Source organism: Hominilimicola fabiformis (assembly GCF_020687385.1).
GTDB classification, from domain to species: Bacteria; Bacillota; Clostridia; order UBA1381; family UBA1381; genus Hominilimicola; species Hominilimicola fabiformis.
On sequence record NZ_JAJEQM010000019.1, the window covers coordinates 1 to 56568 of the forward strand.

Genomic DNA, 56568 nt, shown 5'->3' on the forward strand with positions numbered 1-56568 from the left:
TCTGATGAGGCAAAAGTTACGGTTGAGATAATTTCAAACAACTATGCCGGAACACTTGAAAAAACATTTACAATATTACCGAAAACAATAAATTCAGCAATAACACTGACTGCACCTGTTAAAAACGGAGTACCGCAGACAGAAATAGAAACAGACGAATATACAGCAACGGTAGTTTGGTCACCGGGAGTTACAGACAAGTTTGTATATAATACGGTTTACACAGCAACAATAACAATCACACCGAAAACAAATTATACTGTAAAAGGAATTGCGAAAAACGGTTATACGGTAAGCGGTGCAGAAACAGTCACAAATGAGGCAGATTCCGTAACAGTAACAGCAGTGTATTCTGCAACGGAAAATAAAAACAGTAACGAATTTACTCAACCGCTTACAATAACAGGTTGGACATACGGTGAAACAGCAAATACACCGACAGCAGAGGCAAAATACGGAACACCTAAATATACATATTCAACTGCGGCAGACGGGAAATATAACGACATTGTTCCGACAGATGCGGGAACATATTATGTAAAAGCAACGGTTGAAGAAACAGATAAGTATACAGGACTTGAAAGTGACGCAGTTGAATTTGTAATAGAAAAGAAAATACTTACAAATGACAACATAACAAAAATAGCAGACCAAACATATACGGGTGAGGAGATTAAACCTGTTATTGAGGTCAAAGATGGGGATAAAATTCTTGTACTTGATACAGATTATACAGTGGCATATGAAAAAAATATAAAAGCATCTGAAGAGGCAAAAGCTAAAGTTGAGATGATTTCAAATAATTATAAAGGAACACTTGAAAAATTATTTACAATATTGCCGAAAACAATAAATTCTGCAATAATACTGACTGCACCTGTTAAAAATGAAGTACCGCAGACAGAAATAGAAACAGACGAATATACAGCAACGGTAGCTTGGTCGCCGGAAGTTACGGATAAATTCGGATATAGTACGGTTTATACCGCAACAATAACAATTACACCAAAAGCAAATTATACTGTAAAAGGCATTGCAGAAAATGGTTATACCGTAAGCGGTGCACAAACAGTCACAAATGAGGCAGACTCTACGACAATAACTGCTGTATATGCGGCAACCGGTAGTAAGAGCAGTGGCGGTAGCGGCAGTACAAAACGTTATACAGTTTCGTTTAACACAAACGGCGGTAATAAGATAACGAGTCAGACTGTTGCAAAAGATAATTCAGTCAAAGAACCGACTGCTCCGATAAAAGAAAACTTTGAATTTGCGGGATGGTATACTGATAAGGAACTTACAACAAAGTACGATTTTACGGAAAAAGTAACAAAAAGTTTTAAACTTTACGCAAAGTGGACTGAACAGAAACAGGAAAACGGCGGAAGTGAAGATGTCGTAAATAATAATAGCGGAAATGAAAATAAAGAAAGTTCAAATACAATAGTTTTGACAATCGATGAACATGACGCACTCGTTTACGGAACAACAAAGACAAATGATGTTGCTCCAAAGGTTGTGAATGACCGTACAATGTTGCCTGCTCGTTTTATTGCGGAAAATCTTGGCGCAACAGTTGAATGGGACGGCGAAAAACAACTTGTAACAATCACAGGTAAGAATGAAAAACAAGAGGATGTAACAATTCTTATCACAATCGGCTCGGATTATGCAAAAGTAAACGGTGAGGACGTTAAACTCGATAGTCCTGCTTTTGTTGAAAACGACCGTACATATACACCGATACGTTTCATCTCGGAAAATCTGGGTGCAACGGTTGAGTGGAATGAAACAGAACAAACTGTTACAATTCAAAGAGTTAAATAAATAAGAAATAGCAGCTGATTTTTCAGCTGCTATTTTAATGTTGAAATATCTTACAATGAATGAGGTGACAATGCAATGTCAAGCACTTGCTGAACAGTGAGTGCTTTTTGTATGAAATAAATAAAAAAAGCGATAACCGAAGTTATCGCTTTAATTGGTACAGACAACGCGCATCTTAACATAAACAATACAAAATTGTGGGTATGTGTTGTTGTATATAATACGCAAGACGCCGTAAATACAAATATTACGGCTAAAAGGTAATTGGCTTAATGTAGTGGCTTATACGCCTATTATGCCTGACGGAACTTTTTTTGATAAAGGCACTGTTGATAATTATATGAACTCTTTAGTGAAAGAGGCATATGAAAAAAACGGAAATGTTACAAATGAAGAATTAGAAATGCTTGATAAAAAAGGTATGCAAGTGGGCGACAAATATGTTCACGGCATTTTTGCAGGTGTTGACGGTGATGAAAAAGATTATCATAAGCCATACAGCGCAGAGGATAGAGGCAAACTTATGCACTTTTCGGGTAAGTATGGTGCTATTAATATTGCCAAAAGAGGGACTGATAATTTAAAAACAAACCCGAACGAAGAACAATCAGATTCAGACGAAAGAGAAGAATATCTAAATCAACAAGTCGATATGTCGGAATACAGAACAATACAGATGTATCGAATAATGCCAAAAGCGAAAAAATCAACAGTCAAGCACCTAATACAGATAAAAATACGAATACTACGCAGACTGATAATGCAATAAAAAGTATTGAAATTTCAGAAGAAGATAAGATACCGGGTTTATTACAGGACGAATACTCTGACCTTTTGCCTTTAGAGGACGGAACAGCGTTAGATACTCTTGGCAGTGCTATTGGTGTGCCTATAAAGATTGTACCAACGATAAGTAATGACGCAAACGGTTGTTATTACAAGGGCGTGATTTATATTTCATTGTCTGCCGATGACAAGGTTATGACTGTTTTTTCACATGAATTAACTCATTATCTTGAAGATACGCTCGATTATACAGAATACAAGAAATGTGTACTCGGCTTTATTCAAAAAAACACCGATAAAAGTATTGATGAACTTGTAAAAGAAAAGGTTGATACTTACGCTAAATCGTCAATAAATTTAACATACGAAGAGGCTACAAGAGAAATTGTAGCCGACTATACTCAAAATATTCTTAAAGACGCTGACGCAGTTATGGAGTTCGTTGATAGTATAGAAAATAAAGAGCAAAGACGAGGTGTTATACGCAGATTGCTTGACGCTATCAAGGAACTTATAAATAAGATAAAGGCAAAATTCAGCAGTAAACATTCTCAAATGCAAGACTTACAAAAAACACATGATTTACTTGAAAATATGCTAAAAGAGACGACAGAAAATACGGAGAGCGACACTGGAAGTGAAACAAGATATTCGTTTGGCGGTAATAAGGCAGAAACCGCAAATATTACTCAACTTTCTCGTGCAAAAGAAATGGAACTCAACGGCGAAAAAACAGAAACAATACGACCAAAAACAGGTTGGAGCAGAGGTCTTGACGGAAAATGGCGATTTGAGATTGACGACTCTAAAATGGAATTTGATAAAGGTGGAATTACAAGCAATCCTGACGTGGCAAGAAAAAAGGAACTTGAAATGAAATTTATAAATGGCACAATCACCGAGCAAGAACAATCAGAACTTAACGGTCTTATAAATACTACAAAAGAGGTAAGAAAACCGTCTGTACTTCAAGATTATATAAAGCACGATGAATTGTTTCGAGCTTATCCATTTTTGAAAACGGTAGATGTTGAATTTGATACATCAATGCAAAAAGGTGAACACGGAAAATATACTCCAAGTTTAAATACAATAACATTAAACGCATACGACAGTTCAAATCAGGATAAGAGTACACTTATACATGAAATTCAACATGCAATACAGCATTATGAAGGCTTTGCGACAGGGGCAAACGTTGAATATTGGAAAGTAAAAAACGGTCAAGATATAGAAAGTCTTGAGCGAGAAATAAGAAAAAATTCAAGGGTTTTGGAATTTTATCAAGACGCGGCGAATAATGTTTTTGACAAGTTAGTAGATTTTGATGATTTTGAGAATAAGACAGGGCTTGATTTTATAAACCTATTTGACGAGGATAATATGAAAAAATCGAAAGCATACTTAAAAGAAAAACTGCCGGAAGGTCTTTATGAGGTAAGTGAGGAATACATTGACGAAGGAAAAGAATATGCAGAAAAATATATAAGTTTAATGAAAAAGTTAAGAACTCTTAAGGAGCAAACTGCGATGGACTTATATAAAAACACAGCAGGTGAAATCGAGGCACGAGATGTACAAAACCGCATGAATATGACTGAGGAAGAACGCAAGAACACTTTTCCTGAGAGTATGAAAAAGAATGGTGATGTTGTGTTTGCCAATAAAAAAACAGGTAATTATAACATTTCAATCAATGAAGATGTAATTGGCAGTTTCGGTATAAAAAGTATTCAAGACTATGTCAATGTACAACGCAGTGTAAAAAATACGCTACTTAACGAAGGTTTCTTTAGTGATGAAGGAGCTAACTATATAAAAATCAAGTATTTTTTGAAAAAAATAAAATTTAGTTAGCTGAGAATGAACATTGAAAACATATAAATAATTGTGAATTTTGTGGCACGCTAAATAAACCCTCTGTGGAAGGTAATTCGCAAAAGGTAATTTATGTTAGGTTATACCAAAAGTTCTGGATTAAATGGTTGTCCTGTGCTTAAGATATGATAGATAACTCTTAAGAGTTTTCTGATACAGTGACCTTGAGCACATCTGTGACCTTTGCCTTCATTTAACTTTTTGGTGTAATAGGCATGGAAAACTTCGTTGTTACTGATAACAGGTAAAATAATCTGATACAAAGTTTTTCTAAGATATTTAGAGCCTTTCTTTGTAATGGCTGTATGCTGTGCCGTAAATTGACTGGATTCGTAGTGATATGGAGCAACACCTGCAAATTTGATGATTTGAGATGCCTTTGTATAATTGCAAATCTCTCCTAATTCTGATATAATAGAAGTACCGGAAAAATGTGATATTCCCGGTATGGTGAGGATAGGAGAGTTGTTTTTGAGGGAAAACTCTTCTATCCTTTTGTCTATCTCAGAAATTTGTTTTTTCAATAATTCAATTTGGCTTACAAGATGTCTGATTTGAATTTCTTCAGCGACAGAAGGTATGCCAATAGAAGACTTGGCAATAAGTTTTAGTTGCTCAGCAGATAGGGAAATTCGTTTTCCTTTTCCTTTGAATTCAAAACATTTACGGATACTTCGTATATCAGCATTTGCAATTGCTTTGGCAGAAGAGAATATTTTTAAAATATTCATATATACAATCCCATATTTAGAATGAAACAGAGAGTTGAATTCGGGAAATACAATATCAATGCATTTTTGAAGACGATTTTTGTATGTGTTTAACTCTTCTTTCAGATTATGATGATGGCGGGTTAATTGTTTCTGCTCGTAGAGGTCAAAACGATTTAACTTTGTAACACGATAAGGTTTATTGCGGTGATTAGAGGAAATCACATCCCAGATGGTGAGAGAATCAAGATGGTCGTTTTTAGTAATACCGCCTTGTAATTTTCTTGTAAGATCAGTGGTTGTAGGATTAATCAGGGCAACGGTATATCGTCTGTCAAGAAGATACTTAAGTAAGGCAAAGTGATAATGACCTGTATCTTCCATGCCGATAAGAAGTTCTGATTTAGTATAGTTGTTTAATTTTTGGATGAGAAACAAGAAACCTTCCAGATTATTAGAAAAATCAGAAGGAGATAAAAGTATTTCACCTGAGCTTTTATTAATTATGGAAAAAGTGTGTTTGTTTTTACCAATGTCAATTCCGACTAAAATCATGATAATACATTCCTTTCAAAAAAATATGTAATGTGTTTATCCACAACACTTGTTCCGTAAAACCTGGTACAAGATACGAATTCAAAGACTCATCTAACTAATCATTACTAAGAAACAAGGCGTGGTAAGAACCTCCTTCAAGTAGTCAAAGCCACAGACAGAAATACAAATCCACATCACATGTTTATATAATACCAATGTATCAAACCGTAATCAACCACGGATTAAAAGGTTGATAGAAAGGAGAAAGGTATAATGTAAATGACCGTTAGATGAGTCTTTTTTACATTATACCAGGAAGAAGTCGTACAGTTATAAACAGAGATAGCGGCATGGTTATACAAATAACCCCAAGAGGTATAAAGGAAACATTTGGCGAGAAAAATTTTTATAAGCTTGGACGAAAAATCAAAATCGCAAAGTTGGCAGTGGTAAGGGATTTGCCGGATATAATTAAAAGAGGCAAATTATTAACAGATAATGTGGAAAATGTGCATAACCCGAATAGCGCTGTAAAATATGCTTATACAGAATCAACTGCAATTATAGACGGTCATCCGATAACAATAAACATAGATGTAAGAAAGTCGCCAGACAAAAATATTTTTTGGGTACATAAAGTAGATTTTGCGCAAAAAAATAACGGAGTTCCCAGCCAAGAAAAATCACTTGACATGGGGTTCAGTTACTCCGTTAGTGATAGTATACCCCAAAATAATTCAAATGTCAAGTATTCTTTTGGCGGTAAAAATTCTAAAATCGCAGATATAGGGTTATTGCAAAAAGCTGAAACCTTAGAGAAAGACGGGGCAAGTGCAGAAGAAATCAGAAAAGTAACAGGTTGGAGTAGAGGATTAGATAACAAGTGGAAGTTTGAAATTGACGATAGCAAAGCTAAATATAAGGAAGAAAAAATACGTTTAGGCAAAGCTGTAAACTTAAATGAAGTTCTTGAACACGAGGACTTATTCAAAGCATATCCCGATTTGAAAAAAGTAAAGGTCAAGGAAATATCGGATTTAGACGCAAGAGGGGTTTATTCGCCTAATTTCGATTGTATATTCATAAGCGAAAATTTGCCAACACAAGAAAAATTAAAATCGCTCATACACGAAGTACAACACGCAATACAAGTGAGAGAGGGATTTGCAGTCGGCGAAAGTCCTGATAACGAAAACAGAAACCGAAGCGCAGGAGAAATCGAGGCTGACGACGTTAAGTCAAGACAAAGTATGAGTAAAGAAGAACGGCTTAATACATTTCCTGAAAGTATGAAACCTACTCAAAATGCGGACGTTGTATTTTGGGAGAATGGGAAAGGTACAAACAAAACAAAGTTTTCGTTAAAGGGCAATTCAGACAATGAGAACTCTAATATAGGCGAAAAAGATGTTGAGGCGATACAGTCAATAGCTCGAAAAAGTATATACGATTTTTCTGATGAAGATATGAAAAAAACAAAAAAATAGCGGAAAGATATTATTCCGAAATGAAAGAAAAGTCACCATTTTTTAGAGCTTGGTTTGGCGATTGGAGAGCAAATGATAAAACGCCAGTACATGTGGTAACTGAAAAAGATAATTCACGAGGTGTACGCAAAAATATAGATACAGGTTGGGATATAAATGTGTCTGGCAAAGTGTTTAATGAAACGAAAGGGCATAAAGGTCCTAAAAATGTTAGTGCTGTATCACATCTTGATTACATAAACAGCATTGTAGAGAGTGCTATATTATTTGATAGCTATACGATACCAAACACAAATGCAAAATCAAATAATTCAATGATGATGCACAGTCTTTATGCCATTTCAAATATAGGAAATGAAAATGAGTTGGTAAAGCTGTATGTTGAGGAATTAAATAATATAAATAGTAACGGAACGATAAAACGGGCATATCAATTACAGAATATAAATAAAATTCCGTTGGAAAGTAAAAGGTTCAGCAATAATAGCTTAGCCTCATCAGACCAACGGAATAACTATACTATATCAGAATTACATGCACTTGTCAAGCAACATGACAAAAATTTCAAACCTACAGAGGCAAGCAAGGTTGTAAATGAGGACGGAACTCCGAAAGTGGTATATCACGGAACAGATAAGGGGGGCTTTTATGTGTTTGACCCTAAAATGTCTGACGATAGAATTTCTTTGTTTTTTTCTGATAGCAAAGTGACATCAAATAGCTATGCTCAATCTGATAATCAGCAATTATACGAGGTTTACCTTGCAATAAAAAAGCCATATGTTATAGACGCAAAAGGACATATGTGGAATGAGTTAGACGACAAATTAGGAAATACAACACGTGAAATAGCTGAAAAAGCTAAAAGTCAAGGCTATGACGGCGTGATAATAGAAAATGTTCGTGATATGGGGGCAATCGTTATAAATAATACGACAGAGGAGTTTTACAATGATTTCATATCAACAGTAACAGGCGGCAACGAATCAGCGGTCGTGTAAGGCAATATATGTCGTGATATTATACCACAATATTTTTGACTGACTAATAAAAAAGTATAACATTTTATCACTTTTTATCACGTTGATTTTTTTCTCGCAAGCACTAAAAAACCGCATAAACACTTGATATTCAAGCATTTATACGGTTTTTTGTGATTTTAAAATTTGGTGACTCGTGAGGGAATCGAACCCTCGTTGCCGGCGTGAGAGGCCGGAGTCTTAACCGCTTGACCAACGAGCCATTAACAGATACTATAATACCACATTAATTTATATTTGTCAATAGAAAAATAGCGGATTTTGAAAAAATATCAAAATCCGCATAATAATCTTTTGGAGCTGTCGATATTTTTGTGACAGGCTCGATAGGTTTATCTGTAAAGTGGGTATTTATCGCAAAGAGCCTTAACTCTTGTCTTAACTTCTTCTTTATTATTTTCAAAGTCTTTGATTGTCATAGCGATAAGTTTACCGACTTCGACCATATCTTCTTCTTTAAAACCTCTTGAAGTTGAGGCAGGAGTACCGATTCTGATACCACTTGTAACGAACGGACTCTTTGTATCAAACGGAATTGCGTTTTTATTTACTGTAATACCGACTTCGTCAAGCATTTTTTCAGCTTCTTTACCTGTAACGCCTGTATCTGTAAGGTTTACAAGCATAAGGTGGTTATCAGTACCGCCGCTTACAAGTTTAAAACCTTCTGCCATAAGTGTATCTGCAAGAACTGATGCATTTTTAACAACCTGTTCTGCGTATGTCTTAAAGCTTGGGTCAAGTGCTTCTTTAAAGCATACTGCCTTAGCTGCGATTGTGTGCATTAGAGGACCGCCTTGAATACCCGGGAAGATAGCCTTATTAATCTTAACAGCGATTTCTTCGTTATTTGTAAGAATAAGACCGCCACGAGGACCTCTTAGAGTCTTGTGAGTTGTTGTAGTAACAACGTCTGCATACGGCATTGGTGACGGATGGCAACCTGCTGCAACAAGTCCTGCGATATGTGCCATATCAACCATAAAGTATGCACCGACTTCGCTTGCAATATCGGCAAATTTCTTGAAATCAATAATTCTTGGATAAGCTGACGCACCTGCAAGGATAAGTTTTGGCTTACATTCAAGTGCTATACGTCTTACTTCGTCATAATCTATTGTGTTAGTATCTTCTGTAACACCGTAAGGTACAATGTTAAAATACTTACCGGACATATTAACAGGACTTCCGTGACTAAGGTGACCGCCATGAGCAAGGCTCATTGAAAGAACTGTGTCGCCCGGTGTAAGAAGTGCAAAGAATACAGCCATATTAGCCTGAGCACCTGAGTGTGCCTGAACATTTGCATAGTCTGCACCGAATAATTCTTTTGCTCTTTCGATAGCAAGTGTTTCTACAACGTCAACGTGTTCGCAACCGCCGTAGTAACGTTTTCCCGGATAACCCTCTGCATATTTGTTTGTAAGCGGTGAGCCGTTAGCCTCCATAATTCTTTCCGATACAAAGTTTTCAGACGCAATAAGTTCAATTTTATTGTTCTGACGATTTGTTTCATCTTGAATTGCCGCATAAATTTCCGGATCAAAAGATTTCATCTTTTCGTATTTTTCCATTTTCCCATTTCCTTTCGTATAAAAAGTGTTGAGTTGAAAACAACTTTATGTAATATTATATATGTTATTTAATAAAAGTGCAAGTCTTTGTTGCAAATTTTTACGAAAAATTATATAATGTACTTATCAGAAAAATTGAATTGAGGTGATTTCTTTGACGAAGAAAGAACGAGTTTTGAAATTGCGAGAGCTTTTGGACAAGGCATATCCCGATGTCAAATGTTCGCTTAATTACACAACACCGCTTGAAATGCTTATTGCCACTCAAATGTCGGCACAATGTACCGACGCAAGAGTTAATATAATTACCGAAACACTTTTTAAAAAGTATAGGAATGCAGAAGATTTTGCAAATGCGGATTATGACGAGCTTTGTGAAGATATAAAATCGGCGGGATTTTACCGCAACAAGGCGAAAAATATAATCTTGTGCTGTCAAAGGCTTATTGACGTTTACGGCGGGGAAGTACCCGATACAATGGAGGACTTGACAAGTCTTGCCGGAACGGGCAGAAAAACAGCAAACCTTGTACTTGGCGATATATTCGGTAAGCCTGCTGTTGTGGTTGATACACACTGTAAGCGGATTGCAAAGCGTATAGGTCTTACAACGAACGACGATCCTACAAAAGTCGAAATGGACTTGAAAAAGATTGTACCGTCCGATTATCAGCTTAGAATGTGCCATCAGTTTGTGGCACACGGTCGTGCGGTATGTACGGCAAGAAACCCTAAATGTGCGGTATGTCCTATTAAGGAAGTTTGCAAAAGTGCGGGAAAATGCTGAATTGTTAAAAATAAAGCAGACAAAATCATAAACGATTTTGTCTGCTTTTGCATTTATTTCACTTTATATATCTGTATTGAATTTTCATCATATATTTTTTCAAACTGTGAAAGTGAATTGTAATTTATATTGAAATCTTGTTTTTCGTTGTTTCCTACATAGATATATGAAATGTTGTTTTCATCTGCAAATGACTTTAACTGTTGAGAAGAACCCTCATATGCTGTTTTTAATTCTTCGCTCCTCTCAGTGTATTCTTCTCCGAACCCGTGGAAATGCACATACAACGAAGAACCTACATATATTGTTCTTCCGGCAAGTGAAACTACAGGGTTAATGTGATTTGTACTTGTCATAAACACACCGTTTGCGTCGGTGTTGTCTTTGATATATTCAGCAACTTCAATATCAGCGGCGCTATATGTCTGATACATTGCACCTGAGTGATATTCGCGGATGATTGTCATAACTCCTGACAGCGTAGCGGAAATAATAACCAATGCCGCAAGGAAACCGCGTAAGTTGATACCTTTAAGTTTATTATAAATAAGTACAAGATATTCCGAAACAATGATTACCGCAATCATATATGCTATGTAGAACAGTTTGTTGTTATCATAATCGTTAGGCTGGAACAAGATAAGTTCGGCGATTAAGAACAACAATCCGCAGCTAAGCACTAATTTTTTATTATCCTTTGATGTATTGAAAAACGCAGGGATAATGAACAAGAAAGGAATTCCCCAATTCTTGATATAGAACCATAAATACGGATCAGCCTCATTTACCCAGTTAAATGAATATCTTAGGAATGAATTGTTTCCCGAAGTTTGTGAGAATGTCCAGAAGAAAAGCTGTGGCATAGCAAGTACAAGTGTAATGCCTCCGAAGTATATCCAACGCATAATATAGCTTTTCTTGTCTTTTTCATCGTAAAGATAAAGGAAGAACATTCCGGCACTTATAATTCCGAGTGCAAGTAATGAATGTGTGTGTATCATCGGCATACAGCCGGCGATAACTCCGAGAATAATGAAATAAGATGTCTTTTTATTCTTTACCGCATTTACAAGCATTTCAAGTTCAAACAGGATTACGCACCAACCTGCCATTGTTGTTCTTTGTGGTATAATCATATCGCAAATGACATTTGACCAACGTATATTGTGTTCATTATAGTTTGTCGGTGTTTGGTAGTATTCCGTAAAGAACTTTGTAAAGTTTGACGGGTCTTCTTTTGCACTCTCAAAGAAATACGCAAAACCAAATCCGCCGTTTAAGAAAAAGAACAATGTTGCAATGACAGATACGGTTGTACTCTTGGTAAGGGAGAATGAAAGAATGTAAAATCCCATTACTATACAAAGTGCAAATATAAAGCTTGGAATAAGTACGGCAATTCTAAGCGGACAACCGAACATATACAGGCTTGAAGAAAGCGAATCAATAAGGAACGGATAGTTTAATCTTGTTCCCGAAAGGAAACAGTATTCCGGCGGAAATGTTTTTTGTTCGGCTATTGATGTGACAAATCCAAGGTGCATTTGTAAGTCACCGTATGTAGACTGTCCCGAACTTACAGCGCCGTTGGCATAAGGTGCAAGGATATGGTTTACCATAAGCAAGCATATTAACAGTGTGACAGGCATAATCAAAAACAGAAAAATCTTATTTGATATAACCACGTTTTCTTTGCATACAAGATGTTTCTTTAAATATACTGTTTTCTCAGAAAAAATACTTTGCACAACGTCTTTGTGCTTAATTCCCAATACAACTATCGGTATAATCGCCGTAATAAGTAAAAGTATGTGGCTTATGTATTTGAATTTAAAAATCAAGGCAAACGGAATAATTCCTGCCATAAGTATTATATTTCCGAAAACAAGTCCCGACCATAGTTTGTAATAAATATCTTTTTCTTTGAAGAACATCGAACTGTAAATAAATCCGATGATAAGAAAAAGCAAATAATAAATAACTCCTAACAATTAAATCACCTCTGTTTAATAATTATTGTACAAAAAACATAATTGAGCCGACTAAATTAATCGCAAGACCGATAAAGAATAGGGGATAATTGAAACTTTCCCAATCATTATCCTTCGGCAGTAACATAACTGTTCCTATAAATATAATAGGAAGAACGTCATTTGTGTACCTGTTACCGAAATGTGCACCGCCCATTGTTTTGTGCACAGTTATTGAAAGAAGTTCGATTATTGCGATTGTCAAAACAAGAATCATAAACTTCATATCAAATTTTTCGTGCTTTATAATTGAACGTGCAATATATACCAAGTAAGATATAAATATCGGGCTCACCAAGAATATGCACATTCCGTTGGCATAAGGGTATTGCCAAATTCCGTTCTGTGTTTCGGGAACGGAAAACATATTTTTCAGATTTTCAGCCATATATCCGATATTGAATTGACCGAGTTCCGAACGTGTAAATTCGGGCAGATAGTTGTGACCGAATTCCGTAATATGGCCGAAACGAGCGAAGTTTAAAATCATATACGATAATGCAATGACCGCCATAGGAACAAGGGTGAGATAACGCTTTTTTATAATATCGATGATTTTATCTTCTGGGTTGACTGCTTTGTGTGCGTTGTATATCAGATATAGAAGTGCAGGCAGATATAATATCTGGAACGGTCTGCAACCTACCGCACATGCCCAAAATGCAAGTGAAAGACCTATTTTGTTTTTCAAAGCATAGTATATTGCCATAAGACTTAATGTAAAAGCCATATTTTGAGCGATAAACCATACCCAAGCATTTTGTGCAGTCATAAGCCAGTTTGAACCGACTGTAAGAAGTAATGTGAAAAATATTGCGGTTTTACTTTCAATATCAAAATGCTTTAATATCTTAAATGCGTATACCGCTCCCAAAAGCGATACCGCAAATGCAATCATACTGTCACAACTGTTCCAGCCGATAAGCACAAACGGCAGCATAGCATAAGACGGAAACGGCGGAAAGCTTACATAATATTTATTATTGAAAATCGCAAGCTCAAGATACGGATAGTCACGCCCTAAATCAAGTCTGCCCTCAAGCCAAGACTGAGCTTGAAGTATGTACGAATTATATGGCTGTGATTTCCAAGGCCATTGTCCCGTAAATGTCCAGGCGACGAAGAAAACGGCTGTAACACAAAGACAAAGTACAAGAATATTTATATAGTCCGTATTTTTTGTTTTTAATGGTTTTACTGTGCTCATATTAATCCTCCGTTATAAAATTTGTTTCCAACACAAGTATCCTGTCAAATAAATGCCTAAACCTATTGCCATTGAGGCTGTGATAATAGGTTCTGTCCATTTGTGTCGTTCCGAAAAATCTGAAAGGAAAAGGAATGCCGGAATTGCACAAGTCATATATCTCGGAACGCTTATAACCCAGTCGAAACTTGTGTTTAAAATCAGATACACAACGAGATATGCAGTGTACATACTTTTGTGCTTTCTGATACCGTAAAATAAATTTGCGGTTACAAAAATTATTGCAGCCAAAGACGGAATCCATACAGACGCAAGCATATCTTTGTCAGTACCCAAATTTAATTTTGAAACGATTGAATTGATACCCGTTCCGAAATATGCGGAGCCGTGTCCCCAAATTGTTCGTTGATATTCAAGGAATTTAAAGCAGTCGCCTGTGACTTTATAGTTACAGAACAGATAAATTCCTGTTCCAAGTAGCATTAAAAATATCCAAAGTCCTTTGGAGTAGAAAAGTTGCCATACTGTTTTTATATCCTTGTTTTTAAGCTTTTCAAATATTTTGTAATGTTCAAGCCATTCAACTGCCGCAGGTATCGCAAGCAGTATTCCGAGCATTCTCGACAGTGCTGCCGCGGCACCCCATATACCGACAAGGTACCACTTATGTTTTCTTATATAATATAAAGTTGCAGCAGATGTGAAAAGCAACATACTTTCATTCATAAGTGTTCCGAAAAACAGTGCGTGTGGAAATACCGACATATACACTATTGCACGAACGGCAACAGATTTACTGTAATCTATTGAAAACAGTTTGTATAGGAAACAGCACGCACCCGAATACAGTGCGAATGAAGTCAAAAGTCCGCTTACTCTCAAATCTCTGAAAATAATATTGACAATCCTCATAAGCCAAGGATATAACGGAAAAAATGCAAGAGTTGTAAAATTTTCACCTTCCGTATAGTATGTATATCCGCCTGTAGCAATGCGAACGTAGTTATTTGCGTCCCATTTCATATACTGTTCAAGTATATCGCCAAAACTGTTTATGTTGTCATTGAACATATATATTATCACTACGGAAAACAAAAATACTATAATTCTGAAAGAGAATGCCAAAAGAAATACGCATAGTATATCCTTTTTTGTGGTTTTATAATTTGATGAAGTACCTTTGTAACAAGTCAATTCAGATATGTATTTGTTGTTTGAAAATTGAATACCTGAATTTGTTACAACTCTTAATGCTATAATAAGTACGGCACTCCAAATGATTATACTTGATAAAATAGAAGTAAACATTTATAAAGCTCCTTATATTAAAGTCCTAAAATAAAAAGCGTATAACCTCTGCAAATGCAATGGTTGAAAACGCTTTTTATAGTTTTATTCATCATACATTAAACCTAAACAAAACAATATCTCCGTCTTTCATAACGTAGTCTTTACCCTCACTTCTTACAAGACCTTTTTCCTTAGCGGCTGTCATACTTCCGCATTCCATAAGGTCGTCATAGTGAACAACTTCCGCACGGATAAATCCACGCTCAAAGTCTGTATGAATTTTACCTGCCGCTTGAGGTGCTTTTGTTCCTTTTGTGATAGTCCATGCACGAACTTCAGGTTCGCCGGCTGTAAGGTAACTGATAAGACCAAGCAATGTGTAGCTTGCTTTGATAAGTCTGTCAAGACCTGATTCGCTCATATTAAGTTCTTCAAGGAACATTGCCTTTTCATCACCGTCAAGCTGAGAAATTTCTTCTTCTATTCTTGCACTTACAGGCATAACCTGTGAGCCTTCTTTTGCGGCAAGTTCTTTAACTCTGTTTACAAATTCGTTGTTTTCGATACCTTTTGAGAAATCGTCCTCCGCAACGTTTGCGGCATAGATAACCGGCTTCATTGAAATAAGCGAAATTTCTTTCATTATAGCCATTTCGTCGTCTGTGTATTCAATACTTCTTGCAGGAAGTCCTTCTTCCAAAGTCGCTTTAACTCTTTCCAAAAGTGCAAGTTCTGTTGCAAGTGACTTGTCGCCCTTCATAGCTTTCTTTGTACGGTCAATTCTTCTCTCAATCATTTCAATATCAGAGAAAATAAGTTCAAGACTGATAGTTTCAATATCGCGGATAGGGTCGATTGAACCGTCAACGTGAGTGATGTTTGCATCCTCAAAACAACGTACAACGTGAACAATAGCGTCAACCTCACGAATGTGAGATAAGAACTTGTTTCCAAGACCCTCACCCTTTGAAGCACCTTTTACAAGACCCGCTATGTCAACAAATTCGATATAGGCGTGAGTAACTTTCTTAGGGTGATACATTTCTGCAAGTTTGTCAAGACGTTCGTCAGGAACGTCAACTATACCGACATTCGGCTCAATCGTACAGAACGGATAGTTTGCCGATTCTGCACCTGCCTGAGTTATTGCATTAAATAATGTTGATTTACCTACGTTAGGTAAGCCTACGATTCCAAGTTTCATTATGTTTTTCGTCCTTTCGTAGTGCCTGAAAATATATTCGACACCAATTTGTGAAAATTTTATGAATTTATTATATAACATTTAAAACATTTTCGCAATACTCTTTATTATTTTTTCGGTTTATGGTATAATAAATGTATCATATTAAGATGAAAAAACAGGAGGACAAAATAATGGCTAACAATAAGGTACTTATAGTAGATGACGATGAACATATAGTAGAACTTATAAAACTTTATATGGACAAAGAGGGGTTTGATACCGTTACCGCAAACAACGGTAAAAAAGCCGTTGAACTTTTTAAGTCAGAGGCACCGGCTATTGTAATTCTTGATGTTATGATGCCTGAAATGGACGGATGGCAGGTGTGCCGTGAAATCAGACGTGTAAGTAATATTCCTATTATAATGCTTACCGCAAAAGGCGAAACATTCGATAAGGTGCTTGGTTTGGAACTCGGTGCGGACGATTATATGGTTAAGCCTTTTGAGCCGAAAGAACTTCTTGCAAGAGTTAAGGCTGTGTTGAGAAGAAGTGATACAAAGGAATCAAATGCGGAAAAAGAAATTGTTTTCCCTAACCTTACAATAAACCTTTCAAACTACGAACTTAAAATAAACGGAAATATAGTTGAGGTACCGCCGAAAGAACTTGAACTTTTGTATTTCCTTGCGTCAAACCCGAACAGAGTGTTCACGCGTGAACAGCTTTTGGAAGAAGTATGGGGATTTGATTATTTCGGTGATTCGCGTACAGTTGACGTTCATATAAAAAGACTTAGAGAAAAACTTGAGGGCGTTGAGGCAAATTGGCAGCTGAAAACCGTATGGGGCGTAGGTTATAAATTCGAGGTAAGATAATGTTTAAGAGTATTTTGGGACGTTTGTTTTGGACGTATGCTATAATACTTATGCTTGTTTTTACGTCGGTTGCGGTTACGGTCGGTATATTTGTAAATCATTTTGCAATAAGCACTCATATGAATAACGTTATAAGCGTATCGCAGAATTTGGAGTACTGGACAGGATCACTGCAAATAGAAGATACCGATTATCGTGCAAGAGCGGCATATAAACAGCTTTTAAGGTCGTGGGGCAGCTTTTTGAACTCTGATATTATAGTAACTAATTCAAACGGTGAAGTTTTGGAAAGTACAACAAGTTCCGCGACCGTTCCGGACGAACTTGTACATATTGTAACAAACGGAAATATCGTAAAGAAATACAGCACATTAAACGGTTCGTATAAAAATAAAATGATGGTTATAGGTGTACCGATTAAATATCAGGGAGGTATTGTCGGAGCGTCATTTTATGTGACAGGCATTTTTGATATAAGAAAAACTACGCTTGAGTTGTTTATGATGGTTATTATTACATCACTGTTTTCTGTATTGGCAGCATTTGTACTTGTGTATATGCAGTCGAAGAAAATCTCAAAACCGATAGAGGAGATTAATAAGGCTGCAAGGGGAATTGCGTCAGGTAAGTTTGACAAACGTGTTGAGGTGACAAGTGCCGATGAAATAGGACAGCTTGCGTCAAGTTTTAACTTTATGGCGGATTCCATAGAGGCATTGGAGGATACAAGAAGTGAGTTTATAAGCGACGTATCGCATGAACTCAGAACTCCTATGACGAGTATTTCTGGATTTATCGAGGGTATTTTGGATGGTACAATTCCGCCCGAAAAAGAAAAGGAATACCTTAAAATCGTGCTTGACGAATCAAAACGTCTTACGAAAATGGTTAATGATATGCTTGAAATGTCAAAAATGTCGTCAAGCGAATATAAACTTGATGTGTCTGAATTTGATTTGAACGAGCTTACAAGAATTTGTATAATCGGTTTGTGTAACAGAATTGACGAGAAAAATCTTGAACTTAATGTTGATTTTGAAGATGACATTTTGAAAGTTATAGCAGATAAAGACGCGATAAAACGAGTTGTCATAAACTTGCTTGACAATGCGATAAAATTCAGTTATCCTAATACGACAATCGGTATAAGAACATGGATTGAGGACGGCAGAGCGAGATTTTGCGTAGGTAATTTCGGTGACGGAATAAGCGGTGCGGATTTGAGCAATATTTTCAATCGTTTCTATAAAACCGATAAGTCACGCGTAAATGAAAAGAGCGGTGCGGGACTGGGTTTGTCGTTTGTTAAAAATATTATGACATTGCATAAGCAAAACGTTTGGGTTGAAAGTGTCGATACAAAGGAAGGCTCAACGGTTAAATATACAAAATTCACGTTCACACTTGAACTTGCGTGATTTTGGTATTGACTGACAATGAAAATAGGTGTAAAATAGTATTATATGAATTTCAAGGAGGAAAAATTTAATGGCTGAATTACGTTGGAACCCACTAATAAAGGATTGGGTAATGATTGCATCACACCGTCAGAACAGACCTCAGATGCCAAAGGATTGGTGTCCGTTCTGTCCGGGTTCGGGAAAGGTTCCTGACCACTTTACAGTGTATGAATATGATAATGATTTCCCTGCACTTTCACAAAATCCGCCTGTACCGGATGATGTTGAAACAAGAATTTACAAGACAAAGCCAGCATACGGCAAGTGCGAAGTTATTTTGTACTCACCGGAGCATACTGTAACATTGCCGGAGCTTCCTGTTGACCATATCAGAGAACTTGTTGATTTGTGGACAGAAAGATTTGTTGAAATAAGCAAGGACGAAAAGATTAAGTATGTATTTATTTTTGAAAACAGAGGTGACGTTGTAGGTGTTACAATGCCTCACCCTCACGGTCAGATTTACGGTTATTCTGTAATTCCGAAGAAATTACAGCTTGAAATGGAATCATGTAAGGAACATTTTGACGAAACACATAACTGTCTAATCTGCGATATGCTTGAAGATGAAATGAACTGCGGTGACAGAATTATTATGGAAAACGAAGATTTCGTTACATTCCTGCCATTCTTCAGCGAATATCCTTACGGTATGTACATAGCCGTAAAGCGTCACGTACAGAATTTGTCACAGCTTACAGACAGTGAAAAGACAAATCTTGCAAAGATATTAAAGGAAACAACCGGTACATTCGACAGTTTGTTTGATTATAAGTTCCCTTATATGATGTGTATGTATCAAAACCCTGTAAACGGTGAAGATGTATCTGATTATTACCACTTCCATATCGCATTCTATCCGCCGATGAGAAGTGCAGATAAGATTAAGTATAACGCATCTTCTGAAACAGGTGCTTGGGCTCACTGTAACACAACTGCTCCTGAAGCAATGGCTGTTGAACTTAGAGCCGCACACGAAAAATTTCTTAAAAAAATGAACGGCTAAACCGAATGAGTCTGTCGACATTTTATCGACAGACTCATTTTTTGTTTAAAAAGTGTCACATACACAAAAAGTCGGTTTATAGCCGATTGTGTTTTCAAAATCGCTTTTAATCATATTTATTGCATAATCGACCTTATCTTCTTCAACGATTGCCCAAATACCTTTATCCTGACATCTTACGGCGGCTATGCCGTCTGTATTGCGTGCAGTATTTGCAAGGAATTTATGTTCTGTGCCAATATCCCAAAAACGTTCCATGGATTGTTCCGAATTGTTTATTTCGCGGAAAAGTGTTTTTATATCACATCGTTTTAATGTGGCGGAAACGGTATTAATGCGTGTATTTTCGGTGGATAGGTGATACATATATTTAGCCGCTTTGCTGTTTTTAAACGATGATTTTGCGGTGCTCAGTATTTCGGGCGTCAAGTCTGATATTGAATTGATGTGAGGGTATAATCTTCGTATTTCGGACATAGCATATTTAATGTGCTTTGAATGGTTGCTTAACGGTTCTGTGCAGTGCGCAGTAAGAATTTTGTAGCCGGAAAGCGGCAACGGCAGTTTTTTCGGCTCACCACTGTTCATAAGTGTACAGTAGCCTTTTTTAGAAAAAAGTACGGCGAGATAAGGCGTTAAATCGTCGCTTAATGCACATATTGCGGCGGTTTCAAGAGGGGTGAGTTCTATATCACTTACTTGCATAAGTGATTTTATCAGTGCAGCCGAAAAAGCGTGTTTTGAGGATATAAAATTCGGTATCGTGTTATTGTACAGTATTTCTGCACCTTTTAAACCGCTGTTTTCAAGTGCGTGTATTAACTCGGCAAAGAATTTTGTTTTGCCTTTAAAAAGGTCTGTGGACGTGCCGAAAGGGTATTGCAGACATTTGTCTGTGGTGGTGTTTTCGATTTTTACATAGTTGCCGCCGCTTTTTCGGGCGAACATTTCAACTCGCATTGATAATGTACAACATAACGACGGTGCAGTGGGTATATCTGTGTGTCCGAGAAGTGTGCATAATGCACCGTATGAGGTGTAGTGAAGAAATTTGCCTGATGTTTCGTACCGCTTGTAAAAGTCCTCTTTTAAAGTGAGAAAATTCAAAAAAATCACTCCTTTTTATTAGCTTGCCCATAATTTTGAATTAAATTCATTGTTGATTTGACGTTGCTTTAATCTCAGATAAATGAAAGGCTCCCCTTGAGGGGAGCTGTCGACAAAGTCGGCTGAGGGGTGGCTAAAATAAGAACATCACACGAATAGAAAAGCCACCACACCACCGCAAGCGGTCCCCCTCTCCTCAAGGAGAGGCAAGGAACGACGAGGCACCGTCCCGTACAAGTTAGGAAATCCATACTAAAAGGCTCCTCTCGAGTGGAGCTGTCGACAAAGACGATTGAGGGGCTAAATATATATTTTTTTTTGGTGAACGATGACTGCCTCTACGAATGTTTTGCTTGAGGGGAGAAATTAGTGTTAAAATCCCAATACAGCTTGACAATTCACTCAAAAAAAGTTATAATAGTTAAATCGTAAGTGAAAATAAGAGAGGAATGACATAAAATGGCTGATGAAAAGGAATTTGTTTTAACACGAGAAGGTAAATTGGAACTTGAAAACGAACTTGATACTTTAAAGAATGTCACAAGAAAAGAAGTATCTGAAAAAATTAAAGAGGCTCGTTCATTTGGTGACCTTTCGGAAAATGCCGAATATGATGAAGCAAAAAATGAACAGGCAGAAGTAGAGGCAAGAATTAACGAAATCGAATATATGCTTAAATATGCAAGAGTTATTGACGATGAAGAAATCAAGTCAGACGTTGTAACTCCGGGTTCAAAGGTTGTTCTTGCAATATTCGGCGGTGAAGAAAAGTACACAATCGTCGGTTCAACAGAGGCTGATCCTTACAAGAACAAGCTATCATACGAATCACCTATCGGTGCGGCTTGTCTTAACAGAGCGGCAGGCGAAACTGTAAAGGCAAATACTCCCGGCGGTGAGATTGAATTTAAAATTCTTTCTATTGAAAAATAATCAAAAAATAATTTAATAAGAAATTTAAGTGCGGTATTTGAATACCGCACTGTTTTTTTGCATAAATTTTCTTAGGGGGTGAGGCTATGAGGAATATACGGAATATTTTAAGCGTCGTATGCGGTTATGCGGCGGCGGTTATCGGTGCAGGTTTTGCGTCGGGACAGGAGATTATAAGCTTTTTTGTGAAATACGGAAAATACAGTATTATAGGTGTATTGCTTTCGTGTATTATTTTTTCGGTGTTTGCGTATGCGGTTTTATCGGTGTGTGTAGAAAAAAATATAGAAACTTATTCGGATTATCTGAACAATTTTTTTAGACATAATATAAGAAAAATTGTCGAAATTATAACTTTACTTTTTGCAATATCCACAGTATGCGTTATGACGGCGTGTGCAGGGGAAATGCTTTTTATATTGTTCGGAATTAAAAAAATATTCGGCGCAATTATTTTTAATGCAGTATGCGGAATGATATTTTTTATGAACAATAAAAAAATTATGGGTATAAATTCGATTTTGGGTGCAATAATAATTTTCGGTATCATTTTTTGTTGTTTCTATATATTGAGATTTCGAGAACATCAAGTTTTTTCAAATGAAGTTAAAATGACTGTTTCAAGTATTTCATATGCCGGATACAATCTTATAACAACAGGTGCAATTCTTGCGGGTATGAGCCGTTTTTTGCAGGACAGGAAAGAGGCGGCAGTGGCAAGCGTTATGTCCGGAGTGGTGCTGTTTGTTATGATGTTACTTATATGGACTGTGCTTGAAATATATTACGGCAAAATAAATCTCGGAGAAATACCTATGCTCACAATGGCTCTCAGACAAAACAAAGTGTTTGGGGCGATTTACGGAATAATGCTTTTCTTTGCGGTCATTACCACAGACGTATCAAACGGATTTAACGTACTTGACATAGCAAGCAGAAAAATAGGGAAGAATGTTGTTGTATTCTTTATGACTGTAATTGCGGTTGCTATGAGCGGTGCGGGGTTTTCTAAAATTATAAATACAGCTTACAGACTTTGCGGTTACGGCGGATTGGTGCTTGTTTTCTATGTTATTTATAATTTTATAAAAAATATGAATAAAGTAGAAAATGAATGTAAAAATGAGAATACAAAAGTAAAATTAGCAAAAAACAAACATAATCGACTGTAATCGAGGTTTACAAAACTAAATATCTTTGCTATTATATACAAGTCGTTTGGCGAGAGCAAAACGGCAGAGAACATACGTCGGGATGTAGCGCAGTTTGGTAGCGCATCTGGTTTGGGACCAGAGGGCCGCAGGTTCGAATCCTGTCATCCCGACCAAAAAGTATGGGAGTTTAGCTCAGCTGGGAGAGCGTCTGCCTTACAAGCAGGATGTCACAGGTTCGAGCCCTGTAACTCCCACCACTTTTTAAATAATGTTCTTAAATATGATGCTGGTGTAGCTCAATTGGTAGAGCAGCTGATTTGTAATCAGCAGGTCGCGGGTTCGAGTCCCATCACCAGCTCCACAAACAGGGATAAGCTTTTGTTTATCCCTAACACATGGGAGAGTTCCCGAGCGGCCAAAGGGGGCAGACTGTAAATCTGTTGTCTTCGACTTCGATGGTTCGAATCCATCCTCTCCCACCAAAAACCACTTCATATAAAGTGGTTTTTTTACCCCTAAGGGGTAGGGATAAAATTTAATATGCTGGTGTAGCTCAATTGGTAGAGCAGCTGATTTGTAATCAGCAGGTCGCGGGTTCGAGTCCCATCACCAGCTCCATAAAAAGGGATAAACTTTCGGGTTTATCCCTCATAGTTTGGGAGAGTTCCCGAGCGGCCAAAGGGGGCAGACTGTAAATCTGTTGTCTTCGACTTCGATGGTTCGAATCCATCCTCTCCCACCACATCAGAGCAAGCTGTATACAGTTTGCTCTGATTTTTTGTATAATATTGTTTTGAACGTTTTTGAACGGAATATTTGATATTTTTCTTTGATTTGGTTTCGCAAATTTGGTGTATTTTTGAATGCAAAATAAAACAAAATTTTTTGTAACAATTTGTAACAACTTCTTAAATCATTTAAACAATTTTGTAAGTCTGTTGTTGTTGTAATAAATATTCATACGGCGTATAATAGACTTATAAAGAGAACAGGAAATGAATGAAAGGGAGTGTCAAATATGAAGAAGAAAATGTTAGTTGCGGCGCTTATGCTTATAGTTATGATGACTCAAATCAGTGCATTCGCTTCATCATATGCGACATATGCCGTTCATAATGAGAAAGCTGTTCTGAAAGCTGCGGATAATCTCGGCGAATATGCGGTAATACCAAAGGAACTTGAAGGTGTGACGGTAGAGGGAATCGGAGCGGATGCCTTTAAAAACAACAAAGAGTTGAAAGGTATAGAAATTCCCGAAACAGTGTCATATATCGAATGGGGAGCATTTGAAGGCTGTGATAATCTTACTGATATAAATATACCTCAAAATGTGATGAAGATTGAAGATATGACATTTGCTGACTGCACAAGCCTTGAAAATATCAAGTTACCCGAAAAATTACAGGAAATCGGAGTGAAAGCATTTTCAAATACAGATTTAAAGGAAATCGTAATTCCTGACGGCACGAAAGCCATAGATATAAAAGCATTTGAAAATTGCAAAAATCTTAAAACCGTAGTTTTGCCAAAGAGCGTTGAATATATTGCTGTCGGAGCGTTTGACAGCTGTGAAAAAGTCAACGTGAAATGCGTAAAAGGCACATATGCCGAAGAATATCTGAAAGCTAACAAAATTTCATATATTGCACATTAGTATAAAAATTTAATACGGGTTAATAATTAAAGGGTGGTATGGAAATATCACCCTTTTTGCGTGCTGATGAATTATCTGAAATGCAATTTGACTTTTGGATATGTATGTAAAGTTTACAAATAGTTTAAAAACATAAAGTGTTTTTTCTATTGACGAGAGTAAGTTTGAATGGTATAATTAAAATATATTGTATTTTTTTGAAACATAGATGAATATTTTTGGAGGTTAAAGAGTGAAAGTTAAATTTAATGTAAAAAGATATTTTCAAGTGCTTGGAATATCACTCGCAGTGATTATTGCCGTGGCAGCTGTCTGTATGGGAATTGACTTTTCGGGCTCAAACAATGAGGAAGCAGTGGACAACACTTCGACTGTTGAGGCGGCAGACGGAAAGATAAACGTTTTACTTATGGGTGTTGACGTTGACGGCTTGAGAACAGACGCAATAATGCTGGCAAGTTTTGATACCGAAACAAAAGAGGTGAATATGCTCTCAATTCCTCGTGATACAAAAATGTATATAGGAAACCGTTATCAAAAAATTAACGCCGCACACGCATTTGTGGATGAAAGCGGAGAAATCGGCGGTGCGACAGCAACTTGTGAGGCGGTAACGAGAATAACGGGTATTCCGATAAATTACTATGTTGATTTCAGCTTTGACGCTGTTGCTCACGTTATAGACGAACTTGGTCCTATTGAATTTACAATTCCGGATCTTTACGGCGACGGTGTAGGTATGGTATATGATGACCCTGTACAGAGTCTGCATATAAATCTTCCGCCGGGAGATTATCAGATGAACGGTCAGCAGGCTGTATGGCTTATGCGTTACAGACACGGTAATGTCAATCCGTCAACCGGTGTATTTAAAGGTTATGTAAACGGTGACAGTGACAGAGTTGAAATGCAGCAGAAATTCCTGAAAGCTGTTGTAGACCAAAAGGTTAATGCATCTTTGATTTTGAAAATTCCTTCAATATTCAAGGATATAAGCTCTGAAATTAAGACAAACTTTACAGTAAGTGAAGTTATTAAGTATTCAAAATATTTGGCTGATTTCTCAAGCGTGAATATTCATTCGTATTCATTGCCTGGTGAATATAGTTCAGATTCAGCGAACGGCGACGTTTGGATACCTAATATGGACGAAATCAGAACGATGGTACAAGATGTGTTCGGTTATCCTGCAGATAATATCACAACGGACAATCCTAAAAATGCTACAAGAGAGAGCGGTAGTTCTTCATCAAGCGGTATATCTTCAAGCTCGTCAAACACTTCAAATTCATCAAATTCATCAAATTCATCAAACTCAAAAAGCAGAAGTTCAAATTCATCATACAGTTCATCGGGAACTTCGGGTTCATCAAGCTCAGGTACCTCAAACAGTTCATCAAGCTCATCATCCGGTTCATCAAACTCATCATCCAGTTCGTCATCAAATCATGAAACGACCGAAGAAAGTACGGGAACATCAAGTTCTTCTCACGAGAGTACAGGTGAAAGATATGAATCAAGCGAAGAATCAAGCGGTGAATCTTCGAGTTCTGAATACAGTAGCAGTGAAAGCAATGACGGCAGCGATGAATAATAAAGATAAAATCACAAAAAAGTCTTGAAATTGTTGGATTTATGTGATATAATATCTTTTAAAGCGGAATATACTATATTCAGAAAGAGTGGGTTTACCCACTCTTTCATATTTATATGAAAAGATTTTTTGAAAAGTTACGGAGGTACAAATGGCTAACGGAACAGAAATCCGAGCACTTGAACTCGGAGAACAAATTGCACAGAAACAAAATGTATATATTGTTGATGTGACATACAAAAAAACCGATGACACTTATTCGCTATGCTATTATATTGACAAAGAGGGCGGAATTGGTATAGATGAATGTGAATTGTTTTCAAAGGCAGTAGAAGAACTTCTTGACGCGGAAGATTTTATTGAAGAAAATTATACGCTTGAAGTTTCGTCACCGGGGGCAGACAGAAAACTTACAAAGGAACGTGAATTTCTTTATTATATCGGCAGAGAGGTTGACGTAAAGCTTTACAAAGCAGAAAACGGCGTAAAGGAATTTACAGGCGTTTTAAAGGATTACAAGGATAAAACAGCATTTGTTGAACTTGATGGGGAAGTGAAAGAAATACCTGTTAAGCAAGCAGTTTATATAAGATTATCATTTAAGTTTTAGAGAGGAAGATTTATAAAAATGGAAAAGGGATTATTTGAGGTTCTTACGGAAATCTGTAACGAAAAGGGCATAAGTCAAGAGGTGCTTATAGACGCTCTTGAAGCGGCTCTTGTTGCGGCATATAAGAAAAACTTTTATTCAGCACAAAACGTTGAGGTTTCAATAGACAGAGAAAGCGGAACTGTAAAGGTATTTGCAAAGAAAGAAGTTGTTGACCTTGTATATGACGAATTTGAAGAAATTTCACTTGAGGACGCAAGAGCAATCAACGGTAATTATCAAATCGGTGATATGGTAAATATAGAAGTAACACCGAAAGATTTTGGCAGAATCAGTGCAATGACTGCAAAACAAGTTGTTACGCAGAGAATAAGAGAGGCTGAAAGAGGAATAATTTACAGTGAATACACCGAAAAGACAAATGACATAGTTTCGGGAACAATCGAGAGAATAGAAAAAGGAAACGTATTTATTGACATCGGCAAAATCGAAGCAATGCTGCCTGAAAAAGAACAGCCAATCGGCGAAACATATGAAGTAGGTCAAGTGCTTAAATGCTATGTGAGCGAAGTGAAAAGCGGAACAAAGGGTACACAGATTATAGTTTCAAGAACTCATCCGGGACTTGTAAAAAAGTTGTTTGAGGCAGAAGTACCTGAAATTGCCGAGGGTATTGTTGAGATAAAGAACATTGCGCGTGAGGGCGGTTCAAGAACAAAGATTGCCGTTTATTCAAACGATCCTAACGTTGACGCACAAGGTGCTTGTATCGGACCGAAGGGTATAAGAGTTCAGAATATCGGCGAAGAATTGAAGAATGAAAAGATTGATATAGTTAAGTGGAGCGAAGACCCTGCCGAATTTATTGCGGCAAGTTTAAGTCCTGCCAAGGTTATTTCAGCTGAAATCAACGAAGAGGAAAAGAGTGCACACGTTGTTGTACCTGAATATCAGCTTTCGCTTGCAATAGGCAGAGCAGGTCAGAATGTACGTCTTGCGGCAAGACTTACAGGCTGGAAAATAGACATCAGTGCGGAGGACTAATATATATGAAGCACATACCACAAAGGATGTGCGTTGCGTGCAGAAAAATGTATCCGCAAAATGAACTTATAAGATTGGTTCGTGACAACAAAACAGGTGAGATTAAATTCGACTGTGATAAAAAATTATTCGGACGTGGTGCTTATATTTGCAAGAATATAGACTGTATTCGAAATGCGGAGAAAAAAAGAGGGATTGAGCGTCATTTTAAATGTGCCGTCCCAAAGGAACTATATAAAGCGGCGGAGGAATTGATTTGAACAACAAATTTTTAGGTATGCTCGGCTTGGCAAAAAGAGCCGGTAAGGTGCAGACAGGTGAAGATATATGTTCAAAAGCCGTTAAAAGCGGTGTTTCAAAGCTTATTATAGTAGCGTGTGACGCATCTGATAATACAAAAAAATCAATAACCGATTCATGCAAATTTTATAAAACGAAATTTGTTGAGGCGGGAAGTAAGGCGGAGCTTGGCAAGTTTACAGGAGCAGACAGCCGTGCGGTAGTTTCCGTAAATGACGACAATTTTGCGAAAGCAATTTTAGATAGATTAAACGACTAATCCCTCTGGGACATGGAGAAAGGGTGATGCAAATATGGCAGATAAGATAAAATTAGGTGAGATTTCAAAAAATCTAAAGATTACAAATAAGGATATAATAGCTAAACTTGCGGAATTCGGAGTAGAACTAAAGAGTTCGGCAAGCGTGGTTGACGAAGAAACTATCGGTTTGATTTTCGATATTTATACGGAGATGAACCAAGTTTCAGATGAAGAAATCCGCGAAATGCGTGAGGCGGCTTTGAAGAAAGCAAGCGAAGACGGCAATGACGAAGAAAAGCCGGCGAAAAAGCCTGCAAAGAAAACTGAAGAAAAGGCTGAAAAACCTGCTAAGAAAGAAGAAAAGAAAGCAGAAGAAAAACCTGTTAAAGAAGTTAAAAAGACTGAAGAAAAAGCAGAGGTAAAAGCCGAAGTTAAGACTGAAACAAAGGCTGAAAAGAAAGAAGAAAAGCAAAAGCAAGAAAAGCATAAGAAAGTTGCAAAGAAACAGTCGGGTCAAAGAATTGACTTAAGCAATATCGACCATACCAATACGGAAGAAGAGTATGTTGTAAAGACGGAGGAAAAGAAACGTTATGTTGATACCCGTCAATCAACTGTTGAACTTGATACAATAGAATCCCGTGAACGTATTGAAGATATGGTTCCTGATAATATCAAGATGGATAAAAAGGGCGGTAAAGCTAAAAATAAAAAGGGCGGCAAAAACCGTCGTGAAAAGGAAAAGAACCAACAGCCTAAAAAGGAAATAAAGGCTAAGGTTATAACAGAGGTTGAAATCCCTGAAACAATTACAGTCGGTGAATTTGCGTCTAAGATGGGTAAGACATCGGCAGAAGTTGTTAAAAAACTTATGATGCTTGGAGTTATGGCATCACAAAACCAAGCTATCGACTTTGAAACAGCACAGCTTATCGGTGACGATTTCGGTATTGAAGTTAAACAGGAAGTTGTTCTTACAAAAGAAGATATGCTTATGATTGAAACCGAGGAAGAAGATAAGCCGGAAGATCTTGTTCCGCGTCCTCCTGTAGTTGTTGTAATGGGTCACGTTGACCACGGTAAGACATCACTTCTTGACGCAATCCGTGACACAAGCGTAACAGACACAGAGGCTGGCGGTATTACACAGCATATCGGTGCTTACAGCGTTAAACTAAACGACAGACTTATAACATTCCTTGATACACCGGGTCACGAAGCGTTTACAACAATGCGTGCGAGAGGTGCACAGGTAACTGACGTTGCAATACTTGTTGTTGCGGCTGATGACGGTATTATGCCACAGACAATCGAGGCTATTAACCATGCAAAAGCGGCAGGTGTTACAATCGTTGTTGCAATTAACAAGATTGATAAAGACGGTGCTAACCCTGAAAGAGTTAAGCAAATGCTTGTCGAGTACGATCTTGTACCTGAAGAATGGGGCGGAGATACTGTCTGCGTTGAAATTTCGGCTAAAAAGAGAATTAACATTGACGGACTTTTGGAAATGGTACTTCTTGTTGCAGATATGCAGGAGCTAAAGGCTAACCCTAACAGAGATGCGCAAGGTACTGTAATCGAGGCTGAAATCGATAAGGGCAGAGGTCCTGTTGCGACTGTTCTTGTACAGAACGGTACACTTAAAGTCGGTGATTTTGTAATTGCCGGAACAGCTGTCGGCAGAGTTCGTGCGATGGTAAACGATAAGGGCAGACGTGTTAAGACTGCACCGCCGTCAACACCGGTTGAAATTCTTGGCTTGTCGGAGGCACCGTCGGGTGGCGACACATTTATGGTCGTTGAAAACGAAAAACTTGCACGTGACGTTGCTGAACAGAGAAAACAGGAACTTCAAGAAAATAAATTTAATCAAGTTGTTAAAGTATCACTTGATAACTTGTTCAGCCAGATTGACGAGGGTAACATGAAAGAGCTTGACGTTATCATCAAGGCTGACGTACAAGGTAGCGTTGAGGCTGTTAAACAGTCACTTGAAAAATTGTCTAACGATGAAGTCAGAGTAAGAGCAATTCACGGCGGTGTAGGTGCGATTAACGAATCTGACGTAATGCTTGCAAATGCGTCAAATGCTATCATTGTCGGCTTTAACGTAAGACCTGACGCAGGTGCACTTGCGTCGGCTGAACAGAATGAAGTTGATATAAGACTTTACAGAGTTATTTATCAGGCAATCGAAGAAATTGAGGCTGCTATGAAGGGTATGCTTGACCCTGAATTTAAGGAAGTCGTTATCGGTTATGCGGAAGTACGTCAGACATTCAAGGTGTCAAACGTGGGTACTATCGCAGGTTGTTATGTAACACAAGGCAAAATTCAGCGTAATGCTGAAATTCGTATCGTTCGTAACGGTATCATAGTTCACGAGGGTACTATAAATTCTCTAAAGAGATTTAAAGATGACGCAAAAGAAGTTGCGGAAAACTTTGAATGTGGTATTGGTGTTGAAAACTTCAACGATATTAAAGAGGGCGATACTATCGAATGTTTTGTTATGGAAGAAATAGAAAGATAGTTATTGGCTGAAATTCAGCCATTCATCGGAGAGGAATAAATATGGCAAGAATTGACAAAATCAATGAAGAAGTTAAGCGTGAACTTGCAAATATAATTCGTGAATTAAAAGATACGCGTATTCCGCTTATGACGAGCGTTGTTACTGTAAATGTGACAAACGATTTGAGATATGCAAAGGCATATATTTCCGTTATGGGCGATGAAGAAACGAAGAAAAAAGCTATGCAGGGCTTAAAGAGTGCCGCCGGCTTTATAAGACGTGAATTGGGTAAACGAATTGATTTAAGATATACGCCGGAATTTGTGTTTGAACTTGATGATTCAATCGAGCATGGTGCAAATATCGAAAGACTTCTTAATAATATAAACAAGAAATAAAGGGGATTAGTTATGCAGGCTGTTATTGATAAGATAATGGAGGCAAAATCCGTAGCAGTGCTTACTCATTTGAATGAGGATCCGGATACAATCGGCTCATGCTTTGCATTTGCAAAGGTTATGAGAAAGTTGGGTAAAGAGGCGACCGTATATGTAAACGGAAGAATTGAGTCAAGATTGGCATTTATAGGTGATGATTATGTTTTGTATCAAGAGGGTATGAAACATAATCACGACCTTTGCGCGTGCATTGACTGCGGTGATTTGGGACGTATAGCAGAGAGAAAGTCCCTCTTTGAAGAAATAAATAATTCAATAAATATTGACCATCACTTGACAAACACTAATTTTGCCGATGCAAATTATGTTGACGGTAAAGCGGCTGCGGCAGGTGAAATTTTGTATGCTTTATTTGAAAAAATGGGCATTGAATTGGATAATGATATTGCCAAGGATTTGTATACGGCAATATGCTCCGATACGGGTTGCTTTAAGTACAGTAACGTTACGTCTAAAACAATGCGTACGGCGGCAAACCTTTTGGAATATGATTTTGACCATGCGGAAGTGGCAAGACTGCTTTTTGACAGTGAGTCGCTTGCGGCGGCGAAATTAAAAGCAGAAATTACCGAAAATATCAAGGAATATGCAGACGGTAAAATTAAAGCGGTAATTACCGATGAAAAAATCGGTGCAAAGTACGGAATGGGTAAGGAAGATATTCCGAATTTGGTTGATATTCCGAGAAGAATTGAGGGTACTGAAATTGCGGTTTGCATAAAACGTACAAACAACGGTTTCAGACTTAATTTGCGTTCAAACGGTAAAGCCGACGTTGCGGAAGTTGCAATGAAGTTCGGCGGCGGCGGTCATATTAAAGCGGCAGGTGCGACTTTGGATTTCGATTCAACCGAAAAAGCCGAAAGGGCTGTTATCGACGCTTGCAAAAGAGCTTTGGATAAAATAATTTAACGGAGATTATAATGAACGGTATAATTATAATAGATAAGCCTTTGGGACGTACTTCGCATGATATGGTTTATGTTATGCGTAAGATGACGGGTATAAAAAAGGTTGGACATACGGGAACGCTTGACCCTGAGGCAACTGGCGTGCTGCCTGTTTGTATCGGCTCTGCAACAAAGGTTGCGGATATGCTTACTTTGTCGGACAAGTGTTACAGAGCTGAGTTTGTGCTTGGTATGACGACCGATACGCAGGATGCTGACGGTGAAGTGCTTACGGAGTGTGAAGTGACTTGCAGTGAAGATGAAATCAGACAAGCTATAATGAGCTTTGTCGGTGAAATCGAGCAGATACCGCCTATGTATTCTGCGATAAAGCAAAACGGCAAGAAACTTTACGAACTTGCAAGAAAAGGTATCGAAGTTGAGAGGAAAAGCCGTAAGGTGACGATAAATTCTATTGATATACTTGAAATTAACGGCGAACGTGTGACTATTGACGTTTCGTGTTCAAAAGGTACATATATCAGAACACTTTGCGAGGATATAGGTATGAAACTGCACGTCGGTGCGTATATGAACACATTAAGACGTACAAAAACAGGACCGTTTACGATAGAAGAAAGCCACACTCTAAAGGAAATCGAAACATTGAAAAACAACGGCGAGCTTGAAAAAATCATAATTCCCGTTGACAGAATGTTTGAGGAATATCCTAAAATTAAACTTAACCCAAAGCAAGTTAAAAGCGTTACGAACGGTGTACAGATGACGTACAGCGGTAAAGAGGGACAATCTTACCGCGTGTATGACGAAAAAAATAAATTTTTGTGTATATCAAAGATTACAGACGGCAAATTAAAACTTGAAAAATCTTTCTGGAATTAAGGGGGCGATATAAATGAAGATATTCCGTGATAAAACAGATTACGATGGTACGGTTGTTGCACTCGGAAATTTTGACGGACTTCATATCGCTCATATGACGATTATCAGAAACGGTATTAAATATGCAAAAGAAAACGGCTTAAAAAGCGGTGTGCTGTTGTTTGAAGAAAACACAAATGACGTTGTTGGGCATAAGATTGAGCTTATAACGCCGAATGAGGCAAAGTTGGAGCTTTTGGAACGTGAAAAGCCCGATTTTGTGTATATGGAGAAATTTGATAAGGAGTTTATGAAAAAAACTCCCGAAGAATTTGTACAGTATCTTGTTGAAAATCTTCATATAAAGGCTGTTTGTGTCGGATATGATTACAGTTTCGGCTACAAAGCACAAGGTGACGTTAAACTTTTAAAATGGTTTGGCGAGAAATACGGATTTAAAGTGTTTGTTACGGACGTTATAAAGCTTGACGGAAAAATCGTTTCGAGTACATACATAAGGAGCATTATAAAAGCCGGTGATATGGAAAAAGCGGAACGTTTTTTGGGCAGACGTTATTGCATTGAAGGCAATGTTGTGAAAGGTTTGCAGAACGGCAGAAAAATGGGTATTCCGACTGCGAATGTTGATTATGACGTGAATATGGCACTTCCCGAAGAGGGTGTTTACGCAGGTATAACGTATGTGCGTGGAAAGCGTTTGAAATGCGTTGTTAATGTCGGAAAAAATCTGACATTCGGTGCAAGAAAATTGACAGTGGAAAGTCATATCCTTGATTTTGACGAGGATATTTACGGAGAATATATACGCGTGAGTTTTGCGAAAAAACTTAGGGGTGTTATAAAATTTGACGGTGTAGATAAACTTATTGAACAGATACATCACGATATGGAAGTTACATCAAAAATGGATTTATAAGTGTTTTTGAGAGGAGTTATTTATGTTTACAAGTGTAATTTTAGCGGCAGGAATGGGAACAAGAATGAAGTCGAAAATGCCGAAGGTACTTCATAAAGTATGCGGTAAACCGCTTTCAAAGTGGGTTATTGACGCGTCTGAGGCAGCAGGTGCGGACAAGGTTTGCGCGGTTGTCGGTCATAAGGCTGAAACGGTTAAAGAGGTACTCGGCGATGTGTGCGAATTTGCGTTGCAGGCTGAACAAAAAGGTACAGGTCACGCAGTTATGCAAGCTATCGACGTTATAAAAAATTCAAAGGGCGAGGTTGTTATTCTAAACGGTGACACTCCTCTTATAACTGCCGAAACAATAAACAAGGCTATTGAATATCACAAAAATAACGGCAATCAAGCAACTGTTATAACCGCAATTCTTGACGATGCGACAGGTTACGGAAGAATTGTAAGAGATAATGACGGTTCTGTTTTGAAAATCGTTGAGCAAAAGGACGCAAGTAAAGAAGAAAAGAAAATAAACGAAGTAAATTCGGGAATGTACGTTTTTGACGCACAGTCGCTTGTATATGCACTTGATAAGATTACTCCGAACAACGCACAAGGCGAATATTACCTTACAGATACTCTTGAAATACTTCTAAGTGCCGGTAAGAAAATCGGCGGTTACGCAATTTCGGACAATGACGAAATCAGAGGTATAAACGACAGAGTACAGCTTAATGAAGCCGAGAAGATTATGCAAAAGCGTATTAATGAATACCATATGAGAAACGGTGTTACAATGCGTAATCCTGAAAGCGTTTATATCGAAGACGGCGTTGAAATCGGCAATGATACTGAAATTTGTCAGAACGTCACAATAAAGAGCGGTACAAAAATCGGCTCTGACTGCGTTATCGGTTCGGGAAGTATGCTTGACAGAGCGGTTATACATGACGGCGTTGACGTGTTAAGCTCAGTTATACTTGAATCGGAAGTTGACGAGGGTACACACGTAGGACCTTTTGCGTATATCAGACCTAATTGTCATGTGGGTAAGGAAGTTAAAGTCGGCGATTTTGTCGAACTTAAAAATTCAAATATTGACGACGGTACAAAGATTTCTCACCTTACATACATCGGCGACAGCGATGTCGGTAAAAGGGTAAACTTCGGCTGTGGTACTGTAACGTGTAACTATGACGGTAAGAAGAAATACAGAACAACAATCGGTGACGATTGCTTTGTAGGCTGTAATACAAACTTCGTTTCGCCGATTAATGTCGGTGACGGCGTTTATATTGCCGCAGGTTCGACAATAACAGAAGATATTCCTGAAAATAGCTTGTCTATCGCGCGTGCAAGACAGGTTAATAAAGAGGGTTGGAAGGATAAACGTAAGTAATATGAGTTTTAAAGATATTTGGGCAGATAAATTATCTGCCCTTTTTGGACGTAAAGAGGAGATTATACCAATGTATTTAATAGTGGGACTTGGAAATCCGGGTAAGCAGTACGATATGACACGTCATAATATCGGATTTCACACAATAGACTATATTGCGGATAAGTACGGTGCAAAACTTACCAAATTAAAGTTTAAAGCGGTGTACGGTGAGGCGACAATAAGCGGTGAAAAGGTGTACCTTGTAAAACCGCAGACATATATGAATTTAAGCGGTGATTCAGTCGGTGAAATGGCACAGTTTTATAAAATACCGCCTGAAAATATTATTGTAATCAATGACGATATATCTCTTGATGTAGGCAGAATAAGAGTAAGACCGAAAGGAAGTGCCGGCGGTCACAACGGACTTAAATCTATAATATACCGTCTAAACAGCGATACATTCCCAAGAGTAAAAATGGGTGTCGGTGCACCGAAACACGAAGATTATGATTTGGCAGACTTTGTACTCGGCAGATTTACAAAGGAAGAAATTCCTGTAATGGAGGACGCAATAGTTAAAGCGGAAAAAGCCGTTGCGGAGATTATCAAAAACGGTGTACAGTCTGCGATGAATAAGTATAACGGCAAATAAAAAAGTGCATTTTGTCCGTCCACGACAAGGTGTGTAAAGAACGGTTGTGGGCAGAAAGGCTGTAAATATGAATTTTTCTGATATTTTAAACGATTATGCACCGTATAAAGGCATAGTAGAAAATCTTAATAATACGCCTGTTTCTGTTGCGGGAATAGTTGAATCGGCTCAGGGACAGCTTATTTATTCGCTGAAAAATGAAAATAAATCCTCTGCGCTTGTTGTGTGTTACAGTGATATGGAGGCGAGAAAACTTTATTCGGATATGGAATTGTATTCGGATAATGTCTTGTATTTTCCGACAAAGGAATATATTTTCTATAATATCGAAACCTCCGGTCATCAGAACGAGCACGCAAGAATTTCCGTTATACAGAAACTTGTAAGCGGCGGCGATTATATAGTTGTGACAAGCCTTGACGCAATTCTGCAGTATACTTGCGATAAAGAAGAATTTGAGAGCCTTTGTATAGATTTTGAGCTTGGAAAAACGTTTAATCTTGAAAAACTGACGGAGGACCTTGTTGTAATGGGTTACTCAAGAGAGGACAGCGTTGAGGGTGCGGGACAGTTCGCAATCCGCGGCGGAATACTTGATATATTTCCTGTCGGCAACGAAAATCCGTACAGAATCGAATTTTTTGATGATGAAACCGACTCTATAAGAGAGTTTGACACATATACTCAGCGTTCGCTTGATAAGATTGACTTCGCACGTGTGACAACGGCGAATGAGGCGGTTATCACTGACGAAAAACGTGACAGAATTATAGCAGAGCTTGAAAAACGCATAAGAAGTGCAAAACGTAAAAAGAGTGACGAAAGCTATTTTATCGAAACAACCGAATCGGATATAGAAAGCTTTAAGGAAGTAAGATATTTCCCGTCAATAGACAAATATGTATCGCTTGTATATGACAAAATACCGTCAATTACCGATTATTTTTCGGATAATGACCTTGTGTTTATAATTGACCCGAAACGTATAAGCGAGCGTGGCAAGACGTTTGAATGGGAGAAAAACGAAGTAGTAGCCGAACTTAAAGAAAAGGGAATAATCGGTGCTGCAAAGGATAGTTTTTATTGCTCATATCACGATAAAGTGCATGAAATGTCGGCGAAAAAACTTATATCGCTTGATGTTCTTTCTCATTCGTCAACCGACTTTAAATACAAGCACCTTGAAACATTCACAACTAAAACAACTGTTTCGTTCCACGGTAAAATCGAGTATTTGTATGAAGATTTGAGGAATTGGCAAAGTAAAAATTATACTGTCGCAATTCTTTGTACGTCAAGAGGTCGCGGCGAAAACCTTGCAGGTGTGCTTGTTGACAAGGGGATAAGAGCGAGATTTATCGGTGATGACGCAAATAAAGCAAATTTCAATAAAGGCGAAACCGTTATAATAAAGGGTGAACTTAATAAGGGGTTTGAGTATCCCGAAATTAATTTTGTGCTTGTTTCCGACAGAGAAATTTTTGAAACAAAGAAAAGCCGTTCAAGACGTAAAGTTGAAAATGCAAACAGAATTAAGAATTACACAGATATAAGTGTAGGCGACTACGTTGTACATCAAACGCACGGTATCGGTCAATATATGGGTACAAAGAAAATGGTTGTCGGCGGTATAACAAAGGATTACCTTAAAATTCAGTATCAAGGCACAGATTCTTTGTATATTCCGATTGACCAGCTTAATCTGCTTTATAAATATGTCGGCAATACCGATAAAAAGCTGAAACTTAATAAGCTCGGCAGTAACGAATGGAACAAGACAAAGCAGAGAGTAAAACAGTCAACGGAAGAATTGGCGAAAAAACTTGTTGCACTTTATGCGGAACGTGAGAAGGCAAAAGGTTTTGCGTACAGTGAAGACACACCTTGGCAACGTGATTTTGAAGATACGTTCCCATATCAGGAAACGGACGACCAGTTAAGGTCGATTGAAGAAGTTAAAGGCGATATGGAAAGCCAAAAGCCGATGGACAGACTTCTTTGCGGTGACGTTGGTTTCGGTAAAACGGAAATTGCACTTCGTGCGGCATTTAAGGCGGTCGGCGACTCAAAACAAGTCGCATATCTTTGCCCTACGACAATTCTTGCAATGCAGCATTATGAAACGTTTTTAAAACGTATGGAAAGTTTTCCGATAAAGGTTGAAATGCTGTCGCGTTTCCGTACCGCGTCCGAGCAAAAACGTATTTTGAAAAAACTTAAAACGGGCGAAATTGATATAATTATCGGAACGCACAGAATACTTTCAAAGGACTTGGAATTTAAAGATTTGGGATTGCTTATCATAGACGAGGAACAGAGATTTGGTGTTGCACACAAGGAACGGTTAAAGGAATTAAAGCAAAATATAGACGTTCTGACAATGACTGCAACGCCTATACCGCGTACCTTGCATATGGCAATGACGGGTGTAAGAGATATGAGTGTGCTTTCGGAACCACCCGAAAACAGATACCCTGTACAGACGTATGTTTTGGAGGACAATCCGGCAGTTATAGCGGACGCTGTCAGAAATGAACTGTCACGCGGAGGACAGGTGTTTTATCTGTATAACCGTGTACAGGGAATATACAGAAAAGCGGAATGGATACGTTCAATGTTCCCCGATATAACCGTTGCAGTCGGTCACGGTAAGATGAAAGAGGACGAACTTGAAGATATTATGTACGATATGGTAAACGGCAAAACCGACGTACTTGTCTGTACGACTATTATCGAAACAGGTCTTGACATTCCGAATGCGAATACGATTATAATTGAAAATGCCGATAAAATGGGACTTTCACAGCTTTATCAGTTAAGAGGACGTGTCGGACGTTCAAATCGTGCGGCATATGCGTATTTGACGTATCACAGAGATAAGATATTATCGGATATTGCGTCAAAAAGACTTCGTGCGGTAAAGGAATTTACCGAGTTCGGTTCGGGATTTAAAATCGCAATGCGTGACCTTGAGATCAGAGGCGCAGGCAATATTTTAGGACCTGAACAGCACGGACATATGGACGCAGTCGGCTACGATATGTACTGTAAATTGCTGAAAGAAAGCGTTGATGAGGCACAGGGTATTAAGATTGACGATGTGCAGGACGCTGCGATTGATATAAATATTGACGCATATTTGCCTGAAAGCTATATCAGAAACCACAATCAACGTATTGATATATACAAGAAAATCGCGGCAATCGAAACGGAGGACGATAAGTTTGAAATCGAGGACGAACTTATCGACAGATTCGGTGATATACCGAGAGCCGTACAAAATATTATCGAAGTTGCGTCACTTAAAACGTATGCCAAAGAATGTGGTATATATGAAATAGCACAGAGCGGTGACAATCTTTTGATGAAATTCGGCGAAAATTACGTTGACGCAAATCTTATTATGGGACTTGATAAAATGTTCCCTAAACGCATAAAGCTGTTGTCGGGCGACAAACCTGTCATAAGCTATGCGATTAAGGGTGAATATAAGAAAATCTTGAATATTGTAAATAATTTGTTAAGTACAATAAAGGAATTGCAAAGTGCCGAAAAAGATAGTATAATAAAATCATAAGATTTTAAGGAGAAAGACATATGAAATATACAAAACTTGCGGCAGTGGCATTGGCAAGCGTGATGATGTTGAGTGCCTGCGGTCAAAGTGCAAATAGCGACAATCCGATTGTTATGACTGTCGGAGATACACAGATTACCGAGAGTGAATTTAACTATTATATGAACACATATAAGGAAAATTACAATATGGGTCAGGCGAAAAAATCATCGCTTGAATACTGCCAAAGAAACCAGCTTATCGTTGAAGTGGCAAAGGCGATGGATATAAAACTTGACAGTGACACACAGTCTAAATTAAAGGATTATCAAAAGTCGATAAAAGATTCTTATGACCGTGAGGGCGGATATAAGAAGTTTTTAAAGGACAATAACCTGACTGATGATTATATTGATATGCTTGCGTCGGTAAGCTGCTATACGGACGCATTGAAGAAACAAACGGAAACACCAACATTTACGGAAGATGAATTGCGTGAATATTTTAAAGAACATTACAGACGTGTCAAGTATGTGTTGATTTCGACTATCGACTCACAAACCGGTGACGAAGTATCGGACGACAAAAAGGAAGAGGCAAAGAAAACAGCGGAAGAAGTTTTGGAAAAAGCACAAAACGGTGAAGATTTTGACACGCTTATAAGCGATTATTCACCGAATACCGCAAATGATTCCGATGAAAACGGATATATTTTCACCGATAACGAAACAGGTATAGAATTTGAAGAAGGCGTTGATTCGATAAAAGCCGACGAATTTACACTTGTTCAGTCAGATTCGGGATATTATGTAATAAAACGATTGCCGCTTGACGAATCACAGGAATGTTTTGAAGAAGAATATGAAAATGAGGCGGAAACTATCAATACTACAATGCAGAACAACGCATTTTACGAACAAGTTAAAAAATGGTCTGACGAATACGGTATAAAAGTTACCGTAAATGACGAAGTTTTAGACAAAATAAATTAATGAAATTATTAAATCAGAGTATAACATTCTGTTATACTCTGATTTTTTTGCTTTATGCGAAAAAAATTCCCAAAAACCATTGATATTAGAGTTCATTTTAGGTATAATAATATAGAATAGGTATATTAGCTATAATGAAAGGAATTAATAAAAAAATGGACAGTAATAAACAAATGGCAGATCTTTTGTTCAAGAATATAACAAAAACTCCCGACGATTACGAACAAATGTATCCCAAAAGAAATCTTGAAGAGGGTGCGGTTGTAACTCGTTTTGCACCAAGTCCGACAGGATTTTTGCATTTCGGCGGATTGTTTGCCGCATTTATCGGAAAGACGGCGACAAAGTCAACAAACGGTGTATTCTATCTGAGAATAGAAGATACCGATAAAAAACGTGAGGTTGAAAACGGTGTAAGCCTTATAGTAAAGGGACTTAACGATTTCGGTATAGAAATCGATGAGGGTATGCTGTCAGAAACTGACGAAAAGGGTGCATACGGTCCATATACTCAAAGTAAGAGAAAAGATATATATCAGGCATATGTTAAGTCACTTGTTGAGCAGGGACTTGCATATCCGTGCTTTATGACGGAAGAAGAACTTGCAACAATCAGAGAAAAGCAGGAAAGTGAAAAATTACTTCCTGGTGTGTACGGTGAATTTGCAAAGTATCGCGACATCACTGTTGAAGAGGCACAAAAGAGAATTGAAAACGGCGATGAATACGTTGTAAGATTGAAGTCACCGGGTAAGGAAGACAAGAGAATTAAGTTTAAGGATGTTATCAAGGGCGAAATTGAAATGCCTGAAAATATTCTTGACGTTGTACTTTTGAAAAAGGACGGAACTCCTACATACCACTTTGCTCACGTTGTTGACGACCATTTAATGCGTACAACTCACGTTATTCGTGGTGACGAATGGATTTCATCAGTGCCGATACATTTGCAGTTGTTCTGGCTATGCGGTTTAAAACCGCCTAAGTATGCGCACATTTCGCCTATTATGAAAGAGGAAAACGGCGGTAAGCGTAAACTTTCAAAGAGAAAAGACCCTGAGGCGGCAGTAAGCTATTACAGTGAGGTCGGTTATCCGAAAGGCGCAATTTGGGAATACTTAATGACGCTTGCCAATTCAAATTATGAAGATTGGCGTCTTGCAAATCCTAATGAGGATATAGACAACTTTAAGTTTTCGTTCTCGAAAATGAGTAAAGCAGGCGCACTTTTCGATATGGTTAAGCTTGCGGACGTAAGCAAAAACTATATTTGCCGTTTGAGTGCGGAAGAAGTTTATGAAATGGTTACTGATTGGGCAAAGGAAAACAATAAGAAACTATACAAACTTCTTGTTGATGACGAAGAATATGCAAAGGCAATATTTGCGATAGAGCGTGGAAACGCAAAACCGCGTAAAGATATTTCGGCTTGGACAGACGTTGAAAATTACGTTTCGTATTTCTATTCGGAGCTTTGGGACAGAAAATTTGATTTTCCGGATAATCTTTCAAATGATGATATGATAGAAATACTTGAACTTTACAAGCAGATTTACGACGAAAACGTCAGCAGCGACGATTGGTTCCCGCAGGTAAGAGATATGGCGGAAACAATAGGTTATGCTAAAGCACCTAAGGTTTATAAAAAAGACCCTGATTCATATAAGGGACATGTCGGTGATGTCGCAGGCGTTATTCGTGTTGCGGCAACAGGCAGAAGAAATACTCCGGACCTTTACGAAATACTTCAAGTGCTTGGTAAGGACGAAGTGATGAAGAGATTTGACGAAGCAATAGAAAGTTTAAGGGGATAAAGATATATGGAAGAAATATTCAGCAGAAATTTTATTGAAGAAGCAATAGACAAAGACCTTGAGGAAAAAGTGTACGACCATGTACAAACGCGTTTTCCTCCCGAACCTAACGGTTATCTTCATATCGGACACGCAAAGGCTATAAGCATAGATTTCGGTATGGCTGAAAAGTATAACGGAAAATGTAACTTGCGTCTTGACGATACTAACCCTACAAAGGAAGATACAGAATACGTTGACGCAATAATGGAGGATATAAAGTGGCTTGGTTTTAAGTGGGACAAGGTGCTTTATGCGTCTGATTATTTTGACGATATTTATGCGGCGGCTGTAAAACTTATCAAAAAGGGTAAGGCATATGTTGACGATTTGTCACCGGAAGAAATAAGAGAGTACAGAGGTACTCTTAAAACTCCAGGTAAGAACAGTCCGTACAGAGAAAGAACGATTGAAGAAAACTTTGATTTGTTCGAGAGAATGACAAATGGTGAATTTGCGGACGGTGCAAAGGTACTAAGAGCAAAAATCGATATGGCGTCACCTAACCTAAATATGCGTGACCCGATTATTTACAGAATACTTCGTGCACATCATCACAGAACAGGTGATAAGTGGGTAGTTTATCCTATGTATGACTTTGCACATCCTATTTCAGATACTGTTGAGGGTGTTACTCATTCGCTTTGTTCACTTGAATTTGAGGATCACAGACCGCTTTATGATTGGGTATTAAAAGAAGTCGGCTATGAAAGCCCTTCAAGACAGATTGAGTTCGCAAGAATGAATCTTAACTATACGCTTACAAGTAAAAGACGTTGTCTGAAACTTGTTCGTGAAAATATTGTGTCGGGTTGGGACGATCCGAGAATGTCAACACTATGCGGTATGCGCAGACGCGGTTACACACCTGAGGCTATTCGTGATTTCTGCGAAAGAATCGGTGTTTCAAAAGCAAACAGCGTTGTTGACTTTGCTTTGCTTGAGGCTTGTATAAGAGAAGATTTGAATAAGAAAGCACCGAGAGCAATGGCGGTTTTAAGACCGATTAAACTTATAATCGACAATTATCCTGAAGATAAGGTTGAACAGATTGAAGTTGAAGTTAATCCTGAAAATCCTGAAATGGGTAAGAGAACAGTAGAATTTTCGCGTGAACTTTATATAGAAGAAGACGACTTTATGGAGGACGCTCCGAAGAAGTATTTCAGACTTTCACCCGGCAGAGAAGTAAGACTAAAAAGTGCGTATTACGTTACTTGCACAAGCTGTGAAAAGGACGAGAACGGCAATATTATTGCTGTACACTGCACATACGATCCCGAAACCCGCGGCGGTGACTCACCTGACGGACGTAAGGTAAAGGGTACAATTCACTTTGTAAGTGCCGCACACGCAATAGACGCGGAAGTACGTCTTTACGACAGATTGTTTACGGTTGAAAATCCGTCTGACGAAACAGGCGTAAATGACTTTACAGACAATCTTAACAAAGATTCTATGATAGTTCTTAAAAATGCAAAACTTGAAAGCAATTTGACAAATTTAAGTGTAGGAGATAAGTTCCAATTCCTTAGATTGGGATATTTCTGCGTTGATAAAGATTCAACACCTGAAAAGCCTGTTTTCAACAGAACTGTTGCATTAAAAGATTCATGGAAGAAAATTAATAAATAGAAAGAAGTTTTGAAAAATGGAATATACAAAATTTATGGCTGACAGAGTTAAGACGATGAAAGGCAGCGCCATTCGTGAAATGTTCAAGCGTATGGCTGATCCTGAGATTATCTCACTTGCAGGAGGAAACCCTGCGTCTGAATTGTTCCCGGGTGACGAACTTTCAAAAATTGCGGGTAAAATTCTTATGACAAACCCTACTCTTGCTTTGCAGTACGGTACAACAGACGGCTATCCGAAAATGAAAGACTGTGCAAGAAAGCGTGCGGAAAAAGTTAATTCAGTCGGTGAAAATGATGAAATTCTTATTATGACAGGTGCAAATCAAGGTATCGACCTTACTGCAAAGGCTGTATTAAATAAGGGTGACAAGGTTATCGTTGAAAGTCCAAGCTTTATAGGAAGTCTTAATGCGTTCAGAACATATGAGGCTGAACTTGTCGGCGTTACTGTTGAGGCTGACGGTATGAATATGGACGAGCTTGAAGAAACTCTGAAGAATACGGACGGTGTAAAGATGATTTACACAATTCCTACATTCCAAAATCCGACAGGCTGTACAATGTCGCTTGAAAAGAGAAAGCGTATGCTTGAAATCGCATCAAAGTATGACGTGCTAATCCTTGAGGACAATCCTTACGGTGACTTACGTTTTGCAGGTGAGGACGTGCCGACAATCAAGTCGCTTGATACAGAGGACAGAGTTGTTTATGCAGGCTCATTCTCAAAAATTCTTTCACCGGGTATGCGTCTTGGCTACATTGTAGCACCTGCACCGCTTGCGGAAAAGATTGAAATGCTAAAGCAGGTCAATGACGTACATACACCGATGATTACACAGCTTATGTGTGTGGAATTTATGAAGAAGTATGATATAGATAAGTACATTGCAAAGAACAGAGAGCTTTACGGAAAGAAATGTGCCGCAATGGTCAGTGCAATGGAAAAATATTTCCCACAGGGTAAAGTTAAGTGGGTAGTGCCTGAGGGCGGTATATTCCTATGGTGCGAATGCCCTACTATCGAAGATATTACACCGATTGTCGATAAGTGCCTTGAAAAGAAAGTCGCTATCGTACCCGGTTCAAATTTTGCAACGGATATATATGCTCCGTCAAATATGTTCAGACTTAACTATTCATCAGCTACTATTGAAAATATAGAAGAAGGTGTAAGACGTTTGGGAGAAGTCTTGACAGAAATGCTTTAATCTGTGAAAGGAAGATAATAATGGAAGATAAGAAAATCATATTTTCAGGCGTGCAACCGTCGGGAAATCTTACACTCGGAAACTATTTGGGAGCAATAAAAAATTGGGTTGACATACAGAAAGATTATAACTGTATATACTCAATGATGGACTTGCATACAATTACAGTCCGTCAAACTCCTGCTGATATAAGAAGAAGAACTCTTGAAGTGCTTGCTTTGTACATCGCTTGCGGAATTAATCCGGAAGAAACAATTTTGTTTATTCAGTCGCATAACCCAGCACACGCAGAGCTTGGCTGGGTACTTAACTGTTACACATATATGGGTGAATTGCAGAGAATGACGCAGTTTAAGGATAAGTCTGCACGTCATGCCGAAAACATCAATGCGGGATTGTTTACATATCCTGTACTTATGGCGGCAGATATTTTGCTTTACCAAACAGACTATGTGCCTGTAGGTAAGGATCAAATGCAGCATATTGAAATTTGCCGTGACATTGCACAGAGATTTAACTCGCTTTACGGTGATGTATTCAAAATTCCTGAAGGCATGCTTTCAAAGTCGGGTGCAAAGATAATGAGCTTGCAAGAGCCTGAAAAGAAGATGTCAAAGTCAGATCCTAACCCTAAGGGATATATTTCAATGATGGACGATATGAATGTTATCGCCAAGAAGATAAAGAGTGCGGTAACGGACAGTGAGGGTGTTATTGAATATCGTGAAAACGATCCGACAAAAGCCGGAATTAACAACCTTTTGAGCATTATGTCAGCCGTAACAGGCAGGAATATTGAGTCAATCGTAAAGGATTACAGCGGTAAGGGTTACGGTGACTTTAAGAATGACGTTGCGGAGGCGGTTGTTGAATGTATCCGCCCGATCAGAAATGAATATGATAAACTTATTGCCGATAAGCAGTACCTTATGGATATATGTCAAAGAGGTGCTGACAGTGCAAAGAGAATTTCACAGAGAACATTGAAAAAGGTGTATAAGAAAGTCGGCTTTGTGCTGTAATGGAGGGTAATATGTTAACTCGACAAGTTTTATTTATGATATTTGCATTCATCGTATCGTTCGCATTTACGTTTGCAACGACTCCTTTGGTAAGACGATTTGCTTTTAAAATCGGTGCAATAGACATACCGAAAGACAACAGAAGAATGCATAAAAAACCTACACCGCGAATAGGCGGTTTGGCAATTATTTTTGGATTTACGGTGGCGACATTGTGCTTTGCACAGCCGTCGCGGCAGCTTTACGGAACGCTCGCGGGTGCGGCGATTATTGCCGTCATGGGCGTTATAGACGACTGCAAAAATCTGCCCGCTAAGCTGAAATTCGTAATTCAGATTATTGCTGCACTTGTGGTTGTGTTTGCAGGCGATATAAAAATCGATGTGTTCACAAACCCAAATTTCCTAAGCGACAATCCGTATTGGGTACTTCCCGAATGGCTTTCGGTAACGCTTACTGTTATATGGATTGTATTCATAACAAATGCGGTAAACTTTATTGACGGTCTTGACGGATTGGCGGCAGGCGTGTCGGCGATAATGTCTATATCGCTTGTATTTATATCGATAAGAGTGGGTGAATATTCGATTGCAATTTTGGGTATTGCACTTATGGGTTCGTGTTTCGGATTTTTGCCGTTTAACTTTAATCCAGCAAAAATATTTATGGGTGATACAGGCTCGACATTCTTGGGATTTATGCTTGCAACATTGTCTATACAAGGTGTGTTCAAGAGTTATGCGGTAATATCGTTTGCAGTACCGCTTTTGATTTTGGGATTGCCGTTGTTTGACGCATTGTTTGCGATGATTAGACGTATATTGCGCGGACAAAGTCCGATGACTGCGGACAGAGGACACTTGCACCACAGACTTGTGGATATGGGATTTTCCCAGAAACAAACCGTATTTATATTGTACGCAATAAGCGGTGTGCTTGGAATAACGGCTGTACTTTTGGCTGAAAGCGGCGTACTCAGAGCATTGTTGCTTGTAATATGCGTGCTTATACTTCTTTTGATTGGAAGTATGCTTGGAAAGAACAGTTATGTACATCAACATCAGGATAACAGAAATTTGACTGATGATAATGAAATTGACGTTGAAGAAGTTTCCGATAAAAAAGGTAATGAGGATAAGTAGGAAAGGATAGAGAAAAGTGAAAAAGTTAAAGGTTATGACAGTTTTCGGTACAAGACCTGAGGCAATCAAAATGGCTCCGCTTGCACTTGAACTGAAAAAATATGACAATATTGAATCAATCGTATGTGTAACGGCACAGCACAGACAAATGCTTGACCAAGTTCTTGAAATATTCGGCATAACACCTGATTATGACCTTGATATTATGAAGACAAGACAGAGTCTTATCGGAATAACAACAAGAGTTTTGGAAGGTCTTGACGAAGTTATTAAAAAGGAACAGCCTGATATTGTGCTTGTACACGGCGACACATCAACAAGTTTCGTTGCGGCACTTGCGGCTTTTTATAATCAAGTCAAGGTCGGACACGTTGAGGCAGGTCTAAGAACATACGATAAATATTCTCCGTTCCCTGAAGAAATGAACAGACAGCTTACAGGCAGAATCGCCGATCTTAATTTCTCACCGACAGAGCAAAACAGAAAGAATTTACTTAAAGAAAATGTTTCGGACGATATTATTTATATAACCGGTAATACGGTTATTGACGCACTTAAAACAACTGTCCGTGATGATTATAAGTTCAAGGATGAGTGCCTTAACAACCTTGATTTTGACAATAAGAGAGTAATTATTGTAACTGCTCACAGACGCGAAAATCTTGGTAAACCGCTTGAAAATATCTGTAATGCGCTAAAGCAGATTGTTACGGAATATGAAGATGTTGAACTTGTATATCCTGTTCACTTAAATCCGGCTGTTCGTGAAACTGCGTTCGGTATTCTCGGCGATATGGACAGAGTACATCTTATTGATCCTCTTGACGTTGAGGAACTTCATAATGCTATGTCACGTTCGTTTATGGTTATGACAGACAGCGGCGGAATACAGGAAGAAGCACCGGCACTTGCAAAGCCTGTTTTGGTACTTAGAAAAGAAACAGAACGTCCTGAGGCTGTTGCGGCAGGCACGGTTAAAATAGCAGGTGTTGAAAAGGACGATATTGTTCGTCTTGCAAAGGAATTGCTTGACAGTGAAGATGCGTATAATAAAATGGCACACGCTGCTAACCCTTACGGTGACGGTGAAGCGTCAAGAAGAACTGTTGAAGCTATTCTTTACGCATTTGGTTACAGTGATAAACGTCCTGAGAACTTTTCAGTAAAATAAATATGAGAATGGGAAAATTTCATATAAGATAGGGGGTACCCCAATGCAAGATTTGCTGAATAAAATAGACCGTCTTTTGAAAGAGAAAAAATTTTTTGAAGTAAAAAATATTGTGAAAGATGAGAATGCCGCAGACCTTGCGGTGTTGTTTGACGAACTGTTCGGTGAAGTGTTCGGTGAAAAGACTGAATTTATGATTTTGTTCAGACTTTTGCCAAAGGATTTGGCGGCTGAAACATTTGCGCAAATGAAAAGCGATATGCAGAGCCATCTTATACAGATGTTTTCCGATAAAGAAATCAGAGATATTCTTGATGAATCTTTTATTGATGATACTGTTGATATAATCGAAGAAATGCCGGCGAACGTTGTTTCGAGAATTTTGAAAAACTCAACAACAGGCGAGCGTAAGGCGATTAATGAAATTCTGCGTTATCCGAAGGACAGTGCCGGAAGTATAATGACAATAGAATATGTCAGTCTGCATAAGGATATGACGGTATCGGAAGCTTTTGAAAAAATTCGTAAAGTCGGTGTGAATAAGGAAACTATTTATACTTGTTATGTGACCGAAAACAGAAAACTTATCGGTGTAATCACTGTAAAGGATTTGTTTATGGCTGATGAGGACGATAAGATTGCCGATATTATGGAAACGCATATTATAAGCGTTGATACGCTTGAAGATAAGGAAATTGTCGGACATATGTTCAGAAAGTACGATTTTCTTGCGTTACCGGTTGTGGATAAGGATAATCGACTTGTCGGTATCGTTACATTTGACGACGCTATGGACGTCATTCAAGATGAAAATACAGAGGACTTCTCAAAAATGGCGGCTATTGCACCGAATGAGGAATCGTATTTCAGAACAGGTATTTTTAAACACGCAAAAAGCCGTATTGTATGGCTTTTGATACTTATGATAAGTGCAACGATTACACAGATTATAACGAATAGGTACGAAGCCGCATTTGCGGCAGTACCGCTTTTGGTTTCGTTTATGCCTATGATAATGGATACCGGCGGTAACTGCGGCGCACAAAGTTCTACTCTTATAATCAGAGGTATTGCACTTGATGAAATTCATTTTTCGGACTTTTTTAAAGTGGTGTTCAAGGAATTTAGAATTTCTATTATAGTCAGTTCGGTATTGGCGGTGGTAAACGGTGTGCGAATTTATATAATGTATCAGCATAAATGCGATTATCCGTTTATGCTTGCACTGACGATTGCATTGTCAATTATCGCAACAGTTATTTTGTCAAAGGTTATAGGTTCAATGTTGCCTATGCTTGCAAAAAAATGCCGACTTGACCCGGCGATTATGGCGACACCGCTTATAACAACAATAGTGGACTGTTGTTCGCTGTTCTTGTATTTTAATATTGCAACGATAGTGTTTTCACATATTGGGATTTTGTAATTATAAAGAGTGCCTATGCACTCTTTATTTAATAGAAAAAAGTAGAAGGAAAAATTATGTTGGTACGCAGAGCAGAAATAAAAGATATTGAGAAAATAAACGAATTGTTATTGCAGGTAGCTATGGTACACCACTATGGCAGACCTGATTTGTTCAAGGCGAATTGCCGTAAGTATAAAAATGACGAGCTTGTTGAAATCATAAAAGACGATAACCGTCCGATATTCGTTGCAGAAGATGACGGAGTTGTTATAGGTTACGCATTTTGCGTGATAACCGACCGTAAAGATGATAACGTTTTGACAGATATGAAGAATTTGTATATAGATGATTTGTGCGTTGATGAAAATATGAGAGATAAACACGTTGGTACTGTCATTTATGATTATGTCAAGAAGTATGCAAAGGAAATCGGCTGTTATAACTTGACGTTAAATGTTTGGAGCTGTAATGAATCGGCTCAAAAATTCTATGAAAAACAAGGTCTGAAACCTCAAAAAACAACTATGGAAATGATTTTGTAATAAGGGAACACAGCACGGATTCAGAAGTAACAATATGAGTTGCTGATGTTAATGGTACGAACACGTTATTGGATATTTACAGTTACTATGTCGAACAGACCTCCATATGACTGTTAATTGCCGACTGTTGAGAAATTCACCGTCTTGTTGCGGAACTAAACGGCAAAACAGTAGGTTATGAGCAAATGGGTTATAGATTAGTCTGAAAAATTGAGCAGTGCGGGTTTGAGTTTAACCGTTGGTTTAATACGATTATTATAGATAAAATAATCAATGAACCGATCAAGGAGAAAAAATATTAAGAAGTTCGATAAAGTACGAAGAAAATTCGGATTTAAAAAAGCAAGGCACTCTGCCTTGCTTTTTGTTTAATCTGTAATAACAACAGGTTTTGAAATACCGCCGTTACCGTCTGCTTTGGTGCTGTTTACGATAACCACAATATCGGCATCACCGTTTACGTCAGAAACATTTATTTCAACTTTACGTCCCCATTGGCAATCGCCTTTGAATTTCTGCTCGCCGTTTACGAAAACTTCAACTTCATTGCCTGTAAGTTCTCTGAACACAATGAAATTATCGTTTTCATTAATATTAACGGTAGTTTTGTAAAGCCCGTATCCGGTTACGTTTTTAAATTTATCGTCGTATCCGCTGCCAACCGACACGATGCCCCAAGTATTCATATCGTGGTCCTCAATTTTAACATTCGGATCAGGTCGTGTTTCTGATAAATCAACCGCTTGACGCCATTTTGCAATATATTTTTCATTCACTGACGGAATAAATATTTTTTTATTTTCGTTTGCAACTGATTTTACGGTAGCCGTTGCACTTTCAAGTCCGTCCGACGCTGCAGTAACTGTAACATTTTCCGCACCGTCCGATTGCTTAACTATTACTTGACACAAACCGTTAAACAGGTGTCTTTCTTCGGCTTTGTCGGCTTCGTGAGAATTAGGATCGCCGTTTCCGACACCGATTATTTCGCCGCCGTCGGCAGTGAATTTTATAAGATTATCGGCGGTCGGTACACTTACACCGTTTTCGTCAACAACTGAAATATTGAATATTACTGCGTCATCGCAACTGTCATATACAAATTCATTTTGCGGAGTGATAATGATTTTTTTTGCCGCATTTGCGGTTGAAACTTCGTCACTGCAAACCTCTTTGCTGTCAATATATCCGACCATTTTAAGAGTACCTTTTTCAAACGGAACAAACCAATCCGCCATATCGTACTTATCAACGTTCTTTTTGCCGAGCGATTTGCCGTTTAAGAAAAGTTCAGCCTCACTGCAATTAGTGTGCGTCATAACACGCACTTCTTCACCGTCCGCAAAATTCCAGTGGGGAAGAATGTGAATCATCGGCTCATCTGTAAAGAATGCTTTGTTAAGATAAAAAGCGTCTTTTTTGAAACCGCAAGTATCCATGATGCCAAATTGAGTGCCGATTGACGGCCATTCAAACGGAGTCGGCTCACCGCGATAGTCAAAGCCTGTCCATATGAAAAGTCCCATAATATGCGGACGAGTATCGACTTGCTTGAAACCGTCACGATATGTATTGCCCCAAGGAGCGGCTTCACTGTCGTAACAGTCGATAATATTCTTGCTGTGGTCGGTCTTGTAAACACCGCGAGTTTGAAAAGCACTGTCGTTTTCGCTGCCCAACATCGGCATATCGGGGTACTTTTCTCTGAAGTCGTCATAAGTATGGGTGATATAGTTAAAGCCGGTCATATCAAGAATATCGCAAGCACCGCCGTCGGTTGTGACGCCTGTATTCATAGCACCCACAAGAAAACGGGTGGCGTCAAGTTTTTTTATTTCGCATTGAAGTCTTTCGGCAAGCTTTCTGCCTGTCGGAGTGCCTTGAAGCGGTTCTTCGTTAAACAGCGAGTACATAACGACAGATGGGTGATTTCGGTCACGCATAACCATATCCTGCACTTGCTTGATACCGTCGGCACTTGAATTAAAGTTACGGTTTTCGTCCATGACAAGAATACCGTATTTGTCACAATAATCGAGTATTTCTGGATTAGGGTTGCCGTGAGCACAACGGTACGCATTTGAACCCATTTCTTTTAAAAGCTTAATTCTGTATTCGTTCACGCTGTCAGGAACGGCAACACCGACACCTGCGTGGTCTTGATGGTTGCAAGTACCGTACAGCGGAACGTGTCTGCCGTTAAGGAAGAAGCCGTTGTCTTTGTTAATAGCGATTGTACGGAAACCAAATGTATTTTTTTGACTGTCGACAAGACTGTCGTTTTCATAAAGTTCACTGACCATTGTGTATAGGTTAGGCGCATCAATGTCCCATAAAAGCGGGCTGTATGTCAAAATACTTTGATTGACTTCGATTTTATTGCCGCCGGCAACCGAGAATTCTTTTTCATCTTTGCCGACAATATTATCTTCTTTGTCGAGTATATATGTTTTTAATCTGAAATTTTTGTTTTCATAAGACGAATTTTCAATCGTTGTATCTGTAGCCGCGTCCCATACGTCAACTGTTTTTCTTATAGGGTGAACAAACACACCCCAATGTGCGATATGTAACTTGTTTTTCTTGTACAGATTGACGTGACGGTATATGCCTGCTCCCTCATACCACCAACCTTCAATTTGTGTCGCGTCAACAAACACGACAAGGTCGTTTACTTGGTCGCCGTAAAGTGCCATATCTGTCGCATCAACGACAAATGAATTGTAACCGCAGAAATTTCTGCCGATAACGGAGCCGTTTAGATAAACTGTTGCATAGGAAGAAATACCCTCAAATTCGATTAAAATTTGCTTATCTCTGTCACTTTCATCAAGACGAAATCTCTTTGAATACCACGCTTTACCGCGTTTTTTGTATCCTTGCGACGGTCCCCATTTTTCTTCAAATTCATTGTATACCGCCCAGTCGTGCGGTAGGTTTACGGTTTCCCAATCGCTTTTGTCAAAATCCGGTGACGCCGCACCGATTGCACCGCCGGCTTTGGCTGCCATATAACATTCTGTATGTGTTTTTGTTTCCGGAAGTTCAAAATCACCGTTGTAGAACTTCCAATCTCTGTCTAAACTGAATTTATCCATAATATGCTCCTTTTTGTATTTTAATACCGCAAATGCCACCCCTCAGTCGGCTTTGCCGACTGAGGGGTGGTTTAACTAAAACTGATATTACCTTAATTATACCGTCAAAAATAAATATTATCAAGACATATTGACAAAAAAATAAATGTGTAATATAATAACTACAGATGAGATTAGATTAGACGAGAATAAATTTATATTGATATTTCTATGTCTTTTTCTAATACAAGAAAAAGGCTTTTTTGTTTTCACAGAAAAGCCGCCTTAATAAAAATAAGAAAGGCGGGGATTTGATGTTTAATTTAACCGTAGATGAAGTAAAAGAATTGTCAAAAAATTACAATATGATACCGTTGACGATTGAATGTTATGCCGATATGGATACGCCGATAAGCGTGTTCAAGCGTATGCAGACAGAGAAGGATTGTTTCTTGCTTGAAAGTATCGGTCAAAACCACGTTACAGCAAGATTTTCATTTATAGGAAGAAATCCGTTTATCAGTTTTAAAAGTCTTAACGATGAAATAACAATTTCAGATTACACAGGAAAAACAAATACATATAAAGGCAAACCGATGGAGGAGCTTGAAAAGCTTATTGAAAAGTACAAAGCACCGAAACTTGAAAATATACCGTCATTTAACGGCGGTGCGGTAGGTTTTTTTGCGTATGACATTATACGTCAGTATGAACATTTGTCGAACATAAATCAAGACGATTTGCATTTACCTGATATGCACTTTATGTTGATGGACGAGATAATCGCGTTCGACCATATGCGTCAAAAGATTGTTATAATAGTAAATATTCACGCAGAGGGTGATATTGAAAATCAGTACAAAAAGGCAACAGGCAGATTACTTGACATTCAGCAGGAAATGACGGACCTTTCGGGACTTATGAAAAAAGAAAAGCGCGAATATCGTTCTTCTTCAAAGATGGTTTCAAATATGACGAAAGAAGAATTTTGTGCGAACGTTGAAAAGGCGAAAGAGTACATCAAAAACGGCGATATATTCCAAGTTGTGCTTTCACAGAGATTTACAGTTGAAACGAATGTAAGTCCGTTCAATACATACAGGGCACTAAGACTTATCAATCCGTCACCTTATATGTACTATTTGAATTTCGGAGATTATCAGATTGCAGGTGCGTCACCTGAAATGCTTGTGAGAGTTGAAAACGGAGTTGTTCAGACAGGACCTATCGCAGGCACACGTCCGAGAGGTAAGACTGTTGAGGAAGATATGGCACTTGAAAAGGAGCTTTTGGCTGACAAAAAGGAAATTGCGGAACATACAATGCTTGTTGATTTGGGCAGAAACGATATAGGCAGAGTCAGCGAGTTTGGCTCGGTAAAGGTTACGCGATTTAAGTATGTGGAGCGTTTTTCACACGTTATGCACATTATAACAGACGTTGAAGGTAAATTAAGAAGTGACAAAACTTGTTTTGACGCACTTGGTTCAACACTTCCTGCAGGAACACTTTCGGGTGCACCGAAAATCCGTGCAATGGAAATCATTGATGAACTTGAAAAAACGAAACGTTCAACATACGGCGGTGCAATCGGTTACATTAGCTTTAACGGCAACTTTGACAGCTGTATAACAATTCGTACAGGAGTATTCAAGGACGGCAAGGCATATATCCAAGCCGGCGGAGGAATTGTTTACGATTCTATTCCTGAAAATGAGTATCAGGAGTCGATAAACAAAGCGTCGGCGGTGCTTAGAGCGATTGAGGAGGCAGGTGACATAGTATGATTATAATGATTGATAACTACGATTCATTTACATATAACTTGTACCAATATATCGGTACGATAAATCCCGATATAGAGGTGTATCGAAACGATAAAATAACGGTTGAAGAAGTGCTTGAAAAAAAGCCGAGTCATATTATTTTGTCACCGGGTCCGGGATTTCCGATTGATGCGGGAATATGCGTGGATTTGATTAAGAAAGCGGGAGATATTCCGATTTTGGGAGTGTGTCTTGGACATCAGGCGATAGGCGAGGCATTCGGCGGTAAGATTGTTCACGCACCGAGAATAATGCATGGCAAGAGTGACGTTGTAACGGTCGATATGGATTGCCCTATATTTGACGGAATAGGTGTAAAAACAGAGGTTGGAAGATACCATTCACTTGTGATTGACGAGGAAAGTTTGCCGAATTGTCTTAACATAACGGCAAGAAGTGATGACGATTGTATAATGGGCGTACAACATAATGAACGTCCTGTTTATGGAATACAGTTCCACCCTGAATCGGTACTTACACCCAACGGAATGAAAATGATTGAAAACTTTTTGAATATATGATTGATTATAATACCGCAGATTGAAAATCTGCGGTATTTGTGCTATTATGACTATAAGAGGTGATTTAAATGGACAATACGAAGAAATTTACGGATAAAGCGGACAAATACGTTTCATCACGTCCGTCATATCCGACAAAGCTGATGGATTATTTATACAACGAAGTCGGTTTTTCGGATAAATCGAAGATTGCGGATATAGGTGCGGGAACGGGAATTTTTACAAGACAGTTGCTTGAAAGAAATTCGGACGTTCGTTGTCTGCATCATATTCTCTTACGGCGAATGATGAAAAGTTTGATGAATATGTAAAAGAATTGAATGAATTATTTGACAAATACGAAAAAAACGGTATTGCGACAGTGCAGAACTACACAGAGGTGTACATTGGTGAAGTATAGTTGATAATACCAAAACAGTATAGTTTCTTACTTTTTTTATAATAAGCTATTTACATAAAAAAATAAATGTGTTATAATATGTATGGATATAGTAAAAACACTAAAAAAAGAGGTTATTTTGATGTGACCCCCAAAAGTTAGACTTTTTATAGCGTAGTAGTTTTAACGACTGCTACGCTATTTTTATGCA

General features: G+C 38.3%; 45 protein-coding genes and 7 tRNA genes. 43 read left to right on the forward strand and 9 right to left on the reverse strand.

Features of this window, described 5'->3' with window-relative positions:
• From LKE05_RS12090 to LKE05_RS12100, 3 genes are all read left to right on the forward strand, one after another.
• Window positions 1-1827, forward strand: a 1827-nt coding sequence (locus LKE05_RS12090; protein ID WP_308457009.1) for a stalk domain-containing protein, incomplete at its 5' end; no start/stop codon positions are given.
• Window positions 1828-2122: 295 nt separating this feature from the next.
• Window positions 2123-2596 (forward strand): hypothetical protein, encoded by a 474-nt coding sequence (locus LKE05_RS12095; RefSeq protein ID WP_308457010.1) that lies wholly within the window; start codon window positions 2123-2125, stop codon window positions 2594-2596.
• 65 nt (window positions 2597-2661) lie between these two features.
• Window positions 2662-4470, forward strand: coding sequence for an LPD23 domain-containing protein (locus tag LKE05_RS12100; RefSeq protein ID WP_308457011.1), 1809 nt, complete (start codon window positions 2662-2664; stop codon window positions 4468-4470).
• A 101-nt stretch (window positions 4471-4571) separates the two neighbouring features.
• Here the strand turns inward: LKE05_RS12100 and LKE05_RS12105 are convergent, their stop codons facing one another.
• A complete protein-coding gene (locus LKE05_RS12105) occupies window positions 4572-5756 on the reverse strand; it encodes an IS110 family RNA-guided transposase (RefSeq protein WP_308457012.1) in 1185 nt (394 codons plus the stop codon).
• 272 nt (window positions 5757-6028) lie between these two features.
• Between LKE05_RS12105 and LKE05_RS12110 the strand changes: the two genes are divergently transcribed.
• Window positions 6029-7225 carry an LPD23 domain-containing protein gene (locus tag LKE05_RS12110; protein WP_308457013.1) on the forward strand — a complete coding sequence of 399 codons (1197 nt, stop codon included), beginning with the start codon at window positions 6029-6031 and terminating at the stop codon, window positions 7223-7225.
• A gap of 20 nt (window positions 7226-7245) precedes the next feature.
• Window positions 7246-8226, forward strand: a complete 981-nt coding sequence (locus tag LKE05_RS12115; RefSeq protein ID WP_308457014.1) for an ADP-ribosyltransferase-containing protein — start codon at window positions 7246-7248, stop codon at window positions 8224-8226.
• 166 nt (window positions 8227-8392) lie between these two features.
• On the opposite strand, the gene LKE05_RS12120 is transcribed toward LKE05_RS12115, so the two are convergent.
• A tRNA-Glu gene (locus tag LKE05_RS12120) sits at window positions 8393-8467 on the reverse strand.
• Window positions 8468-8597: 130 nt separating this feature from the next.
• Complete coding sequence (glyA, locus tag LKE05_RS12125; RefSeq protein ID WP_308457015.1) at window positions 8598-9839, reverse strand: serine hydroxymethyltransferase; 1242 nt, start codon at window positions 9837-9839, stop codon at window positions 8598-8600.
• A gap of 154 nt (window positions 9840-9993) precedes the next feature.
• Here glyA and nth point away from each other — a divergent pair, with 154 nt between their 5' ends.
• Window positions 9994-10626: an endonuclease III gene (gene nth, locus LKE05_RS12130; RefSeq protein WP_117964973.1), complete on the forward strand. Its 633-nt coding sequence runs from the start codon at window positions 9994-9996 to the stop codon at window positions 10624-10626.
• Between the two features lie 53 nt (window positions 10627-10679).
• Here the strand turns inward: nth and LKE05_RS12135 are convergent, their stop codons facing one another.
• The 4 genes from LKE05_RS12135 to ychF form a co-directional block, all read right to left on the reverse strand.
• Window positions 10680-12617 carry a hypothetical protein gene (locus LKE05_RS12135; protein ID WP_308457016.1) on the reverse strand — a complete coding sequence of 646 codons (1938 nt, stop codon included), beginning with the start codon at window positions 12615-12617 and terminating at the stop codon, window positions 10680-10682.
• A 22-nt stretch (window positions 12618-12639) separates the two neighbouring features.
• On the reverse strand, window positions 12640-13863 hold the full coding sequence (locus LKE05_RS12140) for a hypothetical protein (protein WP_308457017.1): 1224 nt from the start codon (window positions 13861-13863) through the stop codon (window positions 12640-12642).
• A 12-nt stretch (window positions 13864-13875) separates the two neighbouring features.
• Window positions 13876-15171 (reverse strand): glycosyltransferase family 39 protein, encoded by a 1296-nt coding sequence (locus LKE05_RS12145; protein WP_308457018.1) that lies wholly within the window; start codon window positions 15169-15171, stop codon window positions 13876-13878.
• 91 nt (window positions 15172-15262) lie between these two features.
• On the reverse strand, window positions 15263-16357 hold the full coding sequence (ychF, locus tag LKE05_RS12150) for a redox-regulated ATPase YchF (RefSeq protein WP_022230131.1): 1095 nt from the start codon (window positions 16355-16357) through the stop codon (window positions 15263-15265).
• 173 nt (window positions 16358-16530) lie between these two features.
• Here ychF and LKE05_RS12155 point away from each other — a divergent pair, with 173 nt between their 5' ends.
• From LKE05_RS12155 to galT, 3 genes are all read left to right on the forward strand, one after another.
• The gene (locus LKE05_RS12155) at window positions 16531-17217 is read left to right on the forward strand and encodes a response regulator transcription factor (protein ID WP_022230132.1); all 687 of its coding nucleotides are present in this window, start codon (window positions 16531-16533) and stop codon (window positions 17215-17217) included.
• Entirely contained in the window at window positions 17217-18635 is a 1419-nt protein-coding gene (locus LKE05_RS12160; RefSeq protein WP_022230133.1) for a HAMP domain-containing sensor histidine kinase, read from the forward strand. Before LKE05_RS12155 ends, LKE05_RS12160 begins: the two co-directional genes overlap by 1 nt.
• A gap of 70 nt (window positions 18636-18705) precedes the next feature.
• Window positions 18706-19683, forward strand: a complete 978-nt coding sequence (gene galT / locus LKE05_RS12165) for a galactose-1-phosphate uridylyltransferase (protein ID WP_308457019.1) — start codon at window positions 18706-18708, stop codon at window positions 19681-19683.
• A gap of 45 nt (window positions 19684-19728) precedes the next feature.
• Here galT and LKE05_RS12170 read toward each other — a convergent pair whose 3' ends face one another.
• The gene (locus LKE05_RS12170; RefSeq protein ID WP_308457020.1) at window positions 19729-20790 is read right to left on the reverse strand and encodes a galactokinase; all 1062 of its coding nucleotides are present in this window, start codon (window positions 20788-20790) and stop codon (window positions 19729-19731) included.
• A 459-nt stretch (window positions 20791-21249) separates the two neighbouring features.
• Here LKE05_RS12170 and greA point away from each other — a divergent pair, with 459 nt between their 5' ends.
• The 31 genes from greA to LKE05_RS12325 all read left to right on the forward strand — a co-directional run bounded on the left by greA (window position 21250) and on the right by LKE05_RS12325 (window position 50554).
• Entirely contained in the window at window positions 21250-21723 is a 474-nt protein-coding gene (greA, locus tag LKE05_RS12175) for a transcription elongation factor GreA (protein WP_022230136.1), read from the forward strand.
• Between the two features lie 86 nt (window positions 21724-21809).
• The gene (locus LKE05_RS12180) at window positions 21810-22895 is read left to right on the forward strand and encodes a YkvI family membrane protein (protein ID WP_308457021.1); all 1086 of its coding nucleotides are present in this window, start codon (window positions 21810-21812) and stop codon (window positions 22893-22895) included.
• Between the two features lie 78 nt (window positions 22896-22973).
• Window positions 22974-23050 (forward strand) — tRNA-Pro (locus tag LKE05_RS12185).
• Window positions 23051-23058: 8 nt separating this feature from the next.
• Window positions 23059-23134: transfer RNA gene (locus LKE05_RS12190), tRNA-Val, on the forward strand.
• Window positions 23135-23162: 28 nt separating this feature from the next.
• Window positions 23163-23238: transfer RNA gene (locus tag LKE05_RS12195), tRNA-Thr, on the forward strand.
• Window positions 23239-23274: 36 nt separating this feature from the next.
• Window positions 23275-23359, forward strand: a tRNA-Tyr gene (locus tag LKE05_RS12200).
• 60 nt (window positions 23360-23419) lie between these two features.
• A tRNA-Thr gene (locus LKE05_RS12205) sits at window positions 23420-23495 on the forward strand.
• 39 nt (window positions 23496-23534) lie between these two features.
• Window positions 23535-23619 (forward strand) — tRNA-Tyr (locus tag LKE05_RS12210).
• A 276-nt stretch (window positions 23620-23895) separates the two neighbouring features.
• On the forward strand, window positions 23896-24531 hold the full coding sequence (locus LKE05_RS12215) for a leucine-rich repeat domain-containing protein (protein WP_308457022.1): 636 nt from the start codon (window positions 23896-23898) through the stop codon (window positions 24529-24531).
• 232 nt (window positions 24532-24763) lie between these two features.
• Window positions 24764-26125 (forward strand): LCP family protein, encoded by a 1362-nt coding sequence (locus LKE05_RS12220; RefSeq protein ID WP_308457023.1) that lies wholly within the window; start codon window positions 24764-24766, stop codon window positions 26123-26125.
• 151 nt (window positions 26126-26276) lie between these two features.
• Window positions 26277-26735: a ribosome maturation factor RimP gene (gene rimP / locus LKE05_RS12225; protein ID WP_308457024.1), complete on the forward strand. Its 459-nt coding sequence runs from the start codon at window positions 26277-26279 to the stop codon at window positions 26733-26735.
• An 18-nt stretch (window positions 26736-26753) separates the two neighbouring features.
• The gene (gene nusA / locus LKE05_RS12230) at window positions 26754-27779 is read left to right on the forward strand and encodes a transcription termination factor NusA (RefSeq protein WP_022230141.1); all 1026 of its coding nucleotides are present in this window, start codon (window positions 26754-26756) and stop codon (window positions 27777-27779) included.
• Window positions 27780-27784: 5 nt separating this feature from the next.
• Window positions 27785-28039 carry an RNase P modulator RnpM gene (gene rnpM / locus LKE05_RS12235; protein ID WP_022230142.1) on the forward strand — a complete coding sequence of 85 codons (255 nt, stop codon included), beginning with the start codon at window positions 27785-27787 and terminating at the stop codon, window positions 28037-28039.
• Window positions 28036-28338, forward strand: a complete 303-nt coding sequence (locus LKE05_RS12240) for a L7Ae/L30e/S12e/Gadd45 family ribosomal protein (RefSeq protein WP_022230143.1) — start codon at window positions 28036-28038, stop codon at window positions 28336-28338. The genes rnpM and LKE05_RS12240 overlap by 4 nt, the downstream gene beginning before the upstream one ends.
• A 34-nt stretch (window positions 28339-28372) precedes the next feature.
• Entirely contained in the window at window positions 28373-30856 is a 2484-nt protein-coding gene (gene infB, locus LKE05_RS12245; RefSeq protein ID WP_308457025.1) for a translation initiation factor IF-2, read from the forward strand.
• 41 nt (window positions 30857-30897) lie between these two features.
• Window positions 30898-31236 carry a 30S ribosome-binding factor RbfA gene (gene rbfA, locus LKE05_RS12250; RefSeq protein WP_022230145.1) on the forward strand — a complete coding sequence of 113 codons (339 nt, stop codon included), beginning with the start codon at window positions 30898-30900 and terminating at the stop codon, window positions 31234-31236.
• A gap of 12 nt (window positions 31237-31248) precedes the next feature.
• A complete protein-coding gene (locus LKE05_RS12255) occupies window positions 31249-32208 on the forward strand; it encodes a DHH family phosphoesterase (protein ID WP_308457026.1) in 960 nt (319 codons plus the stop codon).
• A gap of 11 nt (window positions 32209-32219) precedes the next feature.
• The gene (gene truB, locus LKE05_RS12260) at window positions 32220-33089 is read left to right on the forward strand and encodes a tRNA pseudouridine(55) synthase TruB (protein ID WP_308457027.1); all 870 of its coding nucleotides are present in this window, start codon (window positions 32220-32222) and stop codon (window positions 33087-33089) included.
• Window positions 33090-33102: 13 nt separating this feature from the next.
• On the forward strand, window positions 33103-34005 hold the full coding sequence (locus tag LKE05_RS12265; RefSeq protein WP_308457028.1) for a bifunctional riboflavin kinase/FAD synthetase: 903 nt from the start codon (window positions 33103-33105) through the stop codon (window positions 34003-34005).
• Between the two features lie 22 nt (window positions 34006-34027).
• Window positions 34028-35386, forward strand: a complete 1359-nt coding sequence (gene glmU / locus LKE05_RS12270) for a bifunctional UDP-N-acetylglucosamine diphosphorylase/glucosamine-1-phosphate N-acetyltransferase GlmU (RefSeq protein WP_022230149.1) — start codon at window positions 34028-34030, stop codon at window positions 35384-35386.
• 70 nt (window positions 35387-35456) lie between these two features.
• Entirely contained in the window at window positions 35457-36023 is a 567-nt protein-coding gene (pth, locus tag LKE05_RS12275) for an aminoacyl-tRNA hydrolase (protein ID WP_147513588.1), read from the forward strand.
• 46 nt (window positions 36024-36069) lie between these two features.
• Window positions 36070-39600 (forward strand): transcription-repair coupling factor, encoded by a 3531-nt coding sequence (gene mfd / locus LKE05_RS12280; protein WP_308457029.1) that lies wholly within the window; start codon window positions 36070-36072, stop codon window positions 39598-39600.
• A gap of 20 nt (window positions 39601-39620) precedes the next feature.
• A complete protein-coding gene (locus LKE05_RS12285; protein ID WP_308457030.1) occupies window positions 39621-40571 on the forward strand; it encodes a peptidylprolyl isomerase in 951 nt (316 codons plus the stop codon).
• Between the two features lie 173 nt (window positions 40572-40744).
• Entirely contained in the window at window positions 40745-42385 is a 1641-nt protein-coding gene (gene gltX / locus LKE05_RS12290) for a glutamate--tRNA ligase (RefSeq protein ID WP_308457031.1), read from the forward strand.
• Between the two features lie 6 nt (window positions 42386-42391).
• Window positions 42392-44059 (forward strand): glutamine--tRNA ligase/YqeY domain fusion protein, encoded by a 1668-nt coding sequence (locus tag LKE05_RS12295; RefSeq protein WP_308457032.1) that lies wholly within the window; start codon window positions 42392-42394, stop codon window positions 44057-44059.
• A 16-nt stretch (window positions 44060-44075) separates the two neighbouring features.
• Window positions 44076-45269 carry an aminotransferase-like domain-containing protein gene (locus LKE05_RS12300; RefSeq protein ID WP_022230155.1) on the forward strand — a complete coding sequence of 398 codons (1194 nt, stop codon included), beginning with the start codon at window positions 44076-44078 and terminating at the stop codon, window positions 45267-45269.
• Between the two features lie 20 nt (window positions 45270-45289).
• The gene (trpS, locus tag LKE05_RS12305; protein ID WP_022230156.1) at window positions 45290-46291 is read left to right on the forward strand and encodes a tryptophan--tRNA ligase; all 1002 of its coding nucleotides are present in this window, start codon (window positions 45290-45292) and stop codon (window positions 46289-46291) included.
• 35 nt (window positions 46292-46326) lie between these two features.
• The gene (locus tag LKE05_RS12310; RefSeq protein WP_308457033.1) at window positions 46327-47433 is read left to right on the forward strand and encodes a glycosyltransferase family 4 protein; all 1107 of its coding nucleotides are present in this window, start codon (window positions 46327-46329) and stop codon (window positions 47431-47433) included.
• A 16-nt stretch (window positions 47434-47449) separates the two neighbouring features.
• Window positions 47450-48604, forward strand: coding sequence for a non-hydrolyzing UDP-N-acetylglucosamine 2-epimerase (wecB, locus tag LKE05_RS12315; protein WP_022230158.1), 1155 nt, complete (start codon window positions 47450-47452; stop codon window positions 48602-48604).
• Between the two features lie 43 nt (window positions 48605-48647).
• Window positions 48648-50030 carry a magnesium transporter gene (gene mgtE, locus LKE05_RS12320; RefSeq protein ID WP_308457034.1) on the forward strand — a complete coding sequence of 461 codons (1383 nt, stop codon included), beginning with the start codon at window positions 48648-48650 and terminating at the stop codon, window positions 50028-50030.
• A 56-nt stretch (window positions 50031-50086) separates the two neighbouring features.
• Window positions 50087-50554 carry a GNAT family N-acetyltransferase gene (locus LKE05_RS12325; RefSeq protein WP_308457035.1) on the forward strand — a complete coding sequence of 156 codons (468 nt, stop codon included), beginning with the start codon at window positions 50087-50089 and terminating at the stop codon, window positions 50552-50554.
• Window positions 50555-50922: 368 nt separating this feature from the next.
• On the opposite strand, the gene galA is transcribed toward LKE05_RS12325, so the two are convergent.
• A complete protein-coding gene (gene galA, locus LKE05_RS12330; protein WP_308457036.1) occupies window positions 50923-53652 on the reverse strand; it encodes a beta-galactosidase GalA in 2730 nt (909 codons plus the stop codon).
• 293 nt (window positions 53653-53945) lie between these two features.
• Between galA and trpE the strand changes: the two genes are divergently transcribed.
• The 3 genes from trpE (at window position 53946) to LKE05_RS12345 (ending at window position 56289) form a co-directional block, all read left to right on the forward strand.
• Window positions 53946-55418 (forward strand): anthranilate synthase component I, encoded by a 1473-nt coding sequence (gene trpE / locus LKE05_RS12335; protein WP_308457037.1) that lies wholly within the window; start codon window positions 53946-53948, stop codon window positions 55416-55418.
• Window positions 55415-55978 (forward strand): anthranilate synthase component II, encoded by a 564-nt coding sequence (locus LKE05_RS12340; RefSeq protein ID WP_308457038.1) that lies wholly within the window; start codon window positions 55415-55417, stop codon window positions 55976-55978. The genes trpE and LKE05_RS12340 overlap by 4 nt, the downstream gene beginning before the upstream one ends.
• 68 nt (window positions 55979-56046) lie before the next feature.
• Entirely contained in the window at window positions 56047-56289 is a 243-nt protein-coding gene (locus tag LKE05_RS12345; protein ID WP_308457039.1) for a hypothetical protein, read from the forward strand.
• Window positions 56290-56568 lie beyond the last annotated feature (279 nt).

Excerpts from the sequence above, each read along its gene's own strand:
- LKE05_RS12215 (WP_308457022.1), top strand. The coding sequence starts at position 23,896 with ATGAAGAAGAAAATGTTAGTTGCGGCGCTTATGCTTATAGTTATGATG.
- LKE05_RS12345 (WP_308457039.1), top strand. The coding sequence starts at position 56,047 with ATGGACAATACGAAGAAATTTACGGATAAAGCGGACAAATACGTTTCA.
- LKE05_RS12095 (WP_308457010.1), top strand. The coding sequence starts at position 2,123 with ATGCCTGACGGAACTTTTTTTGATAAAGGCACTGTTGATAATTATATG.
- glyA (WP_308457015.1), bottom strand. The coding sequence starts at position 9,839 with ATGGAAAAATACGAAAAGATGAAATCTTTTGATCCGGAAATTTATGCG.
- infB (WP_308457025.1), top strand. The coding sequence starts at position 28,373 with ATGGCAGATAAGATAAAATTAGGTGAGATTTCAAAAAATCTAAAGATT.
- LKE05_RS12105 (WP_308457012.1), bottom strand. The coding sequence starts at position 5,756 with ATGATTTTAGTCGGAATTGACATTGGTAAAAACAAACACACTTTTTCC.
- rimP (WP_308457024.1), top strand. The coding sequence starts at position 26,277 with ATGGCTAACGGAACAGAAATCCGAGCACTTGAACTCGGAGAACAAATT.
- ychF (WP_022230131.1), bottom strand. The coding sequence starts at position 16,357 with ATGAAACTTGGAATCGTAGGCTTACCTAACGTAGGTAAATCAACATTA.
- LKE05_RS12265 (WP_308457028.1), top strand. The coding sequence starts at position 33,103 with ATGAAGATATTCCGTGATAAAACAGATTACGATGGTACGGTTGTTGCA.
- rbfA (WP_022230145.1), top strand. The coding sequence starts at position 30,898 with ATGGCAAGAATTGACAAAATCAATGAAGAAGTTAAGCGTGAACTTGCA.
- glmU (WP_022230149.1), top strand. The coding sequence starts at position 34,028 with ATGTTTACAAGTGTAATTTTAGCGGCAGGAATGGGAACAAGAATGAAG.
- LKE05_RS12300 (WP_022230155.1), top strand. The coding sequence starts at position 44,076 with ATGGAATATACAAAATTTATGGCTGACAGAGTTAAGACGATGAAAGGC.
- LKE05_RS12115 (WP_308457014.1), top strand. The coding sequence starts at position 7,246 with ATGAAAGAAAAGTCACCATTTTTTAGAGCTTGGTTTGGCGATTGGAGA.
- LKE05_RS12180 (WP_308457021.1), top strand. The coding sequence starts at position 21,810 with ATGAGGAATATACGGAATATTTTAAGCGTCGTATGCGGTTATGCGGCG.
- LKE05_RS12110 (WP_308457013.1), top strand. The coding sequence starts at position 6,029 with ATGAGTCTTTTTTACATTATACCAGGAAGAAGTCGTACAGTTATAAAC.
- mgtE (WP_308457034.1), top strand. The coding sequence starts at position 48,648 with ATGCAAGATTTGCTGAATAAAATAGACCGTCTTTTGAAAGAGAAAAAA.
- truB (WP_308457027.1), top strand. The coding sequence starts at position 32,220 with ATGAACGGTATAATTATAATAGATAAGCCTTTGGGACGTACTTCGCAT.
- trpE (WP_308457037.1), top strand. The coding sequence starts at position 53,946 with ATGTTTAATTTAACCGTAGATGAAGTAAAAGAATTGTCAAAAAATTAC.
- LKE05_RS12155 (WP_022230132.1), top strand. The coding sequence starts at position 16,531 with ATGGCTAACAATAAGGTACTTATAGTAGATGACGATGAACATATAGTA.
- LKE05_RS12160 (WP_022230133.1), top strand. The coding sequence starts at position 17,217 with ATGTTTAAGAGTATTTTGGGACGTTTGTTTTGGACGTATGCTATAATA.
- gltX (WP_308457031.1), top strand. The coding sequence starts at position 40,745 with ATGGCAGATCTTTTGTTCAAGAATATAACAAAAACTCCCGACGATTAC.
- LKE05_RS12255 (WP_308457026.1), top strand. The coding sequence starts at position 31,249 with ATGCAGGCTGTTATTGATAAGATAATGGAGGCAAAATCCGTAGCAGTG.
- trpS (WP_022230156.1), top strand. The coding sequence starts at position 45,290 with ATGGAAGATAAGAAAATCATATTTTCAGGCGTGCAACCGTCGGGAAAT.
- LKE05_RS12310 (WP_308457033.1), top strand. The coding sequence starts at position 46,327 with ATGATATTTGCATTCATCGTATCGTTCGCATTTACGTTTGCAACGACT.
- greA (WP_022230136.1), top strand. The coding sequence starts at position 21,250 with ATGGCTGATGAAAAGGAATTTGTTTTAACACGAGAAGGTAAATTGGAA.
- LKE05_RS12340 (WP_308457038.1), top strand. The coding sequence starts at position 55,415 with ATGATTATAATGATTGATAACTACGATTCATTTACATATAACTTGTAC.
- nusA (WP_022230141.1), top strand. The coding sequence starts at position 26,754 with ATGGAAAAGGGATTATTTGAGGTTCTTACGGAAATCTGTAACGAAAAG.
- LKE05_RS12145 (WP_308457018.1), bottom strand. The coding sequence starts at position 15,171 with ATGTTTACTTCTATTTTATCAAGTATAATCATTTGGAGTGCCGTACTT.
- galA (WP_308457036.1), bottom strand. The coding sequence starts at position 53,652 with ATGGATAAATTCAGTTTAGACAGAGATTGGAAGTTCTACAACGGTGAT.
- galT (WP_308457019.1), top strand. The coding sequence starts at position 18,706 with ATGGCTGAATTACGTTGGAACCCACTAATAAAGGATTGGGTAATGATT.
- LKE05_RS12295 (WP_308457032.1), top strand. The coding sequence starts at position 42,392 with ATGGAAGAAATATTCAGCAGAAATTTTATTGAAGAAGCAATAGACAAA.
- LKE05_RS12325 (WP_308457035.1), top strand. The coding sequence starts at position 50,087 with ATGTTGGTACGCAGAGCAGAAATAAAAGATATTGAGAAAATAAACGAA.
- pth (WP_147513588.1), top strand. The coding sequence starts at position 35,457 with ATGTATTTAATAGTGGGACTTGGAAATCCGGGTAAGCAGTACGATATG.
- LKE05_RS12140 (WP_308457017.1), bottom strand. The coding sequence starts at position 13,863 with ATGAGCACAGTAAAACCATTAAAAACAAAAAATACGGACTATATAAAT.
- rnpM (WP_022230142.1), top strand. The coding sequence starts at position 27,785 with ATGAAGCACATACCACAAAGGATGTGCGTTGCGTGCAGAAAAATGTAT.
- LKE05_RS12285 (WP_308457030.1), top strand. The coding sequence starts at position 39,621 with ATGAAATATACAAAACTTGCGGCAGTGGCATTGGCAAGCGTGATGATG.